47 protein-coding genes (1 of these 47 running past the window's edge) are annotated in these 45,466 nt (G+C 53.9%); 33 read left to right on the top strand and 14 right to left on the bottom strand.

Going from position 1 to position 45,466, the window contains the following annotated elements; translation table 11 throughout:
- Positions 1 to 1,527 (top strand): CLIPPER-2 domain-containing protein (locus AC2FF7_RS19575; RefSeq protein WP_496906192.1); only part of this gene is annotated, 1,527 nt, incomplete at its 5' end.
- Positions 1,528 to 2,302: 775 nt separating this feature from the next.
- Here AC2FF7_RS19575 and AC2FF7_RS19570 read toward each other — a convergent pair.
- Entirely contained in the window at positions 2,303 to 3,745 is a 1,443-nt protein-coding gene (locus AC2FF7_RS19570) for an RES family NAD+ phosphorylase (protein ID WP_496906191.1), read from the bottom strand.
- Between the two features lie 751 nt (positions 3,746 to 4,496).
- Here AC2FF7_RS19570 and AC2FF7_RS19565 point away from each other — a divergent pair.
- The 6 genes from AC2FF7_RS19565 (at position 4,497) to AC2FF7_RS19540 (ending at position 9,116) form a co-directional block, all read left to right on the top strand.
- A complete protein-coding gene (locus AC2FF7_RS19565) occupies positions 4,497 to 5,159 on the top strand; it encodes a Crp/Fnr family transcriptional regulator (protein ID WP_170353178.1) in 663 nt (220 codons plus the stop codon).
- An 85-nt stretch (positions 5,160 to 5,244) separates the two neighbouring features.
- Positions 5,245 to 5,676: a YeeE/YedE family protein gene (locus AC2FF7_RS19560; RefSeq protein WP_496906190.1), complete on the top strand. Its 432-nt coding sequence runs from the start codon at positions 5,245 to 5,247 to the stop codon at positions 5,674 to 5,676.
- Between the two features lie 4 nt (positions 5,677 to 5,680).
- Positions 5,681 to 6,109: a DUF6691 family protein gene (locus tag AC2FF7_RS19555; RefSeq protein WP_496906193.1), complete on the top strand. Its 429-nt coding sequence runs from the start codon at positions 5,681 to 5,683 to the stop codon at positions 6,107 to 6,109.
- Between the two features lie 36 nt (positions 6,110 to 6,145).
- The gene (locus AC2FF7_RS19550) at positions 6,146 to 7,027 is read left to right on the top strand and encodes an MBL fold metallo-hydrolase (protein WP_353392627.1); all 882 of its coding nucleotides are present in this window, start codon (positions 6,146 to 6,148) and stop codon (positions 7,025 to 7,027) included.
- A gap of 19 nt (positions 7,028 to 7,046) precedes the next feature.
- Positions 7,047 to 7,385, top strand: coding sequence for a protein tyrosine phosphatase family protein (locus AC2FF7_RS19545; RefSeq protein WP_170353174.1), 339 nt, complete (start codon positions 7,047 to 7,049; stop codon positions 7,383 to 7,385).
- Between the two features lie 12 nt (positions 7,386 to 7,397).
- The gene (locus tag AC2FF7_RS19540; protein WP_170353173.1) at positions 7,398 to 9,116 is read left to right on the top strand and encodes a SulP family inorganic anion transporter; all 1,719 of its coding nucleotides are present in this window, start codon (positions 7,398 to 7,400) and stop codon (positions 9,114 to 9,116) included.
- 185 nt (positions 9,117 to 9,301) lie between these two features.
- On the opposite strand, the gene AC2FF7_RS19535 is transcribed toward AC2FF7_RS19540, so the two are convergent.
- The 3 genes from AC2FF7_RS19535 to AC2FF7_RS19525 all read right to left on the bottom strand — a co-directional run bounded on the left by AC2FF7_RS19535 (position 9,302) and on the right by AC2FF7_RS19525 (position 11,119).
- Entirely contained in the window at positions 9,302 to 10,363 is a 1,062-nt protein-coding gene (locus AC2FF7_RS19535) for a YeeE/YedE family protein (RefSeq protein ID WP_170353172.1), read from the bottom strand.
- A gap of 41 nt (positions 10,364 to 10,404) precedes the next feature.
- The gene (locus AC2FF7_RS19530) at positions 10,405 to 10,713 is read right to left on the bottom strand and encodes an ArsR/SmtB family transcription factor (RefSeq protein ID WP_058276434.1); all 309 of its coding nucleotides are present in this window, start codon (positions 10,711 to 10,713) and stop codon (positions 10,405 to 10,407) included.
- A gap of 100 nt (positions 10,714 to 10,813) precedes the next feature.
- On the bottom strand, positions 10,814 to 11,119 hold the full coding sequence (locus AC2FF7_RS19525) for a hypothetical protein (protein ID WP_331251815.1): 306 nt from the start codon (positions 11,117 to 11,119) through the stop codon (positions 10,814 to 10,816).
- A gap of 149 nt (positions 11,120 to 11,268) precedes the next feature.
- Here AC2FF7_RS19525 and AC2FF7_RS19520 point away from each other — a divergent pair, with 149 nt between their 5' ends.
- From AC2FF7_RS19520 to AC2FF7_RS19455, 14 genes are all read left to right on the top strand, one after another.
- Entirely contained in the window at positions 11,269 to 12,009 is a 741-nt protein-coding gene (locus tag AC2FF7_RS19520; RefSeq protein WP_170353920.1) for a cytochrome c biogenesis CcdA family protein, read from the top strand.
- Positions 12,010 to 12,023: 14 nt separating this feature from the next.
- Complete coding sequence (locus tag AC2FF7_RS19515; protein ID WP_170353170.1) at positions 12,024 to 12,602, top strand: thioredoxin family protein; 579 nt, start codon at positions 12,024 to 12,026, stop codon at positions 12,600 to 12,602.
- A 130-nt stretch (positions 12,603 to 12,732) separates the two neighbouring features.
- Positions 12,733 to 13,209, top strand: a complete 477-nt coding sequence (gene soxX, locus AC2FF7_RS19510) for a sulfur oxidation c-type cytochrome SoxX (protein ID WP_170353169.1) — start codon at positions 12,733 to 12,735, stop codon at positions 13,207 to 13,209.
- A gap of 46 nt (positions 13,210 to 13,255) precedes the next feature.
- Positions 13,256 to 13,672, top strand: a complete 417-nt coding sequence (gene soxY / locus AC2FF7_RS19505) for a thiosulfate oxidation carrier protein SoxY (protein ID WP_058275041.1) — start codon at positions 13,256 to 13,258, stop codon at positions 13,670 to 13,672.
- A gap of 34 nt (positions 13,673 to 13,706) precedes the next feature.
- Positions 13,707 to 14,036, top strand: a complete 330-nt coding sequence (gene soxZ / locus AC2FF7_RS19500) for a thiosulfate oxidation carrier complex protein SoxZ (protein ID WP_058275042.1) — start codon at positions 13,707 to 13,709, stop codon at positions 14,034 to 14,036.
- 70 nt (positions 14,037 to 14,106) lie between these two features.
- Positions 14,107 to 14,952: a sulfur oxidation c-type cytochrome SoxA gene (soxA, locus tag AC2FF7_RS19495; RefSeq protein ID WP_170353168.1), complete on the top strand. Its 846-nt coding sequence runs from the start codon at positions 14,107 to 14,109 to the stop codon at positions 14,950 to 14,952.
- A gap of 88 nt (positions 14,953 to 15,040) precedes the next feature.
- Complete coding sequence (gene soxB, locus AC2FF7_RS19490) at positions 15,041 to 16,738, top strand: thiosulfohydrolase SoxB (protein ID WP_353392629.1); 1,698 nt, start codon at positions 15,041 to 15,043, stop codon at positions 16,736 to 16,738.
- A gap of 24 nt (positions 16,739 to 16,762) precedes the next feature.
- On the top strand, positions 16,763 to 18,025 hold the full coding sequence (soxC, locus tag AC2FF7_RS19485) for a sulfite dehydrogenase (protein ID WP_170353166.1): 1,263 nt from the start codon (positions 16,763 to 16,765) through the stop codon (positions 18,023 to 18,025).
- Positions 18,009 to 19,334, top strand: coding sequence for a c-type cytochrome (locus AC2FF7_RS19480; protein ID WP_170353165.1), 1,326 nt, complete (start codon positions 18,009 to 18,011; stop codon positions 19,332 to 19,334). Before soxC ends, AC2FF7_RS19480 begins: the two co-directional genes overlap by 17 nt.
- A 2-nt stretch (positions 19,335 to 19,336) precedes the next feature.
- Positions 19,337 to 20,044: a c-type cytochrome gene (locus tag AC2FF7_RS19475; protein WP_353392630.1), complete on the top strand. Its 708-nt coding sequence runs from the start codon at positions 19,337 to 19,339 to the stop codon at positions 20,042 to 20,044.
- A gap of 24 nt (positions 20,045 to 20,068) precedes the next feature.
- On the top strand, positions 20,069 to 21,331 hold the full coding sequence (locus AC2FF7_RS19470; RefSeq protein WP_170527764.1) for an FCSD flavin-binding domain-containing protein: 1,263 nt from the start codon (positions 20,069 to 20,071) through the stop codon (positions 21,329 to 21,331).
- An 80-nt stretch (positions 21,332 to 21,411) separates the two neighbouring features.
- On the top strand, positions 21,412 to 21,846 hold the full coding sequence (locus tag AC2FF7_RS19465; RefSeq protein WP_058276423.1) for a DUF302 domain-containing protein: 435 nt from the start codon (positions 21,412 to 21,414) through the stop codon (positions 21,844 to 21,846).
- 1 nt (position 21,847) lies between these two features.
- Entirely contained in the window at positions 21,848 to 23,071 is a 1,224-nt protein-coding gene (gene hemA / locus AC2FF7_RS19460) for a 5-aminolevulinate synthase (protein ID WP_353392631.1), read from the top strand.
- 52 nt (positions 23,072 to 23,123) lie between these two features.
- Positions 23,124 to 24,182: a YeeE/YedE family protein gene (locus AC2FF7_RS19455; RefSeq protein ID WP_496906189.1), complete on the top strand. Its 1,059-nt coding sequence runs from the start codon at positions 23,124 to 23,126 to the stop codon at positions 24,180 to 24,182.
- Position 24,183: 1 nt separating this feature from the next.
- Here the strand turns inward: AC2FF7_RS19455 and AC2FF7_RS19450 are convergent, their stop codons facing one another.
- The 5 genes from AC2FF7_RS19450 to AC2FF7_RS19430 form a co-directional block, all read right to left on the bottom strand.
- A complete protein-coding gene (locus AC2FF7_RS19450; protein WP_496906188.1) occupies positions 24,184 to 25,128 on the bottom strand; it encodes an MBL fold metallo-hydrolase in 945 nt (314 codons plus the stop codon).
- Positions 25,128 to 25,925 carry an MBL fold metallo-hydrolase gene (locus AC2FF7_RS19445; RefSeq protein WP_353392636.1) on the bottom strand — a complete coding sequence of 266 codons (798 nt, stop codon included), beginning with the start codon at positions 25,923 to 25,925 and terminating at the stop codon, positions 25,128 to 25,130. Before AC2FF7_RS19445 ends, AC2FF7_RS19450 begins: the two co-directional genes overlap by 1 nt.
- Positions 25,926 to 26,441: 516 nt before the next feature.
- Entirely contained in the window at positions 26,442 to 27,083 is a 642-nt protein-coding gene (locus tag AC2FF7_RS19440) for an alpha/beta family hydrolase (RefSeq protein ID WP_496906187.1), read from the bottom strand.
- Positions 27,084 to 27,119: 36 nt separating this feature from the next.
- Positions 27,120 to 28,679 (bottom strand): acetolactate synthase large subunit, encoded by a 1,560-nt coding sequence (locus AC2FF7_RS19435; protein WP_480869564.1) that lies wholly within the window; start codon positions 28,677 to 28,679, stop codon positions 27,120 to 27,122.
- 389 nt (positions 28,680 to 29,068) lie between these two features.
- A complete protein-coding gene (locus AC2FF7_RS19430; protein ID WP_496906186.1) occupies positions 29,069 to 30,280 on the bottom strand; it encodes an AAA family ATPase in 1,212 nt (403 codons plus the stop codon).
- Positions 30,281 to 30,403: 123 nt separating this feature from the next.
- Between AC2FF7_RS19430 and AC2FF7_RS19425 the strand changes: the two genes are divergently transcribed.
- On the top strand, positions 30,404 to 31,111 hold the full coding sequence (locus AC2FF7_RS19425) for an IS6 family transposase (RefSeq protein WP_496906185.1): 708 nt from the start codon (positions 30,404 to 30,406) through the stop codon (positions 31,109 to 31,111).
- A gap of 427 nt (positions 31,112 to 31,538) precedes the next feature.
- Here the strand turns inward: AC2FF7_RS19425 and yghX are convergent, their stop codons facing one another.
- The 5 genes from yghX to AC2FF7_RS19400 form a co-directional block, all read right to left on the bottom strand.
- A complete protein-coding gene (gene yghX, locus AC2FF7_RS19420) occupies positions 31,539 to 32,426 on the bottom strand; it encodes a YghX family hydrolase (RefSeq protein WP_496906184.1) in 888 nt (295 codons plus the stop codon).
- 89 nt (positions 32,427 to 32,515) lie between these two features.
- Complete coding sequence (locus AC2FF7_RS19415) at positions 32,516 to 34,039, bottom strand: malonate--CoA ligase (protein ID WP_480869556.1); 1,524 nt, start codon at positions 34,037 to 34,039, stop codon at positions 32,516 to 32,518.
- Positions 34,036 to 35,334, bottom strand: coding sequence for a malonyl-CoA decarboxylase domain-containing protein (locus AC2FF7_RS19410; protein WP_496906183.1), 1,299 nt, complete (start codon positions 35,332 to 35,334; stop codon positions 34,036 to 34,038). The genes AC2FF7_RS19415 and AC2FF7_RS19410 overlap by 4 nt, the downstream gene beginning before the upstream one ends.
- A gap of 1 nt (position 35,335) precedes the next feature.
- The gene (locus AC2FF7_RS19405) at positions 35,336 to 36,001 is read right to left on the bottom strand and encodes a GntR family transcriptional regulator (RefSeq protein ID WP_170356864.1); all 666 of its coding nucleotides are present in this window, start codon (positions 35,999 to 36,001) and stop codon (positions 35,336 to 35,338) included.
- Between the two features lie 42 nt (positions 36,002 to 36,043).
- Positions 36,044 to 36,430 carry a YciI family protein gene (locus tag AC2FF7_RS19400; RefSeq protein WP_496906182.1) on the bottom strand — a complete coding sequence of 129 codons (387 nt, stop codon included), beginning with the start codon at positions 36,428 to 36,430 and terminating at the stop codon, positions 36,044 to 36,046.
- Positions 36,431 to 36,514: 84 nt separating this feature from the next.
- Between AC2FF7_RS19400 and AC2FF7_RS19395 the strand changes: the two genes are divergently transcribed.
- The 11 genes from AC2FF7_RS19395 to AC2FF7_RS19345 form a co-directional block, all read left to right on the top strand.
- Complete coding sequence (locus AC2FF7_RS19395) at positions 36,515 to 37,399, top strand: fumarylacetoacetate hydrolase family protein (protein WP_496906181.1); 885 nt, start codon at positions 36,515 to 36,517, stop codon at positions 37,397 to 37,399.
- The gene (locus tag AC2FF7_RS19390; RefSeq protein WP_480869549.1) at positions 37,396 to 38,061 is read left to right on the top strand and encodes a malonic semialdehyde reductase; all 666 of its coding nucleotides are present in this window, start codon (positions 37,396 to 37,398) and stop codon (positions 38,059 to 38,061) included. The genes AC2FF7_RS19395 and AC2FF7_RS19390 overlap by 4 nt, the downstream gene beginning before the upstream one ends.
- An 18-nt stretch (positions 38,062 to 38,079) precedes the next feature.
- The gene (locus AC2FF7_RS19385) at positions 38,080 to 38,535 is read left to right on the top strand and encodes an OsmC family protein (RefSeq protein ID WP_480869547.1); all 456 of its coding nucleotides are present in this window, start codon (positions 38,080 to 38,082) and stop codon (positions 38,533 to 38,535) included.
- A 31-nt stretch (positions 38,536 to 38,566) separates the two neighbouring features.
- The gene (locus AC2FF7_RS19380; RefSeq protein ID WP_170755664.1) at positions 38,567 to 39,640 is read left to right on the top strand and encodes a C4-dicarboxylate TRAP transporter substrate-binding protein; all 1,074 of its coding nucleotides are present in this window, start codon (positions 38,567 to 38,569) and stop codon (positions 39,638 to 39,640) included.
- Between the two features lie 30 nt (positions 39,641 to 39,670).
- On the top strand, positions 39,671 to 40,222 hold the full coding sequence (locus AC2FF7_RS19375; RefSeq protein ID WP_170475503.1) for a TRAP transporter small permease subunit: 552 nt from the start codon (positions 39,671 to 39,673) through the stop codon (positions 40,220 to 40,222).
- Positions 40,219 to 41,523 carry a TRAP transporter large permease gene (locus AC2FF7_RS19370; protein WP_010437378.1) on the top strand — a complete coding sequence of 435 codons (1,305 nt, stop codon included), beginning with the start codon at positions 40,219 to 40,221 and terminating at the stop codon, positions 41,521 to 41,523. The genes AC2FF7_RS19375 and AC2FF7_RS19370 overlap by 4 nt, the downstream gene beginning before the upstream one ends.
- A gap of 10 nt (positions 41,524 to 41,533) precedes the next feature.
- The gene (locus AC2FF7_RS19365; protein WP_480869541.1) at positions 41,534 to 42,400 is read left to right on the top strand and encodes a dioxygenase family protein; all 867 of its coding nucleotides are present in this window, start codon (positions 41,534 to 41,536) and stop codon (positions 42,398 to 42,400) included.
- Between the two features lie 21 nt (positions 42,401 to 42,421).
- Positions 42,422 to 43,228: an amidohydrolase family protein gene (locus AC2FF7_RS19360; RefSeq protein ID WP_480869538.1), complete on the top strand. Its 807-nt coding sequence runs from the start codon at positions 42,422 to 42,424 to the stop codon at positions 43,226 to 43,228.
- Positions 43,225 to 43,602: a hypothetical protein gene (locus tag AC2FF7_RS19355; protein ID WP_170755669.1), complete on the top strand. Its 378-nt coding sequence runs from the start codon at positions 43,225 to 43,227 to the stop codon at positions 43,600 to 43,602. The genes AC2FF7_RS19360 and AC2FF7_RS19355 overlap by 4 nt, the downstream gene beginning before the upstream one ends.
- A 59-nt stretch (positions 43,603 to 43,661) precedes the next feature.
- Positions 43,662 to 44,726 (top strand): cytochrome-c peroxidase, encoded by a 1,065-nt coding sequence (locus AC2FF7_RS19350; RefSeq protein ID WP_480869536.1) that lies wholly within the window; start codon positions 43,662 to 43,664, stop codon positions 44,724 to 44,726.
- 535 nt (positions 44,727 to 45,261) lie between these two features.
- Positions 45,262 to 45,466: the 5' end (the start) of a YfcC family protein gene (locus AC2FF7_RS19345; RefSeq protein ID WP_496849816.1), read on the top strand. 1,283 nt of this gene lie beyond the right edge of the window; only the first 205 of its 1,488 coding nucleotides appear in the window; the start codon lies at positions 45,262 to 45,264; its stop codon lies off the right edge, out of view.

Raw genomic sequence — 45,466 nt, 5'->3', positions numbered from 1 at the left:
GCGACTGCCGACAGTGCTGAGACGGAGGAAGTGTCGGATTCCGCGCAGCAGCCGATCGCCTACCAGCCTGGGATAGAGATCGAGAAAGAGATTACAAGCGTTGACGACCTGAATGGCAACGGCCTTGTCGACGCGGGTGATCAGATCAATTACAGCATCACGGTCACCAACACGGGCAACGTGACGCTGACGGATGTGGATGTTGAGGACCCGCTTCTGGGGGGTGCTCTGGCCTCTGGCGAGACGATCGCTGTTGGGGGTGAGGAGACCTATACGGGGTCTTACACGATCACGCAGGCCGATGTGGACAGCCAGGGCGATCTTGAGCCCGATGATCTTGGCGGTGACGACGACGATGGCAACATCGACAACACGGCGACTGCCGACAGTGCTGAGACGGAGGAAGTGTCGGATTCCGCGCAGCAGCCGATCGCCTACCAGCCTGGGATAGACCTTGTAAAGCTGGTCGATGTTGGGGATGGAAATGGCTTTCAGGATGCAAATGATCCCGCAGGGCCAGAAGCGCCAGTATCCGATGGGGATGCAACTTTCCGTATTGAGTTAACCAATACAGGGAATGTGACGCTTACTGGCATCACTATTAGCGATTTCGACAGCGCCACTGGAGAGATCGATTTGTCTGGATTTACTCTTATCGAATCCGGCAACCAAGACGGTATTTTGGATGTAGGTGAAAGCGCATATCTGGAATACACATTGCCGCTCGTGGCGGGTCAGCACTTGAATGTAGCTAGCGTTACTACAGACCAAGGCGCCGCTGATGAGGACCCCGCCTATTACTTCGGTCTTGAAAGCGAAGGCCCGGGCGTGCGTACTCCCGGCGGATGGGGAAACAGCTTCAAGCTGCTCAGTTATTGGGATGGTGTGGAAGGTAATGAGATCGAACCGGAAAAAGACGAGTTCCCAGACGGCGAACTAACGTACAACGTTCGCTACGACAGTAACGGAGACGGCGACATAGATGAGAATGACGAAATCTATAATCCAGACAACGACTTGGGTACTGTAGACGCGTTACTAATCGGAGACTACAATAAAAATGGTTATGCCGATGATGGCGAAACCGTAATCTTAATAGATCTCGATGACGCTCTTGATCTTGTCCGGAACGAAGCTGACACTCCGAAGCAAAATAAAATAGATGACGTTGGTCGGCAAGCTGTTGCTACATGGCTGAACTATCTGGCTGGAAATTCAATTACAGATGGCGACGCAGATATTGATAGCGACGACGCAGAGTACTGGATCGATCAAGCTGTGGGATGGCTGCTTGAGCATGGCGACGGAGCTCCAAAGCCCAACGGTGACTCAAAGTTTGATTTGAACGGTCCAATCGTTCGGGCCAGAAGTGAGGCTTGGAAGAGTGAAGGCAAGGATGTTTTGGACGCACTGGATGAATACAACAATGAAGGCACTGTAAACGGTGAAGTTAACGCGTTGGATGCCGATGAGGCAAATTCTACGTCAGCTTCGTTACTTTCTGGTGACCAATTCGACTACTTATGATTGTTCCAACAGAAAGGGTCGTTTATGCGTGGTCATAACCAAGTGGGATGAGGAGAAAAGGCATTCCTCATCTGCCCCAACGTACAATTCATAGGCATTCGGGAGGTCTTTGGGGGGCTACAGTGTCTCGTACGCACCTGCAATAAGGCAAAGTCATCGTAAGTTGGTAGATTGACCAACTGCTGATCGTTCCGTCATGTTCGAACCTGAGGTATTGAAGCGTTAGCTCCAATAATAAGTGAGGTATATTTGGTGGTAAGCACTGTATTGAATTGATTATTATTTATATTTAACAGAAGTTTACAGAAATATATGGTTGCTCCTCGGTCCGCCACTTGCTTCAAATAAATCAACATTTTAGGTCTCTGTGCGCTATCTGTGCGATTTGTTAGCGCACTTGAATCGCCACCGAGTCGCCACGATGTTGGTGATGAATTAATTTGACTGACTCAATAGGCATTGGCTTGCTTTCGCGCTTTGCGCGATCACTCGTGCTCTAAAATAGCGCTAGTCGTGGAATCTGTAGGTCTTGTTCAGGAGTGCAAACAGGCCTTGAAGTACTTCCACAATGTTGTCGAGCCGCTGAGCGGGAGACGCGGCAACCTCTGGTTAGCTTTATTTGTTACACTTGCTAACGTTGCGACAGCTCCGGCAAGACTATTGTTACAATTCGCCTCTTAACCCCGATTTGCAACACCCGCACTTGTCTATTGCGCGCTCCAGTTTGTTTATTCGCATTTTGTTTGCCAATCGATCAACTACCGATCATTCCTAGTTAGAAATCGGATTTGATTTTCTCGAAGCGATGACGCTGCACCGAATGGCTCTGCGTTGCGATCTCTACGGCGTTGACCTCGTGGACCCTTAGCGAAACGACGTCGATCCTAAGCGTCATCTCTCTAGGATCGTCATCAAGCCATTCGACCTGCCAATCATCCCAATCATCCTTTGGAAACTCAAAATGGCCGCCCGTTTCGTCTGCGTCACTCTCCTCAGCATCATCCTCCAAGGGTGGAACCATCTCGCTGACTGAGAAGTCAAGCTCCGGTCCCTCTTCATAAAACGAACTTGTCCGTGCCGAAAGTTCCGTGCCGTGCGGAATTTCAATTTCTTCGCAGCGTGAAGCCTTGTGGAATAGGACAATGTTTACGCCATCTCCACCAACTTGGACGGATGGAAACAGGATACCGTCCAACGGGACTTGTCCTTCGGTAGCCAGGTAGTCGGCAATGGCTTGCGTCGGCAGATACTCCATCTCCTGATCGTCCGGCATTACAGGCCGCGACATCCTACGGCTCAGCGTCCGCAAGAACATCATTCGCCCAAGGCGGTAAGCATAACTGGGATCGAAGATACTTCCAGTTTCAAGGACATCACTCAAGGCGGTGAGATCGAGTAAGCTGAGGGGCCGCGTAATTTCGAAACTGACAAGGGCGACTGAACTTCCGACAGGAGGCCGGACCTCTGCCAACGCAATCCTGGATGAGGTTGCACGATAGAAGACTGATATACCTTTGGCATTCATCCGACCCGAGGCGGCCGCCCAAGCTGGAGGAGCGGACAACTCGAGATCGGGTCGCTTAATGGCCTCCAGCAAGGTGTCTTCTGATTGAAACACACGTCCGCGATAGAGGTGGGTTACAATGGAGTTAGGCCCCGCATCCTCGACAAGCGAGCGCCCGTCCTTGGTTCGCATCTCGTCAATACGATCAAACAACTCACTTAAATGTTTAGCTGCGGTACGGCTGAAAAGGCGCGCCTCAGTCTTGATCTGCTTCTCGAAATTGTCCCATTCGACTTGCCAACGCCCATCAATGGGCATGATTTCTTCATAGTGGGCGTCCGATGAGAAGTTTGCTTCGATCCCCATTTTCGCATCTTCAATGTCGAAATGCCGATGTTCCAGGATGGCTTGCGCGGCGCGAGCTATGTCTTCAGAGACGTCGGCGGCATCCATAATTGCATAGACTGTCCGTTGCACTTCACGTTCCCAATCGTAGTCAAATTCCTTATCCTTGAGCAATGCATACTCGAAGGAATTCGGCTCGCTCGACGTTAGAGAATAGTGAGTTTCGAAAGCTGTTTCGATAAGATTAGCCAGGTGCTTTAGATTGATACAAGCAGTTTTGTCGTCGCAGAACGAGCACTCATTGGCATGGCCTTCATCTTCAACAAGCGAAGACAGATAGGCCTCACCGATGCAGCCAGTGCAAATCATTTTTTTTCAAGTTCTTCGCATTCTTCTTTTGTAATCGTCATTACTTGCTCTCAATCTTTGGAACGGACCAGCTTACAACTTCATGGCTTTACTAAGCCTGTTTGACAGTGTTGGTACAGGGACGTTTGTGGAGCCGGAAACGGAAAGTTTGATTGCGTCCATGATCAACGATCTTATTCGAAAGTCCCCTCGCTTGGGCGTGAAATAGGTCTTTCGCAACCAATCGGCGGCAAAATTGTCGAAACCCGGGGCTCCACGCACCCCCCCGACGCGGATGATCTGCCTGGAAGGACCCAAGCGAACCGATGAAAACTCCGCGTCTTCAGAAATGGCCTTTTACGGTCGTTTTGCGGCAGCGCTGTTGATAGCGGTCCACCGTGGCTGATTTCCCTCAGATCAAAAAATCAGAAATTGGCGGATCGGACAAACGGACACCCCCTAAGGGGTGTGTCCGTGTCCGTCCGATCCCACCACACAAAAGTGGACAGCACAGTGCAATATCGCTTCGCCATAGCTAACCGTTGCAAAGTCGCATAGCAGTCATTCATGACAAGTGCAGCGAATGACTACCTTGAGCCCGAAGCGGCCAAAGCGCTGAGCCGTGCGTTAATGGCAGGTCGGGCGGGTCAATGTTGGGCGATGCTCGGATCTAGCTGGCTACAAAAACGAAGAGAGCCATTGATCCAGATCGCGTGCCACCGCATCTTTGTAGGGAACCAGTGAACCGAACGCACAGAGCATAGGACATAAATTGAAGGGAGATTGGACCGAAAGCTTTCTTGGCACGAGAAATCTACCTCGGCGGGTCAGGGATAAGCTTCTACATGAAGCACGCGTCGTTACATACAAGCAGGGTCAGCAAGTTTTTGGACCCGACAACATCCCAGACAGTCTGATGTTTTTGTATGGCGGCCGCATACGCGTTTCTCAAAGTTCTGATGCCGGGCGAGAAATCGTGCTGTATCGCGTTGAAGCTGGAGAGAGCTGCGTGCTGACCACCGCCTGCATGCTGTCCGAGGAAGCTTATAATGCTGAGGGAATTGCCGAGACCGACGTTACGGCTATCACATTACCTAAAACTTCATTTGATAGGCTGGCTGCTGAAGAAGACAGTTTTCGCGGTTTCGTTTTCTCGGCTTATTCTCGTCGGTTGATTGATCTTTTGCGCGTGGTCGACGATGTCGCCTTTGGCAGAATGGATGTTCGACTGGCAGAGCGCCTTTTGGCGCTAGGAGAAGGCCATTCCGAAATCCAGGCGACGCATCAGGCTTTAGCAAACGAGTTAGGGACAGCGCGTGAGGTCGTTTCACGCATACTGAATGATTTTCAAAAGCGAGGACTTATCCTTCAGACGAGGGGGCGGATCACCCTCCAGAACAAACCTCAATTAGAGCGTTTGGCGAACAGCGCATGAATTCTTTGCGTTAAGTGACATTGTCACTGAAAAGTAAGGTGCCGGCCGGTAATCAGGTTGCAACATGAACAACCGGAGACGCCTGATGGAAACCGCGTTTACGCCGATCGCCTCATTTGGAGGGGGGCTCGCAATTGGACTTGGATCCGTGCTTTTGATGCTCGGACTGGGACGGATCATGGGTGCAACGGGCATATTGTCTGGCTTGGCATTCCCAGAAAACCGCGAGGAATTCGCCTGGCGAACAGCCTTGGTTGTGGGAATGATGCTCGCACCGGGCCTGATCTATGCTGCGACCGGTGCAATGCCTGAACTTACGGTACCTGTCAGCCCGATTATGATCGTGATCGGCGGTTTGATCGTCGGTCTGGGCGCCAGTCTCGGATCTGGCTGCACGTCAGGGCATGGAGTTTGCGGACTATCTCGGCTGTCTGTTCGCTCTTTGGTGGCAGTGCCGACCTTCATGGTCACAACTGCAATCACAGTCTTCCTGATCCGTCATGTCTTTGGAGTATAAAGCAATGAAACTTGTTTTTGCTTTGTTTGCTGGCCTGATCTTTGGCGTTGGTATCGCTGTTTCGGGCATGATGGATCCGGCCAAAGTTTTGAATTTCTTCGATATTGCCGGGACGTGGGATCCTAGCCTCGCCTTTGTTATGGGTGGTGCGCTTCTGGTCACTTTCTTCGGCTACAGACTTGCCTGGCGGCAAACAACGCCGCTCTTTGGCGGGCGTTTTCAGATTCCAAGCGCGACGGCCGTAGACAAGCGACTGGTTGGTGGTTCTGCTCTCTTTGGCGTCGGTTGGGGAATTGCAGGCTTCTGCCCCGGCGCTGCTATACCGGCACTTGGCACCGGGCGTTGGGAAGTCGCTCTCTTTCTGGTTGCCGTTCTTGCCGGGTTTGTACTGCTCAGGCTCCTTTTCGCGCGTCCTGTTAAGTCGGCGGCGTAATCACCCTTTGCCTCAAACTCTCAGGAGTAAAGTTAGATGACGTATCACTCGAACATAAACATCAAGCCGGACGTTCAGGCCTTCTTCGATGAGGCAACGAACACCATCAGCTATATTGTAAAGGATCCAACCTCGAACTCATGTGCCATTGTCGACAGCGTAATGGACATTGATTACGCTGCCGGGCGCATCACTTACGATCACGCAGACGAGCTCATCCGCCAGATCGTAAGCCAAGATCTGAATTTGGAATGGATCATTGAGACCCATGTTCACGCCGATCATTTGAGTGCGGCGCCGTATATCCAAGAAAAGCTTGGGGGAAAAATCGGCATTGGTTCAAAGATCATGATCGTGCAGGACACGTTTGGAAAGGTCTTCAACGAAGGTACCGAGTTCCAGCGTGATGGCAGCCAGTTCGATCAGCTTTTCGAAGACGGCGATGCGTACATGGTTGGCAATATGCAGGTGTTTACAATGTACACCCCCGGCCATACGCCGGCTTGCATGGTACATGTTGCAGGGGATGCGGCTTTTGTGGGCGATACTTTGTTCATGCCGGATGGGGGATCAGCGCGCGCAGATTTTCCAGGAGGCGATGCAGCAACGCTTTACGACAGCATTCAAAAAGTCCTGAGCTTGCCGGACGAAACACGACTTTTCATGTGTCATGACTACGGACCAAACGGGCGGGACATTGCCTGGGAAACAACTGTCGGCGATGAGAAAGCCCACAACATCCACGTTGGCGGTGGCAAATCAAAAGAAGAGTTCGTCAAGTTCCGCACAGAACGAGATGCTCAGCTGGCAATGCCGAAGCTGATCATCCCATCACTTCAGGTAAATATGCGTGCGGGTGAGGTGCCAACGGACGTAGACGGCAACCCCATGCTCAAGATCCCGGTCGACAAACTCTGATTTTGAAAGGATGAGAGCGATGGAAATCACCCAAGTTTCCGACGACTTCAGTACTTGCGGCCAATTAGAGACCGATGACTTTGCGGAAGTCAAAACGCTTGGATTTCGGTCGTTAATCTGTGTCCGTCCTGACGGCGAAGAAAAGGGTCAGCCTACCTTCGGCGAGATCCAAGACTGCGCCAAGGCTCAAGGTCTTCAAGCTCGCTATGTGCCGGTCAAACACTCCGGCGCAACAGAAGCGAACCACATTGAGTTTTCTAAGGCGTTGGCAGAGCTGCCTGAGCCTGTCCTTGGCTACTGCCGAAGCGGTCAGCGCGCTGCAGCGCTGTGGCGCGCACTACGAGGCACTGCGGCGTAGCGGGAGGTAACGATGCGGGCGAATCAATATCTGCCGGTTCTGAGTTGGGCTCGCAGCTATGGACGGGCGGAGCTCTCTAACGATCTGATGGCGGCGGTGATCGTCACCATCATGCTGATACCCCAATCCTTGGCCTACGCGCTCTTGGCTGGGTTGCCACCGGAAGCGGGGCTGTACGCATCCATCGCGCCAATTCTGCTTTACGCAATATTTGGAACCAGTCGCGCCTTAGCCGTTGGCCCGGTTGCCGTTGTCTCACTGTTAACAGCGTCAGCGGTCGGTCAGGTTGCTGAGCAAGGCACGGCAGGCTACGCGGTTGCGGCACTAACCCTCGCATTTCTTTCTGGCGGTTTCCTGTTGCTTTTGGGGTTCTTGCGGCTAGGCTTCCTGGCTAATTTTTTGAGCCACCCGGTGATTGCGGGTTTTATCACAGCATCCGGGATCTTGATCGCCGCCAGCCAACTCAAGCACATTTTGGGTGTCAATGCTCACGGACATACAGTGTTCGAGATACTAGCATCGATTGCTGCGCATTTGCATGAGGTGAATTGGGTTACGCTTGTTATCGGTCTCAGTGCGACGGCCTTCCTTTTTGGGGCCCGCCGTTGGTTAAAACCCGGATTATTTAGGCTAGGCGCCCCGGCGGCGCTTGCCGATATTCTGACGAAGGCGGGACCTGTTGCCGCCGTAGTTGCTACTACGGTTGCGGTTTGGGCATTGGATCTTGTCGAAATGGGTGTGGAAATCGTTGGGGAAGTCCCGCAAAGCCTGCCGCCGCTTACTTTGCCAGGATTTGCGCCCGATTTGCTTGCAGCGCTGTTGGTTCCGGCGATTCTGATTTCAGTGATTGGCTTTGTCGAATCCGTCTCAGTCGCGCAAACTTTGGCAGCCAAGAAACGTCAACGGATTGATCCGGACCAGGAACTCATTGGACTGGGCGCAGCAAATATAGGCGCAGCGTTCACCGGAGGTTACCCGGTCACGGGGGGATTTGCGCGATCAGTCGTCAATTTCGATGCTGGCGCGGAAACTCCTGCTGCTGGCGCCTATACTGCTCTTGGCCTCGCGATCGCCGCCTTGGCGTTGACACCATTGGTGTACTTTCTGCCAAACGCTACGTTGGCCGCCACAATCATTGTGGCGGTTCTGAGCCTCGTGGATTTTTCAATATTACGCAGAACATGGGACTATTCCCGTGCGGACTTCATCGCGGTATCTTCAACGGTTTTGCTGACGCTCGGTCTGGGTGTCGAAGTCGGCGTCGCGTCTGGAGTAGCGATTTCAATACTTTTGCATTTGTACAAGACGTCTCGACCGCATGTTGCGGAAGTGGGCCGCGTGCCAGGGACAGAGCACTTTCGAAATGTCCTGCGCCACGATGTCGAAACCGCACCTACGGTGTTGACGCTGCGCATCGACGAAAGCCTTTACTTTGTAAACGCTGGCTTTCTGGAAGAACTGATCCTAAGTCGCCTTGCCGAACGGACTAAGGTCAAACATGTTGTTTTGATGTTCTCCGCCGTTAACGAACTGGACTACTCAGCGCTGGAAACTCTCGAGGCGATCAATCACCGCCTCAAAGAGCTTGGTGTTGGCCTACATCTGTCCGAAGTTAAGGGGCCTGTCATGGACAGACTCAAACGGTCTCATCTTGTCGACAGTCTGAACGGCAGGGTTTTCTTGTCCCAGAACGATGCGTGGACAACGCTCATTGCAGAAGCGTGCGAGTGACTAAGATCAGCTTGGTTTGTGAACGTGATCAGAACGCGCGCTTTGGTCCGCATTGCGGACGTATGAGCGTATTTGATTAATGAACGCCTCGTTCCCATATGTGCCATCAATGGCAATCGCTTTCTGAATAAAAGAGAACCGCCGAAACGGTCCTTCACTCGTGAATTCTCGTTTGAACTGTGACCTCAACGCTCAGTTATGAAGGACAGTCCAGACACGAGTTGTTTCAAGCCAAGCGCGGCACCGGCGAATATGGCAGCGAATGTTACAGGCGCGCTGTAGGCCAATAGTGAGAAGGCAGATATACCTTGTCCGACGCTGCAACCGACCGCGATGATCGCGCCTGGCCCCATAATCGCCGCGCCGAGCATTTGACGCTTTAGTTCACGTGGATCCTCGCATGCTTCCCATCGGAAATGACCTTTGGACCAGGACCCCAAAAATGCACCAATGAGAACGCCGGAGACTGATCCGACCGCAAAGGACAAAGTGTTTCCGGAGGCTGTCATAAGATAGAATATTGTGTCGCCAACGGGTGCAGCGAAAGTATGGGTTTGAACCGGTTCACCATCGAAACCGTGCGTCGCAACCCAATTCGTGCCGAGCCACCCTGATACGATCGCCAGCCCAACTACCGATCCCCAAAATACCTGTGCGGGAGCGCGGCGGAAACGCCGGTTTGCCAAGGCGAAAATCACCAACGCAATGCCGATGACAGCGCCAATGAGCCAAGCTGGGATAGAGGTCAGTTGTTCGGCAAGGAAGCTAATGCTCTGAGGGCCTTCAAGATCCATTTCCTCGGGGAAGACCCATACGCGCAAATATGCAAGGGGCCCGGACATGACAACGTAAGCAGAAAGACCCATAATCAAAACGATGACGAATGATCGAAGGTCGCCGCCTCCAAGCCTTGCCAGCGCGCCATAGCCACAGTTTCCGCTGATGGCCATTCCGTAACCGAACATGAGACCACCTATTATCGACCCAAGTGGGTTCCAGGTCTGTGCAAGATACCGTGTTCCAAGAGGGTCCAGCCAACCTAAAGTCATAGCTAAGTGGCTGCCGACAATTGCTACGCCAATCGCAATTGCCCACATACGCAGCCGCCGGTCATCATCTGCGTAAAGGTAGTCTTCGATTGCACCCAACGTGCAAAAACGGCCAATGCGTGCGGCCAAGCCCAACACAATGCCACCGATCAAACCGATCAGGGCGACGGCGTTGGCGTCTCCCAATGCTTCAAACATTGCCAGTCTCCTCCCAAAGCTGGCGGGTGTTTTGGCGGCTTCTATTTCTCCCTGCAGAACAGATCGTAAACGACTTCCAGGATCTGTGTCGATCGATCATCCGCCAATCTGTAGTAGATCGTTTTCCCCTCGCGTCGCGTTTTGACCAAGCCCTCAAAGCGTAGGCGAGATAGTTGCTGAGACACGGCGGCCTGGCGTGCCGAGAGCATTTCTTCCATCTGCGCGACAGATTTTTCACCCGAGGACAGATAGCACAATATCATCAAGCGTCCTTCATGGCTGATTGCCTTGAGGAAACTTGACGCCGTCTGAGCATTTTCCATCATTCTGTCCATGTCTTCGGCGCACATGTCCGGGGAGAACACAGGCAGTTTCGAAGATTTGTCCAACAAGATCGCCTCGCTTTCATAGCTTCACGCATTCATAATAGTTTATGTAATGCGCCGCAGTTTATCCAGAGCTCTCAATCGGTACCCCCGCGTCACGCAGCAAAACGCCCAGCAACCCCCAGAAAAAATCTTCGCCGGGATAGCCTTCGATCCGGCCGACCTCTTGGCCATCGTCCAGCAGAACAAAGGTTGGCGTGTAGTAGAGAGGCCGCTCCAATGCGATGCCTTCAGGCACGGCCGCGTGGATATCGATGCGTTGAAGTGGAGCGGCATGTCCTTCCGGTGTCTTGGGGTAGATCTCCGAGATGTCGGTGTCCCAGCGTGCGCACCACATACACCCATCTTCTTCCGCCATCAGAAGAGTCATTTCTGCCCGTGAAACCACGGGAGAAACAAAAAACGTAATTGCACTCAAGAGTAGAATTAGGTGGCGCATCTCAAGCTCCAATTGACCACAGTGATATATCTTTATTATTTTGAATGTGTGAATGATAGCGCGCCAGGACGGGTTTGACCATGCTCGACATTACATTTGCGGGAGCTTTAGTCGCAGGGCTATTGTCGTTCCTGTCGCCCTGCATCCTACCTATAGTACCGTTTTATCTCAGCTACCTGGCCGGCGTCGGTATTGATCAGATATCTGCGGGTTCTACAATTCCCGGCGGCGTTCGTCGCAAGGCAACGCTTTCTGCGATAGCATTTGCAGCCGGGATCATAACGATCTTCATGGCGCTAGGTGCGACGGCTTCGATATTCGGGCAGCTGGTACGAGAGTATTTCGACATCCTGCGTTGGATCGCTGCGGCCATCATCATTGTGATGGGCATGCATTTCTTGGGGATTATCCGCATCGGGTTCCTGTATCGCCAATTTCGTGCGGATGTTGGTGATACATCAAATGTGAGCCTTGTTGGAGCATATGTTCTTGGATTGGCGTTTGCTTTTGGCTGGACCCCCTGTGTTGGGCCGGTGCTCGCTGCAATCCTGTTCATAGCGGCCGGAACCGAAACGGCCTGGCGTGGAGCGGTGCTTCTATTCGTCTACGGTGTTGGAATGACCGCACCGTTTGTTCTGGCGGCCTTCCTGGTCCGCCCCTTCATGCAGTGGATGGCACGGTTCAGAAAGCACTTGCCCCTCATCGAAATGGCAATGGGTGGCTTTCTGGTGCTCTTCGGCATCCTCATCGCAACCAACTCCATCAATCACATCGCACAATGGATGCTCGACCATATGCCTTGGCTTGCAGCCATTGGATAACTCGGGAGGAAGACATGAATCGAGTTTTGTCATTATTGATCGCTTGTCTGATCGGCGGGGCAGTTTCCGCCGCTGAACTGGGCGACGACGGTTTGCATAAAACTCCGTGGATGCGAGACACCTTCAAAGACCTTCGTGAGGATCTTGAAGAGGCGTCAAGCGAAGACAAGCGGTTGGTTTTATTTATTGAGCAACAAGGCTGCATCTATTGCAAGAAAATGCATGAAGAAGTGTTCCCCCAGCCTGACCTTGCAGCGTTCATCGAAGAGAATTTCTTTGTCGTCCAACTGGATTTGCATGGCAGCACCACGGCCATCGACTTTGACGGTGAAGAGAATGAGCAAAGAGCGCTGATGCGAAAATGGGGGATTCTGTTCACCCCGACGCTCGTATTCCTGCCGGAAGAGGTGCCAGAGGACGCTACAGCCATCGATGCTGCGGTCGCTGTTATGCCCGGAGCGTTCTCAAAAGGAACAACCTTAGACCTTTTCACCTGGGTCGAGGAAAAACGATATGAGCTTGAAAATGGTGAAGATTTCCAACGCTATCATGCGCGGCGCATTCAAGAGCGAAACAATGTTTCTCAGGATTGAACGCTGCCATTATAAATAAAAAAATTCATTATTATGAATTTAATGTTGCGACAAGCGGTACTCGTCGACTACGGTACACAAGGCTTTGGGTCGCAAGGCGCCGTCGGCGCGTTAGCAAATGGGAGGGATCATGAAGCTGAGACTCTTAACATTGGTCTGCGCAATGACAGGCGTTGCCGCAATTGCGGCAGAAACAGACCCGCAAGACGTAACCTATGACGACTATGGTGCCATTGAGGCTTCGTTGACCGGTGCTGCTGGCGACGCGGCGAATGGCGCGCTTATCGTTGGGGACAAGTCAAAAGGCAACTGCGTTGCGTGCCACGCGGTTTCGGCTTTGGCTGACATCCCGTTCCATGGCGAAGTTGGTCCGATGCTGGATGGCGCCGGTGATCGTTGGACCGAAGCAGAACTTCGCGGATTGGTCGCAAATGCCAAGATGACGTTCGAAGGTACGGTGATGCCTGCGTTCTACAAGGATGACGGTTATATCCGCCCGGGCGACGCCTATACCGGAAAAGCCCCAACCGCGCCTTTGACGTCGATCCTGACAGCACAAGAAATTGAGGACGTGGTCGCGTTTCTTGCGACCCTGAAAGAAGAATAGCTGCGCTTTCAGGCGCAGATTTTCGAAGAATCAAAGGAGATTGAAAATGGAACTCTCTCGCCGCGAGACACTGGCCCTTGGGCTGGGCGCCGCGTTCCTGACAATTATGCCGCTTCGGGCAAATGCAGCTGCTGAAGATGCCATTGCGGCATTTACAGGCGGGGCAGATGTGGCTGATGGCGGTGTTACGTTGACTGCACCGGAAATCGCAGAAAACGGAAATACTGTACCTATCGAAGTGAGTGCCCCGGGTGCCGCTGCAATTCTGATCGTGGCTGCAGGCAACCCCGAACCGGGCGTCGCGACATTCAATTTCGGCCCATTGGCGGCTGAACAAGCCGCATCAACCCGCATCCGTCTTGCCGGAACGCAGGACGTCATTGCCGTGGCGAAGATGGCAGATGGCAGCTTTGCCAAAGCGTCCGCGACCGTAAAAGTGACAATCGGCGGCTGCGGCGGCTGATCGCCACGCGCCCTGAAGAACAGGAGATTAACCAATGGCATCCGGTGTAAAACCCCGCGTCAAGGTTCCAAAGTCAGCCGCTGCTGGTGAAACCATAACGATCAAGACACTGATCAGCCACAAGATGGAAAGCGGCCAGCGTAAGGATAAAGAAGGCAATGTCATCCCGCGCTCGATCATCAACCGTTTCACCTGCGAGTTTAACGGAGAAATGGTGGTTGATGTGACTATGGAGCCGGCGATTTCAACCAATCCGTACTTCCAGTTCGAAGCGACCGTGCCTGAAGCCGGCGAGTTTGTTTTCACTTGGTACGATGACGATGGTTCTGTCTACGACGAGAAAAAAACGATCGAGATCGCCTGACGGCTCGACCACTAAGGACGGTCAGCGCTGGTCGTGAACTCTGGCGCTGGTCCACCAAGGGAGGAACGCAATGAATACCAAGGCAATAATGGCGATCGCGGCAGTTCTGGTTTTCCCAGTGGCAGCAATGGCCGGACCGGACGAAGAGAATCTTGTGATCAATGATGAGTTGGACATGACTTCGGTCACTGAAGCTCCGGCACATCTGGAAAATTTGGACACGATCTACTCGGGTTGGCATTTTCGCACAGATGAAACGCAAGCACTTCAAATTGATGACTTCGACAATCCTGCAATGATCTTCGTCGATCAGGCCGCCGATCTCTTTGAGACCGTTGATGGTGCCGCTGGCGAGAGCTGTGCCTCATGCCACGATGGGGTGGAAAGCTTCAAGGGATTGCAGGCGTCCATGCCGAAGGTGGATGCCGAAACTGGTAAGTTGGTCGTCATGGAAGATCTGATCAACAAGTGCCGTGCGGACCGCATGGAAGCCGATGCCTGGAAATGGTCCGGGGGCGATATGCAGGGCATGGTCGCTTTGATCGGTCTGCAATCACGCGGGATGCCAATGAATGTCGCGATTGATGGCGATGCCGCCCCATTTTGGGAGCAGGGCAAGGAGATGTATTATACCCGCTATGGTCAGCTGGAGTTGAGCTGTGCCAATTGTCATGAAGACAACTGGGGCAACATGATCCGTGCCGACCACCTGAGCCAAGGTATGATCAACGGGTTCCCGACATATCGTCTGAAACAAGCCAAGCTGATCTCGCGCCACAATCGTTTCCGCGGCTGTATTCGCGATACGCGTGCGGAAACTTTTGCCGAAGGATCGGACGAGTTTCGCGCGCTTGAGCTCTATGTGGCCTCTCGTGGCAACGGACTTTCAGTCGAAACTCCTGCAGTACGGCAATAACGAACGACCCGCGTGGACAGTGTCCTGCGCGGGTTTTTCCAGGAAAATTACATTCACACATTTATATGTGTTATAGGAAAGCTGATAGATGATTTCTCGACGTGACTTCTTGCAGGTTTCAATGGCTGCATCGGCTTTGTATGGGGCGTCCGGGTTTGGCAACTGGGCCAGGCTTGCTGCGCAGCAAAGCCTAACGCAGGATCAACTGCTGGAATTCGAGACCTTCGGCAATATCAGCCTGATCCATGTCACCGACATCCACGCGCAACTCAAGCCGATCTATTTCCGCGAACCCGAGATAAACCTTGGTATTGGCGATGCGCGAGGGCAGATGCCGCATGTCACAGGGGCGGCGTTCCGCAAGGCCTACGGGATCGAAGAGGGAAGCCCGTCGGCCTATGCGCTGACCTACAACGATTTCTCTGCGCTGGCCAAGACCTACGGTCGGGTTGGTGGATTGGACCGGGTCTCAACTGTCATCAACGCCATTCGTGCTGACCGCCCTGATGCCCTTTTATTGGATGGGGGCGATACCTGGCACGGTTCATACACCTGCTATCAGACGGCCGGTCAGGACATGGTCAATGTCATGAACGCGCTGAAACCCGATGCAATGACCTTCCATTGGGAGTTCACGTTGGGCAGCGACAGGGTTAACGAAATCGTCGAAGGTTTGCCCTTTGCGGCCCTTGGGCAGAATATCTTTGATGCTGAATGGGACGAACCCGCTGAACTATTCCAACCCTACAAGTTTTTTGATCGGGGCGGTGCAAAGGTTGCTGTTATCGGGCAAGCGTTTCCTTACATGCCCATCGCGAACCCAGGCTGGATGTTCCCAGAATACTCTTTCGGTATTCGAGATGAAAACATGCAGGCAATGGTGGACGAAGTTCGTGATGCCGGTGCCGATGTCGTTGTCGTCCTCAGCCACAACGGCTTTGACGTGGACAAGAAGATGGCGGGTCGGGTGCAAGGGATCGACGTGATACTCAGCGGTCACACCCATGACGCGCTTCCCGAGCCGGTCCTGGTCGGAAAAACGCATATCATCGCGTCTGGCTCGAACGGCAAATTTGTCAGCCGCGTAGATCTCGACGTGAGGGACGGGCAGATGATGGGGCTGAAGCACAAGCTGATCCCGATCTTCTCTGACGTCATCGCTCCTGATCCTGCGATCACTGCTCTGATAAATGATCAGCGCGCGCCGTACGAGGCTGCGCTGAGTGAGGTGATTGGCAAAACGGATTCGTTGCTCTACCGCCGTGGCAACTTTAACGGCACCTGGGATGACCTGATTTGCGATGCTCTGATCAATGAGCGTGAGGCAGACATCGCGATGTCGCCCGGCGTCCGTTGGGGGCCGTCAATACTGCCTGGGCAGGATATCACGCGCGAGGACATTTGGAACGTCACATCGATGTCGTATCCCAATGCCTATCGCACAGAAATGACGGGCGAATTCATCCATGTGATCCTCGAGGATGTCGGTGACAACCTGTTCAATCCCGACCCCTACTACCAGCAGGGCGGCGATATGGTACGCGTCGGTGGGCTTGGCTACCGCATCGATGTGACCAAACCACAAGGGCAGCGGATCAGCGAAATGACCCTGCTCAAAACGGGTGAAGCGATTGATCCGTCGAAAACCTACGTCGTGGCTGGTTGGGCCAGTGTCAACGAAGGCACCGAGGGTCCGCCGATCTGGGATGTCGTCGAAAACCACATTCGCAACCTTGGCGCCGTCACGGTGCAAGAGAACACCAGCGTCGATGTTGTCGGCGCTTAAGAAACAGATGGAGACCTAAGAGTTATGGATGACGCGTTCAAACCGTCCCGTCGGGCCTTCCTAAAAGGCAGCGCTGCGGTCGCCGCAGGATCAGTTGCGGGTGCGGCAGCGGCAGACACGCCCGACCCACTGATAACAGAGCTTCAGGATTGGGCGTCTTACACGGGTGCCGGTGTTGATGAGTCACCTTATGGCATGCCGATCAGCTTCGAATCTCATGTCGTTCGGCGCAACGTGGAATGGCTGACCGCCTCTCCAATTTCGTCGATCAACTTCACGCCGATCCACGCGCTTGATGGCACTATCACTCCGCAAGGATGCGCCTTTGAGCGTCACCATTCGGGTGCGATCGAGCTGCGCAAAGAGGATTATCGCCTGATGATCAACGGGCTGGTCGATCGCCCGCTTGTGTTTACTTATGAAGACATTGAGCGTTTCCCGCGCGAAAACCATGTGTATTTCTGCGAATGCGCGGCGAACACCGGTATGGAGTGGGCTGGTGCTCAACTCAATGGCGTCCAATTCACGCACGGCATGATTCATAACATGGAATACACCGGCGTTCCTCTGCGCACGCTGTTGCAGGAAGCCGGCGCCGATATCTCACCAGACAAATGGGTCTATGTTGAAGGCGCAGACGCGTCATCAAATGGCCGCTCCATCCCGATGGAAAAAGCACTGGATGACGTGTTGGTGGCTTTCAAGGCAAATGGTGAAGCGCTGCGCATGGAGCATGGATATCCGGTGCGACTGGTTGTGCCTGGCTGGGAAGGCAACATGTGGGTCAAGTGGCTGCGCCGCATTGAGGTCGTCGATATGGCGGTCGAAAGCCGCGAAGAAACATCAAAATACACTGATGTCTACGCTGATGGCACAGCCCAGAAATGGACGTGGGTTATGGATGCAAAGTCCGTCATTACTTCACCCAGCCCGCAAATGCCCATCAAACACGGACCGGGACCATTGGTCATTTCCGGGCTTGCTTGGTCAGGCCACGGGCAAATTACGCGGGTGGATGTGTCCAAGGACGGTGGGATCACCTGGGAGACGGCGCGTCTTGGCAAGCAGGGCGACAGCAAGGCTTTGACGCGTTTCTATCTCGATACGAATTGGGACGGAGCACCAATGTTGTTACAGGCCCGGGCGATAGACGAGACCGGCTATGTGCAGCCAACCAAAGACCAGCTACGCGAAAAGCGCGGAGAAAACGCTGTCTACCACAACAACTGTATCCAAACTTGGTACGTGAGCGCAGAAGGGATCGCTGAGAATGTCGAAGTCTCTTAGTCATGTTTTCCTGCCCGTATTTGGTGGCACAGCCTTGGTGCTTGCGGCAGCGTTGGTATTTGCCAATCGGAACTACGGCCAGTCGAAGATAGACACTTTGGAAACCCGGATAGGTCAGGTTGAAGCGCATGCAGCATCAGCTCTGAAAAACGCGCAAGCGGAGGCCAGTCGAGCGGCTGAACTCGAGACTAAAGTCGAAGAAATCCAAGCGGCCGCCGCGGAACGGGTTGCAAATGGTGCGAACCTAACTGCACCGGCGCCCATTCGCGACGGTACTATTGGGCTTGGACGTCCTGCATTGGAGGAAGAGATCGCTGCCTGGGACGTTGACATCTTGCCCGACGGGCGTGGCTTGCCGGTTGGATCAGGCGATGTCTGGACCGGAGAAGAAGTGTTTGTCGACCGGTGTGCGTCCTGTCACGGCGAGTTTGCCGAAGGCGCCGACAATTGGCCTGTTCTGGCCGGTGGATTCGACACGCTTGCCGACGAGGATCCTGTAAAAACCGTCGGGTCTTATTGGCCGCATTTGTCGACCGCTTGGGACTATATTTCCCGCTCAATGCCATTTGGTGAAGCGGGTACGCTGACGGCGGATGAGACCTACGCAATCGTCGCCTACATTCTATATTCCAATGACCTGGTGGATGACGATTTCGTTCTCAGCAATGACAACTTCGCCGAATTCGAGATGCACAACAAGGATGGGTTTGTCGTCGATACGCGACCTGAGACTGAGTACGCAAAATGGCGAAAAGAACCCTGTATGGAGAACTGCAAAACAGAAGCCGGTGTTACTATGCGCTCTGTATTTCTGGTTGAGACGCCACCAGAAGGCGGTTCGAATTCGGTCATGAACGAAGCCAGCGCGGACGAGTTGCCGACGTTCACGGTGGAAGGGCCCTCGTTCATTCCGGCCGCAGCGCCAAAGCCTGAGGAAGAAGCCGCCGCAACACCGGCTGTTCAAGAAACCGACGAGGCTGACCAGACTACGGAACTGTTCGCAGCCGGTGAGAAGGTCTTCAAGAAATGTAAATCCTGCCATCAGGTTGGTGACGGTGCAAAGGACAGTACGGGTCCGGCGCTGAACGGGGTTATAGGGGCCAACGCAGGGTCGGCTGAAGAGTTCAAATACTCCAAAGCTATGAAAACGGCTGCCGAGGCTGGCCTTGTTTGGACCGAAGAAGAAATGGCGGCCTTTCTGGCAAAACCCAAGGAGTACATGAAGGGCACACGCATGTCCTTTGCAGGGCTTAAGAAACCAGACGATATAGAAGCCGTGATCGTTTACCTCAAGTCGTTCGGAAGCTGATCATGCGCTGGTCGAACGTTTTGAAGTGCGCAGCGGTCGTGGTTGCTTTCGGCCCATCCACCCACGCCACCGAAGACCTCGGCGACGCCGAAGCTGGGAAAAAAGTGTTCGCCAAATGCAAAGGTTGCCATCAGGTTGGCGAAGGAGCAGAGAACAAAATAGGCCCGCATCTAAACGGTGTTTTTGGTCGGAAAGCTGCAGGTCTCGAGGGGTTCAATTATTCCAAGAGTCTTGTTCGCGCGGGTAACTCGGGTCTGGAATGGCACGCTGACACTCTGTCCGCCTACATCGAAAACCCTCGTGCTTTTGCGTCAGGCACGAGGATGAGTTTTCGCGGATTGAAAGACCCGGAAGACCGAGCCAACGTGATCGCGTATTTGCGGGGGTTTTCAGACAATCCCCGAGATATCCCGGAAGCGGATCCAACCGCGAAAGGCACGGATCATTCGATCGATCCTGCGATCCTAGCGATACAAGGAGATCCTGAGTACGGCGCATATCTCAGCAGCGAATGTACAACATGCCACCAGATTGAGGGAGGCGATGAGGGCATTCCTTCGATTGTGTACTGGCCTGACGAAGACTTCGTGGTCGCCATGCACGCTTACAAGGACAAACAGCGGCCACATCCGGTCATGCAAATGATCGCTGGACGACTGAACAATGACGAGATCGCGGCATTGGCCGCCTACTTCAATAATCCAGAATGAAAGTGCCTAAGGGGAGGAAACGCGATGACACTCAATAGACGAGTATTTCTTGGAGCCGCAGGGGTAGTGGCCGCCGGGCTATCCGCTCCGATGGTGCTGGCTCAAGGCAAGCCCCGTGTAGTGGTTGTTGGTGGCGGTGCAGGCGGTGCAACTGCCGCGCGGTACATTGCAAAGGACAGCAAAGGTGAGATTGACGTGACGCTGATTGAGCCGTCTCGGACTTACTATACCTGTTTCTTCTCAAACCTTTATTTGGGAGGTTTTCAGGAGCTATCGGACATCGCCCACAGCTACGGCACGCTTGCCGCGAACTACGGTATCAACGTCGTGCATGATTGGGCCACTGGGGTCGACCGCGACGCAAAGACGGTGTCCTTGGCAGGTGGTGGGTCAGTTCCTTATGACAAACTGATCCTCAGCCCGGGTATCGACTTTGTTGATGGCGCGGTCGAGGGCTGGGACCTATCGGCCCAAAACAAGATGCCACATGCGTACAAGGCTGGTTCTCAGACTGAGCTTTTGAAAGCGCAGATCATGGCGATGCCCGAAGGCGGTACCTTCGCGATGGTCGCTCCTCCTAACCCGTACCGTTGCCCGCCCGGGCCGTATGAACGGGTTTCGATGGTGGCGCACGTGCTGAAGGCAAACAACCCAACAGCAAAGATCATTGTCGCCGATCCGAAGCCGAAATTCTCGAAAATGGCTTTGTTCCAAGAAGGCTGGGGAAACAATTACGAAGGAATGGTCGACTGGATCGGCGAAGATTTCGGTGGCGGCAATGTATCCGTGAGTCCGGATGCAATGACGGTGACCATCGACGGCGAAGAGACAAAGGTCGATGTCTGCAATGTGATCCCAGCGATGAAAGCCGGTCGAATTGCGGAAATGGCGGGAGTAACCGACGGCAACTGGGCACCAGTAAACGCTGCGGACATGTCCTCCAAAGCCGATCCGGATATCTACGTTCTTGGTGATGCCAGCCAGCAGGGTGACATGCCGAAATCCGGTTTTTCGGCAAACAGTCAGGCAAAGGTCTGTGCGAATGCGGTACGAGGTGCGTTGACCGGGTCTAAAGTATTCCCGGCCAAATTCTCGAACACATGCTGGTCGCTGATCGATACCGATGATGGCGTTAAGGTTGGCGCAACCTATGAGGCGACGCCAGAAAAGATCGCGAAAGTCGATGGCTTTATCAGTCAAACCGGTGAAGATGCCGATTTGAGAAAAGCGACTTACGAAGAGTCACTGGGTTGGTACGCCGGTATCACGTCGGACATGTTTGGTTGAGGCAATTGGGGGCTTTGACCAGTGTCAAAGACCCCGATGATCAATCTGAGAAAATGCGGTTCAGGAGGAGGACTAAAAACATGAAACACTTTATCGCCGCAGCCGCGTTTTCCACTGTTCTGGCGAGCCAAGGGCTTGCAGAAGAGATCATCACTATCCCCTTCGACGGCAGTTTTGATGATGCAACGTTCGCCGTCGAGTCCGCTATTGTGGGACAGGGACTGGTCATCGACTATGTAAGCCACGTCGGCGACATGTTGAATCGAACAGGCGCTGATGTCGGCAGCGACAAACAGATATTTGCAGCTGCAGACATCTTCATCTTCTGCTCGGCAAAAATCTCGCGTGAAGTGATGGAAGCAGACCCGATGAATATTGGCTTCTGCCCCTATGGGATTTTTGTAGCCGAAGGCGACGATGGCGTGATGGTTGGATACCGAAGCTATCCTGATGGACCAATGCAAAAGGTTCAGGCCCTGCTGTCCGGGATCGTAGAAGAAGCCGTTGGGAACTGAAATGAACTATCAGCAGTTTTTTCGTGGTCAACTCGACCAGCTTAAGGAGGAAGGGAACTACCGGGTCTTTGCGGATCTCGAAAGGCAGCGTGGCGCGTTCCCGACAGCGCGTAGCTACGCGGAAAATAGCCCCGAGAAAGTCACGGTTTGGTGCTCAAATGATTATCTGGGGATGGGTCAGCACCCCAGTGTTATTGCAGCAATGCACAAGGTGATCGATGAGGTTGGTGCCGGAGCGGGAGGAACGCGGAATATCTCTGGAACGACCCACCAGCATGTTTTGCTGGAGCAAGAGCTTGCTGACTTGCACGGCCAGGACGCTGCGCTGTTGTTTACGTCCGGTTACGTCTCGAACTGGGCTGCCCTGGGAACATTGGCGTCTCGCATTCCGGGCATCACAGTCTTATCCGACGAGTTAAACCATGCCTCGATGATCGAAGGAATTCGCCACAGTCGTTGCCAAAAGCGTATCTGGAAACACAATGATTTAGCCGACCTTGAAAGGCACCTTGCTGAACTCCCTGCCAATGCACCGAAGCTCATTGCGTTTGAGAGCGTCTATTCCATGGATGGCGATATTGCACCAATTGCCGAGATCTGTGATCTGGCGGATCGCTATGGCGCGATGACCTATTTGGATGAGGTTCACGCGGTGGGGCTTTATGGGCCACGCGGCGGAGGCATTGCCGAACGCGAGGGCCTGATGGATCGGCTAACCGTAATTGAGGGGACATTGGGCAAAGCATTCGGCGTAGTTGGTGGATACATCGCGGCGTCGAAAGAACTTGTCGACTTTGTGCGATCCTTCGCCAGCGGGTTTATCTTTACCACTGCATTGCCTCCAGCCATGGCCGCAGGAGCTGCTGCTTCGGTTCGGCACCTGAAGCAAAGTAATTCGGAACGACATCTACACCAGCAGCGCGTGCGCGAGGTGCGAGACAGGCTGGACGATCTGGGCATTCCGCATACACCGAACCCAAGTCACATAATTCCGGTCATGGTCGGCGATCCGGTCAAGTGTCGCTTCATCTCTGACGTGCTGATGCGTGACTATGGAATTTATATCCAGCCGATCAATTATCCAACCGTCCCCAAGGGAACGGAACGTCTACGGATTACACCTTCCCCAGTGCATTCCACCGACGACGTGGATCGACTGGTGTCTGCCTTGGGTGAGCTATGGACACAATGCCAATTGGCGCGCAGACCAATGGCCGCTCAATAACAACTTGACCGAAGACAAGGACGCGCAAGCAACCAAGTGAGAGTCTCTGTTGATGGAAAGACTCATCGATTTGTTGGGAGACCCTGGCGCTTTGGCATTTGCCGGTGCGCTTGTCGGTATCTTGTTCGGCGTGACGGCCCAGAAGTCTCACTTTTGTTTGAGAGCGTCGACCATCGAAGTCGCCAAAGGCGAGCTTGGTCCTCGCCTGGCTGTCTGGCTAATCGCCTTCACCGCAACGCTCACCTTAGTGCAGGCGTTTGTCGCGTTTGAGTGGTTAGACCTTTCCGAGACACGCGCGATTGCGTCGACGGGCAGCCTCAGCGGCGCAATACTTGGCGGAGCGATGTTTGGCGTTGGTATGGTTCTGGCGCGTGGGTGTGCATCTCGCCTGTTGGTATTGGCCTCCTGCGGTAATCTGCGCGCCCTGATTACGGGATTGGTTTTAACCTTAGTGGCTCAGGCTGCTTACACGGGCGTTCTTAGTCCCGCCCGCGAATTGCTTTCCGGGATCTGGACTGTCTCAGGAGGCGCCTCGAGAGATCTTTCAGAAATACTTGGATTTTCGCCAGTGGCTTTTACAGCCGTTGCAGTGTTGGGATTGGTGTCGGCAATTGCATTCGCATTCCACCGGAGAGTCGCGCCAATCAGGATCGTAACAGCTGCAGGAGTTGGCGTGGCGGTGGCGCTTGGCTGGTTAATGACATTTGCCATCGCGCAAGCATCATTTGAAGTCGTGCCTGTTTCGTCAGTCACGTTCACCGGACCGGCTACGGATACACTGATGGCGTTGGTTGCCGAGCGAAACGTCGTGTTGTCCTTCGGTATCGGCCTAGTTCCAGGCGTAGCAATTGGTGCCGCAGGCTCGGCCCTAACTGCAGGGGAGTGGAAGATCGAACGTTTTGGCCCGGATACTCCGATGGAGCGCTACCTTGTTGGAGCTGTCCTCATGGGGTTTGGAGCCATGCTGGCCGGAGGTTGCGCAGTGGGTGCAGGGCTTTCAGGAGGGTCCGCCCTGTCATTGACGGCGTGGCTTGCCATTTTCTTCATGTGGGTTGGAGCGATCAGCGCGCATAGGTTAATGCGCCGATTTCCTGTTCCTCAAACGTCCTGAGTTATTCGAATTCCATCTGCTCAAATACCCGCCCGGCATTTTTTGTCGCCAGTTCCTCAAACGTGTCCAAATGGGCATACGGTGACTGATCGACATAGTAAGCCTCTGCCAGATCGCCGCCGGCATCCATGTGCTCTTGGATCTTGCCGCGCAGATAGACCAGGTAGTCGCGTGTATAACGGCGCACCTGATCCATGTTCGTCGGATGACCATGTCCGGGGATGACATATTTGGCTCCCAAAGCTTCGAACTCGTTGTCCCATGTTTCAAGCCAATCCGCTGTATAGGTCTCTTGAAAGATCGGCAGCATTCGCTCGTGAAACGCCATATCACCCGCTATAACAAGGCTTTGGTTCGGCAGCCAAATCGAGATATCGCCGGGACTATGGGCCGGCCCGAGATATTTGGCCTCAATCCGGAAATCACCCATTTCAACCACGTATTCATCCTCGAATGTCTCGGTTGGGCTTGCCAGGAAGGTTCTTTCCGCCTTGTCCTGGTTGTACCGCTGCATTCCTTCAAGGATCTGTGGGCCGTATTCCTCGAATTCAGCCGCAGCATCCGAATGGGCGATGATCGGAATACCCAGCTCTGACCAGTAGGCGTTGCCAAGCATCGCGTGCCCCTGACCATTCTCGTTGAAGACAAACTTAACCGGCTGATCCGTGATTGCCTGAATTTCCTGGTGAAGCGCTTCGGCAAGCACATAAGCCGCGCCGCCGTTTATGACGATCACGCCATCTCCGGTAACTATGAAGCTGAGGTTGTTGTTGTGACCAGAGTTCTCGTAGGTCGGCGGGGCGGTTGCGCCAATGGCGGAATAGACCCCGGGGATGTACTCGACCGGTTTGGAATACAGCACACTTTGCGGGTATTGGTCTGCAATATCCTCGCTTGCCCAAGCTGGTGTGGCTAGGGTCAAGAAAATCGCCAGCGATCGCATCATTATTGTTCTCCAATGAACTTATAAGCAGACCCAGTCTTCTCGATCCGGCCGATTCCACCATTCGGCAAGTGGAAACCAATTATTTTCATTTGCTCGTGTGCAATCTGATCCAGCAGTGAATTCCGAGTTGCTGCCGCCGCTTGCGGATCCTGATCCGTGCCGCTGTGCCAGTCGGGGCGTTCAAAAGCTACGTGTGGATTTCCCAGCGCGTCGCCGACAATCATCACGGATTCACCGCCGCTGCGAATTTCAAACGCCATGTGGCCGGGAGTGTGTCCAAAGCTCGCGCGTGCGGCAATACCGGGAAGGATCTCTTGCCCGTCGTCAAAGAACGCGACCTGATCCTCAATTGCTTCCATACGCCGTTTTGCGCCTACTGCGAACGCAGCGCGATCTTCTCCAATTGTATCCACCGTTGAGGGGTTCCACCAATAATCCCACTCACTACGGCCGAAGTGATGCGTGGCGTTGGGGAACAGAAGGTCATCGAAATCATCCAAAACGCCCCAAATGTGATCCGGGTGCGCATGGGTGAAGATCACGTGCGAGATGTCTTCGGGCGACAGGTCGGCTGTTTCAAGAGCCTCCAGAAGCTTACCAGAAGTGGGCATGAAATCTGGCCCAGCTCCCACATCGAACAGCACGGAGTTTTGATCATCTTGATAAAGTGCCACGTTGCACTCTGGCTCGTACTTGGTCGCGTCCACCTTGTAGTTGTCCAAAAGCTGCCTGAGCTCTTCCTTCGGCATGGCGCCAAAGACCATTTCCGAAGGCAATGACAGGTACCCATCTGACATGGTTGTAATCCGAGCCGAAGCACCGAGTTGTAACTCTGCCCACCCGATCTTGGATTGAACTCCAAGCGCTGCGATACACGTGGCGCCATACAAGAATCTGCGTCGTGAAAACTCATTTCGATCCATTTACAATCAATAAAATGAATATATTAATTTGTAAATGACTTAAGGTGGGGTCTTTCCAGAAGAACTAGAGTTGCGGCGGGCAGGGGCTTTCGCAGCATTTACTCTATGAATTAAAATCGCCAATCAAGCACCTCAAGACCAGCTCCAATGTCATTCGCCTTGCGGTGGTGCTGTATACAGGCGTCGTGTCCTATGAAATTTACTCGTCGCTCGATGTCTGCTCTGTCCCGCATATCGGACGTAGACACGCCGCGGATGGAATGTCGGCTATGGCGAGGAATGCTGCGTGCGCTTAAGCGCCCTGATGTTGATTTCGCGTTGCTGCTTGCAAGGCCGTTTCAAACCCTATAAACACGGCAATCCCGCAGCAGGTGGCGCCAAACAGCAGCCCTATAAGTTTATCCCGTCTATCCAAGCTGAAACTGTTGCGCCCATCGCGTTCATGTGGTCAGCGTGGGTAAGACCTGAAACCCGTTTGCGTGGCTTCAGATCGTGATCTCCGTCTTCAAACCAACTCATTTGTATTGCTGATGAAAGATAGTACCTACTGACTTCACCCTTCGTGCCAAACTGGTCCCGTGTTCCCTGACAGATCAGCGTTGGCGTTCGCAGACATTGTAGATGCTCGGTACGTAGCTTCTCGGGTTTGCCGATCGGGTGGAACGGATAGCCCACACAGAGCAAACCAACGACGCGTTCCGCTTCAAATAGCTCATCCGCAATCATACTGGCCACGCGCCCACCCATGGACTTTCCACCAATGATCAGCGGGCCATCAACTTTGAGCTCTTCGATTGCAGAGAGATACTCAGAGTTCAGTTTGTCTGCGCGGGGAGGGGGTTTGCGGCTGCCTTCGGTTCGGCGCTGCGCCATGTAGGCGAATTCAAATCGAACGACCCTAAGGTTTTGCGCTGCAAGTGCTTCTGCAATTGCTGTCATGCCAGGGGCATCCATCGGGGCGCCTGCGCCTTGGGCAAGAAGAATAGTTGCGCTTGCTGCTTTGGGGCCGAGTTCAACGAAGTCGGTGGGCATAGTCTCGTCTGCTCTTCAGGTTCCTCATCAGAATACTCATGCCGGCGAGGGACACACAACTTCGATCAGAGATGGCCCGTCGCTGAAGAGACCGGCAGAGAGCGCCTTTGCAAAGCTGTCCATGTCATCTGCGCGTGTCCCAGGAACACCGTGGCCTTTCGCTAGAGATACCCAGTCCAGTGCCGGGTTCTCCACGTCAAACATAGCCTGAGCATTCTGACCATAGCTCGCCACGCCGACGTTTGTGAGTTCATCGCGCAGAATTTGATAACCGCGGTTTGCAAAAACAATCACCGTGACGTCGAGATTTTCCCGCGCCATGGTCCACAGTGATTGTAGAGTGTACATGGCCGACCCATCCCCAGTCAGGGCTATGACCTTTCGGTCCGGACAGGCGGTGGCCGCACCCGTTGCGCAAGGCAAACACAGCCCAATCGCTCCGCCGGTGCCAGCGAGTAGATCATGTGGTCGAGCGGTGGCTGTCGGTGGAATGACGTGGAAGCCTGACGTAACGGATTCATTGCAGATTATCGCGTTTTCCGGGATCAGTGCTGCCAACGCCAAACCAACTTTTTCGAGGGTCAACTGCCCGTTGGGAACGTCAGGCAGATCGAGCAAATGGGCTTCTGCCACCGTTTTGCTTGTGACCCCGACCGCGTCGGCGAGCGCTTGAAGCGTCCACTCGATATCATCTGAGGGCGTACACAAGTCGGTAATGGGGCAATACGGAGGTTCGGGTACGCTTGGTTTCCCGGGATAGGCAAAGAAGGCGACTGGCCTGTCAGTGCCAAGCAGAGTGATCGAAGACGTTGCTTCAAGCTGAGCGATCTTGGGCGATATCGGATAGACCAGTTGGTCTAGCTTTGCTGTTCCTGCGCCTTTGGAAATGCGCGGTATCAGAGTATCGGCCAACAACCGGCACGCCGTCGCGGCGGCAATTTGTCCAGCTAGTTCACGCTGCGGTCCAAACAGGGCTGATCCGCCAATCATCAGCGCGGCGTTCGGCGTCACAAGACGGGCTGCCGCGGCCTCTATCTCGCCTATTGACGGTCGATGGAGTCTTTCCCTGTTGTCCAAACGGTTTGCCGCTGCGTTCGCTTCGTTCCAAGCTGTGTCGGCAGGCAGGACAAGGGTCGCGATCTGGCCGTTTTGCGCGCGGGCTGCTTGAACTGCCGCTGCTCCATCCGTAGCCACGTCGGTGGCATTGGATGACACACGCGTCCAATGACTGACCGCTTGGCTGATACCGAGGATGTCTCCTTTCAAAGGGCTTTCATAACGAAGGTGATGAGTTGCGTGATCTCCCACGACGTTCACGATCCCGGATCCGGCTTTCCGTGCGTTGTGCAGATTGGCAAATGCGTTGCCAAAGCCAGGCGCAAGATGCAGCAGCGTTCCCGCAACATCACGTTTCATGCGAAAAAATCCATCCGCCGCACCCGTTGTTCCGCCTTCAAACAGGCAAAGAATGCAATTCATCTCCGGGTGTTCATCCAAGGCAGCTACAAAGTGCATTTCCGAGGTGCCGGGATTTGCGAAGACAGTATCCACGCCATTGTTCAAAAGGGTTTTTACGAGTGATTGGGCGCCGTTCATTTTTACCTTGGCCTGATTTCAAGCGGTCATTTGATTACAATGCTCGCACGAAAAGGCTTTCTTTCTAAACATATTTTCCTCTCAATCTCGACCTTGTGGCACGCAATGGACCGTCCGGTCGAAGTCGGGCTGCAAGAAACCACGGGCAAACGCTGCAAGCCTGACTGACCCCACCCCATGATCGGCTATATCACCGTCAAACTGGTGGAGCGCTCCCGTTCAACCGTTTTTTGAGGGCAGGCTTCTACTAAATGAGCACGGCGCGAGACGGGTTTGACCTTATGTGAGGCTACCGAGTGCAACCTCGATTAGGCATGGCTTTTCGGATATTAAACCACCGTTCATTTGCCGACGTTACATACGGTCAGCAAACCCACAATGGAGTTTCGTCATATCAGGTTCTCGTCCTCCGGCTCTTCATCAGCCGGTAGTGTCGGTACGGCTACCAGTCTGATTTCTTCCCTATCTTCCCCGTGGATCGTATAGAGCCTGGATCGGGAGAGCTTTTCGAGTGACCGCCGGAACGCCTTCCCACGGTCATCGCGCTTTTCAGCTGCTGAAACCCGGTCATCGGCGATGCACGCCTCGCGCCATTTCTTCCTTGTGGTAGATGTCTTTCCGTCCTCGGTCAGTTCTTCCAGTATCTCCAGAGTGGCCTTTTCCGATGCGGTCAATTTCTCACCGTCAGACTTTTTGAGCATTCCGGAAACGCTCTCTTCTTCACAGACCACGGTCTCGAATGGGTCCCCATCTTCGTCGACCCCCAGCTCTACGGTTTCGTTCCGGTAGGCCAGCGCAGTTTCACCCGACCTTCCGTTCCGGTTTTTGGTCGGCGTCCCACTTACGATCCCTTCGCTCTTGGTTAGGGCGAGGTTGAAGTCCAAGATCCCGTTAAGCGAAGAATGACCCCGGGGAAGGCCGTCACCGGCTTTCGTATCGTGGTGGACCAGCATTACAGCGGCCCCCCAGCGGCGCAAAGACTGCAGGATGCTGATGGCCTTACCCATACCCTCTGAACTGTTCTCTTCGAAGCCCGGCATGGCTGCGCTGAGCGTGTCGACGACGATCAGACTGGGGCGACGATGCGCGATAAGTTGCTTCAATTGCTTCACCCATTTGACGTTCGAGAAGCGACCAGCGCAGTCGGCGACCATGTGAAAGTCACCGGTCGTGCCGAACTGGTTCCGAAGCGCCCCAATCCGCTTGCGCATGTCGCGCTCATTCTCTGTTGCGAGGTAGAGGACGCTGCCCTGTCTGACGCGCCGCCCGAAGACCTCTTCTCCCCGGGCCACTGCATAGGCCAAGTGAGGTGCGAAGACCGACTTACCGACACCCGGCGCGCCCACAACGCTGACCAGGTCGCCTGCCGCGATTAACCCCTTCACCAAGTAGGCGGCGGGCTTCATCTCGGCACACTGGTCTGGGTCGAGTAGCGTCAGTCCAAGGGTCGGATCGGAAGGCTCGACGCCAATCAACTCACAAGCCTCTGCGTCGAGATTACGGTGCAGCTGTTCCGAAAGCACGACCGGCCGCTCTTCAGCTGCCTCGCGCTTGATCCAGTCAAGCTCTTCGGCGGTCCAAGCAGAGTCTAGGTGTGTCAAGACTTCGGCCTGCCGTAGCTCAGTAACAGCGGGATGTGACCAGCCGCGACGCTCAGCTTGGCGGACGGTATTGTCAGAAGAACTTGGGTTGAGCGGGGCAGGGCCGATACGTAGCATTAAATAATGACCAAACCTTCCTCCTTCAAGTACTTCAAAACCAGTCCTGAGATCATCCGCCTGGCGGTGATGCTGTATATTCGGTTTCCGCTCTCGCTTCGGAATGTCGAAGATCTGCTGCACGAGCGCGGGATCGATGTCAGCCATGAAACCGTCCGCCATTGGTGGAACAGGTTTGGCCCGATGTTTGTATCAGAGATCCGAAGAAAACGGGTTCAGCAACTCCGGGCCTTTTCAAAATGGAAGTGGCACGTAGACGAAGTATTCGTAAAGGTTAACGGCAAACGCCACTATCTCTGGCGGGCCGTTGATCACGAAGGCGAGGTGCTGGAAGCAGTTGTAACGAAGCGCCGAAATAAAGCTGCAGCACTGAAGTTCCTCAGAAAATTGATGAAGCGGCACGGTTGCGCCCAAGAGATCGTCACAGATCGCTTTGCATCCTACAAGGCGGCGCTCAGAGATTTGGGTGCGTTGGAAAAGCAAATAACGGGCAGATGGCTCAACAACCGTGTAGAGAATTCGCACCTTCCTTTCCGACGACGCGAACGCGCCATGCAACGGTTCAGGCGCATGCGAAGTTTGCAGAAATTCGCTTCCGTCCACTCCTCCGTCTACAACCATTTCAACCAGGAAAGATCGCTGGCCAGCAGAGACATCTTCAAGCTGATACGCAACGCCGCTCTTACCGAATGGCGCGAACTTGGTGCGGGATAAAGGACAGCGTCACTGGCCTAACAGAGACGAGTTCGAATTCGTCTGACAGCACCGGCAAAACTATGTGTCGCCCGACAATCATCTCTAGTCCCGATTTCGGAGATGCAGTTTTGACCTATCCTGAATTGACCCAGACACTTTGCGTTTTCTCCGCGATGCTAACGGTATTGCGAAATCGCTCGCAATTCTAATCTGATTGGGATTGCCATCTGTTTAAAGCGGTCAAAGTGATTCATTGAATTTGAGACTGCTGCCTTGGGGCTCAAATCAAATGATCTTTGCACCCAAGCCTTTTAGCCAAGCGTTCCTGTCGATCTATCTGATCATGAGAAATAAAATACTGGGGCTTCAAATGACTTGGCCCCGGTAAACTGTGGGTTGCGACGAAGCGACGAAAACACAATGCTCGCTTCGCCGTACACTGTAGTTACTTTAGGTAGGTGTTGAACCAATCAATAGTGCGGTCCCAGGCTAGGTTTGCCATTTCCTCGTCATAACGAGGCGTACTGTCGTTATGGAAACCGTGGTTAGCATTTTCGTAGATGTAGGCTTCGTATACCTTTCCGTTGGATTGCAGAGCGGCTTCAAAATCCGGCCAACCTGCGTTGATGCGTTCATCAAGCTCTCCCATCTGAATCAGCAACGGTGCCTGAATTTTGGCTACATCCTCAACTGCTGGCTGGCGACCATAGAATGGCACGCCCGCGGCCAATTCGGGGTAGGCCACGGCAATTGCGCTCACCACACCGCCGCCGTAGCAGAAACCCACAGCACCGACCTTTCCAGTGCAATCATCTCGGTTCAATAGGTATTCAAATCCGTTGAAGAAATCGTTCATCAATTCGACCCGGTCCACTGTCGTTTGCAGCTCGCGCCCATCCGCGTCGTTGCCTGGGTATCCTCCCACTGACGTCAGACCGTCGGGGGCCAGTGCCATAAAACCGGCTTTTGCCAACCTGCGTGCCACATCCTCGATGTAAGGATTCAGGCCGCGGTTTTCGTGGATCACCAGCACCCCGGGCAGGGGCTCTTCAACGCCGGCAGGTCGGACAAGGTATCCGCGAACATCACCGGTTCCATTCGGTGAAGGATAGGTGATGTAGTCCGCGTGGATATCGGGATCGTTGAACGACACTTGCTGAGCCATCGCGTAGTTCGGGCTGAGCATGTTCAGCAGCGCGACCGCTGTCACGCCGCCGACCGCGAACTTGCCTGCGCGGTCCAGGAATTGGCGCTTGGTGATCTTGCCGTGCGCGTAAAAGTCATACAGGTCCAGAAGTTCCTGGTCGAAGTCTTTTGCCGTCATGCGAGTCATTGTGGATCTCCTGATGAGTTTGGCAGTTTGAAATGTGGGTAGTATACGATCTGAAGGTCTTGATTTGATTGAGCCTCTGGATGGGCTTCCTAAGATAACGCCGATGACAGTTCCTTGTTCGCATACCGTTCGCGCATCGCGTTCTTTTGAACTTTTCCCATAGTGTTTCGCGGCAACTCCTGGACGAGTTCGTAGCGGCGAGGATGTTTGAATCGCGACAGTTTGTTTCTGATGATCGAGTCGATCTGTTCCACCTGAAGCTGTGCTCCGGGCTCTGCAACCAGAGCGGCAATGATTGCTTCACCGAAGTCTTTGTCGGGGACGCCGAAAACCGCCGATTCCTGAACGCCATCGACATCGTTCAAAACGTCTTCAATTTCTTTAGGGTAGACGTTGTAACCACCAGTGATGATCAGGTCTTTTGACCGACCTACAATCGACAGATAGCCATCCTCGCTGTATTGGCCCAGATCTCCGGTGATGAAAAAACCATTTTCTCGAAGCTCTTCAGCCGTTTTTTCGGGCATTTGCCAATAGCCCTGAAAAACATTGGGGCCACGTACTTCGATCATTCCGATCTCGCCCTGGGGCAGCGGTTCTCCAGTTTCAGGGTTGGTTATGATCACCTCAGTGCCGGGTATGGCCATACCAACAGTTCCCGCGCGACGCTCACCGCCATAAGGGTTAGAGGTGTTCATGTTCGTTTCGGTCATACCGTAGCGCTCAAGGATACGGTGGCCGGTGCGCGTTTCGAACGCCACATGGGTCTCTGCCAGCAACGGGGCTGAGCCGGAAACAAACAGACGCATGTTCTCTGTGATCTCATCGGTGAAACGGTCATCCGCCAGCAATCGGGTATAAAAAGTGGGGACTCCCATTAGAAGGGTCGAGTGGGGCAATTCCTCTAAGATCATACCAGTGTCGAATTTTTTCATCAGCCGCACTTTGGAACCGGCGAGTAGTGATGTGTTCATCGCCACGAAAAGCCCGTGCGTGTGAAAGATGGGCAACGCGTGAATCAAGCGATCAGCGTTGGTGATAGCCCACAAATCCACAAGGGCTTGGGCATTGGACAGCAGGTTTCGGTGGCTGAGCATCGCGCCCTTGGACCGGCCCGTGGTACCTGATGTGTAAAGAAGCGCCGCGAGGTCGTCCGGCGCGCGATCCACAGTTTCGAATACACAAGGCTGTGCCTCCGCTTCGCGGCTCAAGCTTGGATTTTCGCCGCCCAAGGTCAGCAGCTTTGCACCAGACCGGGTCGCCAATTGTTCGAATTCAACTTTGTCGTGGCTGTCGCAAACGATTAACGCAGGTTGCGCATCAGAGATGAAATAGTCCAACTCTGCCATGGTATAGGCAGTGTTTAGGGGCAGGTAGACAGCACCTGCCTGAACCGAAGCGGCATAGAGCGCAATCGTGTCGGCCTGCTTGGGCGCTTGCACAACGATGCGACTGCCAGGGGAAACTCCGCTGTTCTGCAAAACATGCGCGATTTGCGCGGTGCGCTGCAGAAACTCATCATAAGTGACCACCTGGCCATTATCGATTTGCAGGAATGGAGCCGTGTTGCCCTCGTGGCGGGCAAACAAACTGTCGTAAAGTGTATTGGTCACGCTGTATTTTCCCTAGGCTTTACCGCAAGCGTCGCAGTTGAAGCCGCGCGAATTGAACGCGAGGCTTGGATCGTGGCACGTGTCGCGAATTCTTCGTGGTAACGTTCTGTTTTGTTCAAATCGTAAAGGTAATTGACCATCGCACCTCCGGACTGGGCGCGTCCGTTTGGAGACTGATCTGCCTGGGCATGCAGTTCATGAAGCTCGGCACCATTTCCCAAGTGAAAGCGCGCCACAGGGTCAAGCGGCATTCCATCTTCGCGCTTGGCGAACATCAAGTACCGGGCGGCCATCGCGCGCACGTCCAGCGGTGTTGCTGTTTCTGCAAGCACGGCCTCGGCGGCATGCCCGTGTTCTGGGTTGTCTTTTTCACCAGCCAGCCACCGGTTTAGCCCCGGTATCGGAGACAATGTCACAAAGGTATCAAGCCCGCGAAGCTCCCGCGAAAGCTCGGTCACAACCTGCTTTATCAATAGATTCCCAAAGCTGATGCCAGCCAAACCCTTTTGGCAGTTTGAAATGGAATAGAACGCCGCGACCTTTGCCTGCTCGGCTTCGATCGGTTCTGGTGCTTCGGATAGAAGCGTATCTATTGCATCCGGGATTTCGGCGGTCAGAGCGACCTCAACAAAAATCAGTGGCTCATCTGGCATCGAAGGATGGAAGAACGCAAAACAACGACGGTCTGGCGGGTAGAGCCTTCGCCGCAAATCGCCCAGGTCGTTGATTTGGTGCACCGCTTCATAGGCGACGATCTTATCCAGAACGCGGGCAGGGGTGTCCCAGCTGATTTGCTTGAGGACAAGAAAGCCCCGGTTGAACCAGCTGCGCAATAAATGGACGAAATCGATATCTGTTCGCTTGAGCTCCGGTTTGGATTTGAGAAAGCGCAGCAGATCAACGCGCATGGCTACAAGTTCCTGCGTCGCACCAGACGGCTGGTTCAGCCGTCGCAATAACTCTTGCCGCCGTGGCTCTGAAACTTCGCTAAGTCTTTCATAAAGTTTGACACTTTGGTCACTGGCGTAGAGGCGGGCTGCTTCAGAAAGCTGATTTGCGTCCAACTCTAGCTTGTCATTCAAATAGACAAAAAAGTCTAGTTTCTCCGCATCATTCAGGGTGTGGTAGCGCTCAAGGATCGTAGACGCGAGCGTGAATCCGGAAACTTCACCTCCCGCAGACAAAAGCGCCTCACATAGTTCGGCAATGGTCCGTTTGTCATCCTTGCCACGCCTTTTGTCGGGACGGTCCAGCAATTGGTTTAGTAGATCACCCAGAAACCAATTCCGTTGCATTTCAGGGCTCCATCTGGCTGCTAAGGTACTCACCTGTTCGGCGGTAGTGATCGATTAGGTGCCGAGTTGCGCTGTCTGCGTCGTGATTTAATGCGGCGTCCAGGATTTGCTGATGTTCGGCGGCTATGTCTCGCTTTTTGTAGCTCGACCCGCCAGCCGCCAGATAGCGGTAGCGAATGTTCAGGTCATAAAGCTGCGAGCAATACCGCAGCAGCAACGGCAGTTTCGAATTATCCAACAAGGCCATATGAAACGCCTTGTGAGCGTCCTCAAAGTCCCGAGCCCCGTTCTGGCTGGCCTTTTTCATATGATGGTGACGTAAGACAAGCCGATCTTCCCAGGGCGCATCCGCATTGGTGATGGAAGCGCGCAACGCGGTTTCCTCAAGGTTGCAGCGCAACAGAAGTATTTCCTCAAAGTTACACTTGCTGACTGGCGCTGCCCGAAATCCGCGTTGATCAATCCGCTCGACCAACATGTCCGAAGTCAAAAGGCTAAGCGCTTCACGAACCGGACTAGCGCCAGTGTCCAAAAGCCCGCGAAGCTGTTCGATCTTGAGTTTTTGACCCGGAGGTAATTCTCCGGTCAGGATCATTTCGCGCAGCCTTCGATACGCTCCATGAGTGGCTGATGTCTCTTTGCCCTCAGTGTCAAGCATGGCGTCCATATCCGACTGTTCCTATTTCGCGGCTAATACTCTTGAGTGCACTTAACTGAAGGCACTTGTTCCAGTGGATAGACCAACTGAAAGGTTCAGCGAGCCTTCGTTGATCAACCAGCGCCGAAGTACAAAACTACGTGCCCCACTTTTGTGCATAGGGTCGTCTTCGGCCAGCTTCTGGGCGGATTCAAGATTGTCGGCGCGATAGATGATCAGGCCCATTCCTTGCATATGCTCGCCGGTTTCATCCGACATGGGGCCTGCAAAAGCCAGCTGCCCCGAACGTTCCAACTGCGCCTGATACGCCAAGTGATCTGGCAGTGACGCCTTTACATCTTCGGGCGCTTTGGCTGGCGTGCTCAGCGCGACGTAAAACTCCAAAGCAAGCGCGCCGCGGCTTTTTGCTTCTGATTTGTAGTCTGCCCAAGCAACCATTTGCTGCCTCCAAAAATATCGATATTATTTGACATATGGCAAAATAGTCGGCAAAAATCAAGCGAACTGACATGGATGGTGAAAATGAAATACCTGGTGGGAGAGACTTCGGAAGGCACAGCGGTTTTTGCTGTAGACGGCGAAAACGCGGTGAATCTAACGGCTTTGAACCCTGCTGTCGGTTCGGATTTGATGGGTTTGATAGCCAGGCCTGAACTGGCCGACTCACTTGCCAGCAAAATTGACGCGGCAGACAGTGTGCCCGTGTCTTCCATCACTCCGGCGTTACCCGTTACCGCTCCAGGAACGATCATTTGCATGGGGTTGAACTACACGGACCACATCAAGGAAGGCGGGTATGATATTCCGGAGTATCCGACGCTGTTCATGCGCGGGAAGAACTCGATCATGGCGGCGGGGCAACCCATGGTGCGGCCTGCCTGTTCCGAGAAGCTCGATTACGAAGCCGAACTTATGCTGATCGTTGGAAAACGCGGACGCCATATCTCGGAGCAGGACGCACTGGACTATGTCTTTGGCTACACTGTATTCAACGATGGTTCGCTGCGGGATTATCAGCGCAAAACCGTTCAGTGGACACCCGGCAAAAACTTTGATGATACGGGCGCGATTGGTCCATTCACCGTTACGCCGGACGAACTGCCCGAAGGGGCATCCGGTCTGAAGATCGAAAGCCGTGTGGGTGATGAAATCCTTCAAAGCTCGAATACCGCCAACATGATTTGGGGGGTTCGTCAGGTCATCGCGACGATTTCGGAATATACTACTCTGGAGCCGGGGGACCTGATTGCGCTAGGAACGCCGCCCGGTGTCGGACACGCCAAAAAGCCCAATCCCCGTTGGCTGAAGCCCGGCGAAACCGTCGAGGTCGAAATTGAAGGCATCGGAATCTGCGCAAGCCCAATCATTGACGAAAAGGACGCCAAGTCCAAGGTGGCTGCAGCATGAGCGCACCAACCGGAGCAGAGCTGGAGGCACTTCGCGCCAAGGCGCAGCAAGATCACCGCGATCTGCGCGAGCGCATTCCACGCTTGTCGGATGACGCGATCGCCTTGATCTTGCGCGAATCCAGATCGCATTACGCGTGGACCAACAAGCCTGTTTCTGACGACATACTTGAAGAGATCTACGACATCACGATCAACGGTGCGACCAGCATGAATACGTTGCCCGCGCGCTTCGTTTTCGTGAAAAGTCCTGAAGGTAAAGAGCGGCTTGCAAAGTCTTTAAAGCAGAAGAATGTGCCAAAGATGATGGATGCTCCGGTCACGGCGATCATTGCCTATGACATGGACTTCTGGAAGGAACTGCCCTTTCTTTTCCCGCACGAAGACCGTCGGCCATTGTTCGAAAACAAGCCCGACTACGTGGCAGACACGGCCTTTCGAAATGGCACGCTTCAGGGCGCTTACTTCATGATTGCGGCCCGGGCGGTCGGGTTGGACGTCGGCGCCATGTCAGGTTTTTCGAACAAGATCGTCGATGAGGAGTTCTTCGCGGGCACGACGCTCAAGTCCAATTTTCTTTGCAATCTGGGCTACGCGGACGAGACCGGATTGTTCCAGAAGCTTCCACGTTTTCCATTCGAAAAAGTTTGCTCGTATGCATGAGGAGGTGACGCTGTGGCTATGAAAGTGAAACCCGTCGTGACTTACCGCACGACAGCTCAGTGCCCGACTCACGCGCGGACCGAAATACCAATTCGCGATCTTGATGTTGTTGTCGATGAACCCGTCGAACGCGGCGGGACAAATCTTGGTCCGTCTCCGACCGAGACCGCAATGGCAGCCCTGATCGCCTGTACGAATGTCATCGGTCACAAGAACGCACGCCGGTTGGGAGTTGACCTCGGCACTGTGACAATCGACGCGAAATGCAGGCTGGACCGGCGTGGGGTGCTGATGGAGGAGGAGATCGATGTTCCGTTTCCGGAAATCGAACTCACCGTGAATTGTGAGACGCCCGCCAGTCAGGAGGAACTGACGCGCGTGGGCGAGGAGACAGCCAAGTATTGCGCCATCGCAAAACTGTTTGAAGCGGCAGGCACGGACCTGACCGTAAACTGGGTCAAAACAAACAAATAATGAAATGACCTGTCTTTCTGGGAGGAGAGAAATGAAAAACTGGACCAAACGCAGCCTAGTGGGCGCTGCTCTGGCAGGCGTCATGGCGATGCCCCTCGCGGCAGAAGAGACTATTTCAGCTGTTGTGATTGATGGGTACCCAGATCGGGCCTTATGGGTGAAGGAATTCACCAACTTCTTTATTCCAGAAGTGGACAAGCGGCTGGCTGAGTCCGGTAACTACAAGATGAACTGGCAAGAGAATTACGGCGGTTCGATCGTTAAGCCGAAGGGCGTTTTGGAAGGTGTCCAACTTGGTCTTGGCGATATTGGGATCGTCACGACAATCTTCCATTCTTCTAAGCTGCCCAGCCAGGGTATTTCGGGATCGACACCCTTCGTGGCATCGGACTCCCGTGCTGTGGCTAAGGCAGTTGATGAAATCGCGCGCGAATATCCTGCGATGCAGAACGAGTTTGCTGCGCAGAACCAAGTTTACCTGGCAACTGGAGTCGTACTCGATACCTACCAGGTGTTCTGTACAGAGCCGGTTACGGCTGTTTCTGACCTGGAAGGCCGAAAAGTGGCCGGAGCTGGACTTAACCTTCGATACCTTGAAGGTATCAAAGACGCGGCCGGGGTACGTGGTGGTCTGACCGATTTCTACAATATGCTTCAAACCGGCTTGGTTGATTGTGCAATGCTTTGGCCCGAGGCTGCCAAAACCTTCAAGATCGCCGAAGTGGCTCCTTACATGCTCAAAGCTGACTTGGGTGCAGTGAATTCCAAGACTATCACTGTGAATTCTGACTACTGGGCAAAGTTGCCCGACGAAGTCAAAGACGTTCTTAAGGCCGTCGCTATTGACTACCGTGATCATGTGGCCGGTATCGCTATGGACCGCGCCGCGGCCTCACGGGATGCCTATACCGAAGCCGGTGGAACGATTGTCGAAGTTTCGGACGAAGAACGAGCGGCTTGGGCCAACGCAATGCCCAATGTTGCACAGGAATGGGCTGCCACGCTGAATGAAAACGGCGAACAAGGCGACGCGATATTAGCCGCCTATCTTGGAAAACTGCAGGACGCCGGTTTCACCGGAGTACGCGACTGGACGGCCGAATAACTGGCTGGCGATCCACGAAAGGGGCCTTTCATGCTGAAGACCGCAGTAGCTGGCTTGTCGCGGGTCGCCAATTCGCTTGCTATCGCCGCCAACGCATTGGGTACGCTTGTCGTCCTAGCGTTGGTGGTCATTCTGAATGTTGACGTCATTGCACGGGGCCTGTTTTCGGCCCCACTGCGCGGAACCTACGAGATGGTGCAATTCTCGGTCGTGATGATCGTGTTCCTGCAGCTGGCCGACGTTGTCAGAGTGGATCGATTGACGCGCTCAGATGGGTTTCTGAACCTGCTACACCATCGTCGCCCCGGTCTGACAGCCAACCTGAGGCGCATCATCAACGCCATTTCGGCAATCTTCATGGCCTTGATCGCCTATGTAACCTTCCCTGAATTTCTTCACATGTGGGAAACACAGGACTACTTCGGAGTGCCCGGTCTTTTCACATTGCCTTGGTGGCCGGTCAAACTGGTCATCGCGTGCGGTACTGCGCTTGCCTGCGTGATCTTCCTGCTCAAGGTCGTCACGGCGCAGGACCGCCCGCAACTTATTCGCACCCCAGAGCATGACGAGGCCGCAGAATGACGCCGATTGAGATTGGCCTGATCTCGGTCGTTGCCATAGTCTTTCTGATTTACGCGGGCGTCTACATTCCGATTGCTTTGGGCGTGGTCTCCTTCGTGTCGATCTGGCTGATGCGGGACAACTTCACGCTTGCGCTCAACCTGCTGAAGGTTGCGGTGGGCGACAGCGCGATGGAATACAGTTTCGCGACAATCCCTCTGTTTACCTTTATGGGCCTCATCGTTTCAAAAGCGGGACTAGGCAGGGATATTTACGAGGTCATGACCATGCGATTTCGCAAGGTCAAAGGCGGTATCGGAATGGCGACCGTCGGAGCAAATGCCGTGTTTGCGGCCGTTACCGGGTCGTCCATTGCGTCCGCATCAGTGTTCACCAAGGTCTCGGTCCCGCAGATGATGGCGCAGGCATATAATCCACGTTTTGCGGTTGGGGTTGTGGCCGGGTCGTCGGTTTTGGGGATGATTATTCCACCCTCGGCGATGCTGATCATCTATTCCTTTGTCGCCGAACAGTCCGTAGGGGACATGTTTCTGGCGGGAGTAATACCCGGTATCATGCTGGCAATAGCTTATGTGGGCGCGATCTGGTTGATGGGTCGTTTTACACCTGCATTTGTGGGCGGCCGGGTCGTCGAAGACACCGAATGGATGTCCGGGCGCGAGATCGCATCCAAGACCCTGCCCACATTGTTCATTATCACGGTAGTGCTCGGTGGCATTTACACAGGATGGCTAACCGCTGTCGAGGCGGGTGCAGCTGGGGCACTGGTTGCGCTCGTGATCGCAGTCGTACGCAAGTCCATGACACCAAGAGCGTTCTGGGACGCGTTGCTGGAAACCGGTCACATTACAGCGGCGATCTTGTTCCTGATTACGGCGGCTTCGATCTATAGTCGCATGCTGGGGCTGGCTGGGCTGCCCAATCAGTTGCAGGATTTGCTTGCGGGAAATTCCGCGTCCTTTTGGTCGATCATGCTGCTCTACGTTCTCTTGATGCTTTTTCTGGGAACTTTGCTCGATACGGCGTCCATCATTCTGATCGTCGTCCCGCTGTTCCTGCCCATGGCCGAAGCCCTGGACATGTCGTTGATCTGGTTTGGCATTATCACTGTGGTCGGCGCCGAAATCGGGCTTTTGACCCCGCCTTTGGGCATATCTTGCTTCGTCATCAAATCGACGATCAACGATGACCGAATATCGCTCAAGGATGTGTTCATGGGCGCACTTCCCTTTGCGTTCGTGATGCTGATCGTTCTGTTTATTCTGATCGAGTTCCCGATCCTCAGCCTTGCCCTGATTTAAGGAGGCGCATATGCGCTCTGTTACCAAAGACAATATCACCGATGTGTTCATGGGATACCTGTCCAAGGACACCGATCCGCGGATGAGAGAAATCATCGGGTCTCTGGTCAAACACCTCCATGACTTCGCGCGGGAAACCAACTTGACACATGACGAATGGCGCGCCGGGATTGCGTTTCTGGAGGGGTGCGCCGCAGTAGAGACAGAAGACAGGCATGAGTTTGTTCTGGCCTCGGATGTGCTGGGCCTGTCGTCTTTAGTGGATATGCTGCATTCCAGCCCTGACGCGACCAGTTCCTCCGTGCTGGGGCCATTCCATGTCTCTGGCGCACCCCCGTTGCCGATCGGCGGCGATATGAAGCGCCACTACGGTGGGCCGGTTCTGCTTGCTGAAGGCGTGATCCGGGACACCGATGGTAATCCGATTTCCGGTGCAGAACTGGATATCTGGCAAACCGCGCCGAATGGAATGTATGCAAGCCAGGACGAAGAACAGGACACCTATTCATTCCACGCTCTGATGACGGTTGGGGAGGATGGAAAATATGCGTTCACCACGGTCAAACCGGTGGAATACACGGTTCCGTCGGATGGACCCGTCGGAGACATCCTACGGGCGTGTGGGCGCCATCCTTGGCGGCCTTCGCACCTACACTACATTGTCAAGGCTCCTGGCTACCGTTCTTTGGTGACCGAGATTTTCCCCGACGACGATCCTTATCTAGATCAGGACACGGTGTTTGGAGTTCGGGACGATCTGGTGATGACCTATGTCGAACGGCCGGCTTCAGAATTTCCGGACGGGATGGAACTTTCTGGTAAGATCACTGAACCATTCTTGCACGTGAAATTCGACGTGACGCTCGCCAGATTCTGAATGATATCGAGGAGGCATGTGGTGCTGAAACAAATCTGCATTTTGAGTGCCGCGCTGTTTTGCAGCAGTGCCATCGCACAAGAGCGCCCGATCTTTGACGCGCATATTCATTACAGCCACGACGCCGTCAAACTGGTGCCACCAGAACAGGTGGCTAAAATCCTTCGGGATGCGGGCGTGCGGAAAGCATTGGTTTCCAGCTCGGATGACAATGGCACGCAGCTTTTGTTGGCCGCGGCACCGGACATCGTCGTTCCAGCCCTGCGCCCGTACCGTCGTCGCGGTGAAATCAACACCTGGATGCACGATGAATCTGTAATCGACTATTTGGAAGAAAACCTGGCTAAGAATGACTACGAAGCCATCGGCGAGTTTCACGCTTACGGGGACGACATTAAGACGCCGGTTATTCAGCGCATGATTGCACTGGCGAAAGAGCGGAACCTCATTCTACACCACCACGGCGATCGAGAGGCAGTGGACCTGATCTTCGAAACCTGGCCTGAAGCTCGGGTATTGTGGGCGCACTCTGGCTTTGATGATCCAGCGAGCGTTGTTGACGCGCTGAACACGTATCCCAGGCTTTGGGCCGACTTGGCGTTTCGTTCAGACATGGCTTCACGAGGCAGAATTGACCCCGATTGGAAGGAGGCTTTCGAAGCCCATCCGGATCGCTTCATGGTCGGTACGGATACATTTGCGCCGGAACGCTGGTACTATGTCGGCCCCCACGCAGATTTTTCGCGTGAATGGCTGGATTTGCTGCCGGACCACATTGCGGACAACATCGCCTATGCCAACGCAGAACGTTTGCTGGCATCAGAATGATCCGCAGCGCGGTCTGGTTTATGATTTGGTCCAGCACGGCTTTTGCTTGTGACGAAATTGGGCAACGTATGACTTCGGAAGTTCAAAACGCACCCGAGGTTTATCTGTCTGTCGATGAAATTCCGTTGGCTGAGCCGTTTTCCGTACTGGTTTCTATTTGTAGTGAAACTACCGTGGGCCAAATGCGTGTGGATGCAATCATGCCCGCTCATCGACACGGTATGAACTATACCCCCAAAGTTAGCGCATTGGGCGGCGGAGCGTTCCGTGTTGATGATATGCTGTTTCACATGCCGGGTTTGTGGGAGTTGCAGGTCGATGTCGACATCAATGGCCAATCAGTTTTCTACTCGTCAAAAATTACGCTGAAATGAAGCTGTGGTTTACAGCTGCGCTAATAGCCCTGACAGGTGCAGTGCGTGCAGAGGTCTCGTTGTCTGCAGACGAAATTGAACAAACGCTTTCCTTTGGGCCTTGGCCACCATCCTTCCATTCGGACCCAAGCAATAGAGTTTCGAACAATGCCAGAGCGATCGCGCTTGGAGAGGCCTTATTCAACGATCCGGTGTTGTCCTCCGACGGTGCATTTTCTTGCGCAAGTTGTCATGATCCGGAACAGGCATTTACAACTCCAGAGGCGCGGGCGCTCGGCCGTGTACTGTTAGATCGAAACACTCCATCACTGCGGAACCTGGCCGGACTCCGCTGGTATGGGTGGGGTGGCAAAAGCGATAACCTTTGGGCAGCCAGCCTGCATCCGATCATCGAAGAACAAGAGATGGCGCACAGCCCCGAAAGCCTAAAAACAGCAATCTCTGAAAGTGCCTACATTGATGACTTTGAAGCTATTTTTGGCGTCATCCAAAATCAGGACCCAGAGCTTGTTCTGGTGAATACTGCAAAAGCTCTTTCGGCTTACTTGGAGACTTTGGTTGCCGACCGGACGCAGTTTGATGATTTCCGCGATGCCTTAGAGCGTCGAGATTTTCCAGCTGCCGCCTACTACCCCGAGGCAGCCCAGCGCGGTCTTCAGCTGTTTTTAGGGCGCGGGAATTGCGTATTTTGCCACAACGGCCCGAGGTTTTCCAATAATGAGTTCCACGATGCCGGTGTACCATATTTTCTGAATGAAACCCGGGTTGACGAAGGTCGTTTTGGTGGATTGAACTTTTTACTCTCAAGCCCCTATACACTGGACGGCGACTGGAATGACGATCCGGATAAGCATGGTGCTTGGGCGGTTCGAAATGTACGCCGGAGCCACGCTGATTTTGGAACCTTCCGCACGCCCAGCCTGCGCGGGGTGGCTGAAACCGCACCCTACATGCATGACGGCAGCCTAAGGGATCTGAACGCTGTGATCCGACATTACAGCAAAATCAATACGGAAAGGCTGCACGCCGACGGTGAAGCCATTCTCTTGCAATTGAATTTGTCTGAGCAAGAGATTGCAGACTTAGTTGCGTTTTTGATGACGCTGTCCACGGCGCCTTACTAAAGCGTTTGTGTTTAAAGCCCGGGAATGGGTTATTTGGTAAGCTGGTTCGGCGACTATCGTTAGCAGTGCCGATGAGGGGGTGCTGCTCGCTCTGGGTCAGAATCGCTTGACGTTTGGGTCAGAAATGGATGACGTGATCGGCTGAATTGTTGAGGTTTTGAAGTCGATTAAGTCCAATATCAGTAACGTTCCACAATCCTGTTGAACGTCACACGAACCCGACCCAACTGTCATAGTTGGATCAGAAAAGTGGTGAACGCTCGTCATCAGATGGCACCCCAAGTCAAACAGTCTTTCCACTATTAAAATCAGATGCCACGCTACGATTAGTTGCTGTCAAACATCAGATCGCTTTGATTGCGCGCTACAACTGACCCAAAATCGTGGAAAAGAGCCATGGCAGAAATTGTTCAATGTGTTCGGCTAGCTCACGTTTTGCGAAAGTGACAAGTCGCCGCGTTAGTACTAAGTTGAGACTTAAATATTCAAATATTTGACTGCCCAGCTTCTCAGCTTCACCCAGCGCGAGTTCCATATGTCCAAGTTCAAATTTCCTACCGCCTTTACCATTCTGTTCATTCTGATTGCCGTCGTGGCGGCCCTCACATGGGTTATTCCGGCCGGTGAGTATGACCGTCAGATGAACGAAGCTCTGGGCAGCGAAGCGCCTGTCCCGGGCACCTACCACGAAGTCGAGCCGAACCCTCAGGGGCTTACGGCGGTCATCCTTGCTCCGATTG

This window comes from Ruegeria sp. YTSC325 (assembly GCF_059609525.1).
This window is presented reverse-complemented; position numbering and strand designations above follow the sequence as displayed.

What these genes read in the sequence shown, in the direction of transcription:
- AC2FF7_RS19570 (WP_496906191.1), bottom strand. Translation starts at nt 3,745, where the DNA reads ATGATTTGCACTGGCTGCATCGGTGAGGCCTATCTGTCTTCGCTTGTT.
- AC2FF7_RS19560 (WP_496906190.1), top strand. Translation starts at nt 5,245, where the DNA reads ATGGAAACCGCGTTTACGCCGATCGCCTCATTTGGAGGGGGGCTCGCA.
- AC2FF7_RS19555 (WP_496906193.1), top strand. Translation starts at nt 5,681, where the DNA reads ATGAAACTTGTTTTTGCTTTGTTTGCTGGCCTGATCTTTGGCGTTGGT.
- AC2FF7_RS19550 (WP_353392627.1), top strand. Translation starts at nt 6,146, where the DNA reads ATGACGTATCACTCGAACATAAACATCAAGCCGGACGTTCAGGCCTTC.
- AC2FF7_RS19545 (WP_170353174.1), top strand. Translation starts at nt 7,047, where the DNA reads ATGGAAATCACCCAAGTTTCCGACGACTTCAGTACTTGCGGCCAATTA.
- AC2FF7_RS19540 (WP_170353173.1), top strand. Translation starts at nt 7,398, where the DNA reads ATGCGGGCGAATCAATATCTGCCGGTTCTGAGTTGGGCTCGCAGCTAT.
- AC2FF7_RS19535 (WP_170353172.1), bottom strand. Translation starts at nt 10,363, where the DNA reads ATGTTTGAAGCATTGGGAGACGCCAACGCCGTCGCCCTGATCGGTTTG.
- AC2FF7_RS19530 (WP_058276434.1), bottom strand. Translation starts at nt 10,713, where the DNA reads ATGTGCGCCGAAGACATGGACAGAATGATGGAAAATGCTCAGACGGCG.
- AC2FF7_RS19525 (WP_331251815.1), bottom strand. Translation starts at nt 11,119, where the DNA reads ATGACTCTTCTGATGGCGGAAGAAGATGGGTGTATGTGGTGCGCACGC.
- AC2FF7_RS19520 (WP_170353920.1), top strand. Translation starts at nt 11,269, where the DNA reads ATGCTCGACATTACATTTGCGGGAGCTTTAGTCGCAGGGCTATTGTCG.
- AC2FF7_RS19515 (WP_170353170.1), top strand. Translation starts at nt 12,024, where the DNA reads ATGAATCGAGTTTTGTCATTATTGATCGCTTGTCTGATCGGCGGGGCA.
- soxX (WP_170353169.1), top strand. Translation starts at nt 12,733, where the DNA reads ATGAAGCTGAGACTCTTAACATTGGTCTGCGCAATGACAGGCGTTGCC.
- soxY (WP_058275041.1), top strand. Translation starts at nt 13,256, where the DNA reads ATGGAACTCTCTCGCCGCGAGACACTGGCCCTTGGGCTGGGCGCCGCG.
- soxZ (WP_058275042.1), top strand. Translation starts at nt 13,707, where the DNA reads ATGGCATCCGGTGTAAAACCCCGCGTCAAGGTTCCAAAGTCAGCCGCT.
- soxA (WP_170353168.1), top strand. Translation starts at nt 14,107, where the DNA reads ATGAATACCAAGGCAATAATGGCGATCGCGGCAGTTCTGGTTTTCCCA.
- soxB (WP_353392629.1), top strand. Translation starts at nt 15,041, where the DNA reads ATGATTTCTCGACGTGACTTCTTGCAGGTTTCAATGGCTGCATCGGCT.
- soxC (WP_170353166.1), top strand. Translation starts at nt 16,763, where the DNA reads ATGGATGACGCGTTCAAACCGTCCCGTCGGGCCTTCCTAAAAGGCAGC.
- AC2FF7_RS19480 (WP_170353165.1), top strand. Translation starts at nt 18,009, where the DNA reads ATGTCGAAGTCTCTTAGTCATGTTTTCCTGCCCGTATTTGGTGGCACA.
- AC2FF7_RS19475 (WP_353392630.1), top strand. Translation starts at nt 19,337, where the DNA reads ATGCGCTGGTCGAACGTTTTGAAGTGCGCAGCGGTCGTGGTTGCTTTC.
- AC2FF7_RS19470 (WP_170527764.1), top strand. Translation starts at nt 20,069, where the DNA reads ATGACACTCAATAGACGAGTATTTCTTGGAGCCGCAGGGGTAGTGGCC.
- AC2FF7_RS19465 (WP_058276423.1), top strand. Translation starts at nt 21,412, where the DNA reads ATGAAACACTTTATCGCCGCAGCCGCGTTTTCCACTGTTCTGGCGAGC.
- hemA (WP_353392631.1), top strand. Translation starts at nt 21,848, where the DNA reads ATGAACTATCAGCAGTTTTTTCGTGGTCAACTCGACCAGCTTAAGGAG.
- AC2FF7_RS19455 (WP_496906189.1), top strand. Translation starts at nt 23,124, where the DNA reads ATGGAAAGACTCATCGATTTGTTGGGAGACCCTGGCGCTTTGGCATTT.
- AC2FF7_RS19450 (WP_496906188.1), bottom strand. Translation starts at nt 25,128, where the DNA reads ATGATGCGATCGCTGGCGATTTTCTTGACCCTAGCCACACCAGCTTGG.
- AC2FF7_RS19445 (WP_353392636.1), bottom strand. Translation starts at nt 25,925, where the DNA reads ATGTCAGATGGGTACCTGTCATTGCCTTCGGAAATGGTCTTTGGCGCC.
- AC2FF7_RS19440 (WP_496906187.1), bottom strand. Translation starts at nt 27,083, where the DNA reads ATGCCCACCGACTTCGTTGAACTCGGCCCCAAAGCAGCAAGCGCAACT.
- AC2FF7_RS19435 (WP_480869564.1), bottom strand. Translation starts at nt 28,679, where the DNA reads ATGAACGGCGCCCAATCACTCGTAAAAACCCTTTTGAACAATGGCGTG.
- AC2FF7_RS19425 (WP_496906185.1), top strand. Translation starts at nt 30,404, where the DNA reads ATGACCAAACCTTCCTCCTTCAAGTACTTCAAAACCAGTCCTGAGATC.
- yghX (WP_496906184.1), bottom strand. Translation starts at nt 32,426, where the DNA reads ATGACTCGCATGACGGCAAAAGACTTCGACCAGGAACTTCTGGACCTG.
- AC2FF7_RS19410 (WP_496906183.1), bottom strand. Translation starts at nt 35,334, where the DNA reads ATGCAACGGAATTGGTTTCTGGGTGATCTACTAAACCAATTGCTGGAC.
- AC2FF7_RS19405 (WP_170356864.1), bottom strand. Translation starts at nt 36,001, where the DNA reads ATGGACGCCATGCTTGACACTGAGGGCAAAGAGACATCAGCCACTCAT.
- AC2FF7_RS19400 (WP_496906182.1), bottom strand. Translation starts at nt 36,430, where the DNA reads ATGGTTGCTTGGGCAGACTACAAATCAGAAGCAAAAAGCCGCGGCGCG.
- AC2FF7_RS19395 (WP_496906181.1), top strand. Translation starts at nt 36,515, where the DNA reads ATGAAATACCTGGTGGGAGAGACTTCGGAAGGCACAGCGGTTTTTGCT.
- AC2FF7_RS19390 (WP_480869549.1), top strand. Translation starts at nt 37,396, where the DNA reads ATGAGCGCACCAACCGGAGCAGAGCTGGAGGCACTTCGCGCCAAGGCG.
- AC2FF7_RS19385 (WP_480869547.1), top strand. Translation starts at nt 38,080, where the DNA reads ATGAAAGTGAAACCCGTCGTGACTTACCGCACGACAGCTCAGTGCCCG.
- AC2FF7_RS19380 (WP_170755664.1), top strand. Translation starts at nt 38,567, where the DNA reads ATGAAAAACTGGACCAAACGCAGCCTAGTGGGCGCTGCTCTGGCAGGC.
- AC2FF7_RS19375 (WP_170475503.1), top strand. Translation starts at nt 39,671, where the DNA reads ATGCTGAAGACCGCAGTAGCTGGCTTGTCGCGGGTCGCCAATTCGCTT.
- AC2FF7_RS19370 (WP_010437378.1), top strand. Translation starts at nt 40,219, where the DNA reads ATGACGCCGATTGAGATTGGCCTGATCTCGGTCGTTGCCATAGTCTTT.
- AC2FF7_RS19365 (WP_480869541.1), top strand. Translation starts at nt 41,534, where the DNA reads ATGCGCTCTGTTACCAAAGACAATATCACCGATGTGTTCATGGGATAC.
- AC2FF7_RS19355 (WP_170755669.1), top strand. Translation starts at nt 43,225, where the DNA reads ATGATCCGCAGCGCGGTCTGGTTTATGATTTGGTCCAGCACGGCTTTT.